At 66.3% G+C, this 51,832-nt stretch carries 68 protein-coding genes; 10 read left to right on the top strand and 58 right to left on the bottom strand.

Translation table 11 applies throughout. From position 1 onward, the window contains the following. Positions 1-508: 508 nt before the first annotated feature. From BFL28_RS09290 to BFL28_RS09275, 4 genes are all read left to right on the top strand, one after another. Positions 509-994, top strand: a complete 486-nt coding sequence (locus BFL28_RS09290; protein WP_206599099.1) for a MerR family transcriptional regulator — start codon at positions 509-511, stop codon at positions 992-994. After that, entirely contained in the window at positions 991-2,208 is a 1,218-nt protein-coding gene (locus BFL28_RS09285) for an MFS transporter (RefSeq protein ID WP_206599098.1), read from the top strand. Before BFL28_RS09290 ends, BFL28_RS09285 begins: the two co-directional genes overlap by 4 nt. A 322-nt stretch (positions 2,209-2,530) precedes the next feature. Next, positions 2,531-2,671 carry a hypothetical protein gene (locus tag BFL28_RS20915; protein WP_158011640.1) on the top strand — a complete coding sequence of 47 codons (141 nt, stop codon included), beginning with the start codon at positions 2,531-2,533 and terminating at the stop codon, positions 2,669-2,671. 436 nt (positions 2,672-3,107) lie between these two features. Then, positions 3,108-3,368 carry a hypothetical protein gene (locus BFL28_RS09275; RefSeq protein ID WP_021320008.1) on the top strand — a complete coding sequence of 87 codons (261 nt, stop codon included), beginning with the start codon at positions 3,108-3,110 and terminating at the stop codon, positions 3,366-3,368. A gap of 170 nt (positions 3,369-3,538) precedes the next feature. On the opposite strand, the gene BFL28_RS09270 is transcribed toward BFL28_RS09275, so the two are convergent. Next, the gene (locus tag BFL28_RS09270) at positions 3,539-3,766 is read right to left on the bottom strand and encodes a hypothetical protein (RefSeq protein WP_241527279.1); all 228 of its coding nucleotides are present in this window, start codon (positions 3,764-3,766) and stop codon (positions 3,539-3,541) included. A 100-nt stretch (positions 3,767-3,866) separates the two neighbouring features. Between BFL28_RS09270 and BFL28_RS09265 the strand changes: the two genes are divergently transcribed. Continuing rightward, positions 3,867-4,298 (top strand): response regulator, encoded by a 432-nt coding sequence (locus tag BFL28_RS09265; RefSeq protein ID WP_010409159.1) that lies wholly within the window; start codon positions 3,867-3,869, stop codon positions 4,296-4,298. Here the strand turns inward: BFL28_RS09265 and BFL28_RS09260 are convergent. The 14 genes from BFL28_RS09260 to BFL28_RS09195 form a co-directional block, all read right to left on the bottom strand. Further along, positions 4,283-4,687 (bottom strand): hypothetical protein, encoded by a 405-nt coding sequence (locus tag BFL28_RS09260; protein WP_010409157.1) that lies wholly within the window; start codon positions 4,685-4,687, stop codon positions 4,283-4,285. The genes BFL28_RS09265 and BFL28_RS09260 overlap by 16 nt on opposite strands. A 96-nt stretch (positions 4,688-4,783) precedes the next feature. Continuing rightward, a complete protein-coding gene (locus tag BFL28_RS09255) occupies positions 4,784-5,275 on the bottom strand; it encodes a hypothetical protein (RefSeq protein WP_010409155.1) in 492 nt (163 codons plus the stop codon). Then, a complete protein-coding gene (locus BFL28_RS09250) occupies positions 5,272-5,769 on the bottom strand; it encodes a hypothetical protein (protein ID WP_010409153.1) in 498 nt (165 codons plus the stop codon). Before BFL28_RS09250 ends, BFL28_RS09255 begins: the two co-directional genes overlap by 4 nt. Further along, positions 5,766-6,797 carry a nuclease-related domain-containing protein gene (locus BFL28_RS09245; RefSeq protein WP_241527278.1) on the bottom strand — a complete coding sequence of 344 codons (1,032 nt, stop codon included), beginning with the start codon at positions 6,795-6,797 and terminating at the stop codon, positions 5,766-5,768. The genes BFL28_RS09250 and BFL28_RS09245 overlap by 4 nt, the downstream gene beginning before the upstream one ends. Before the next feature lie 119 nt (positions 6,798-6,916). After that, on the bottom strand, positions 6,917-7,774 hold the full coding sequence (locus BFL28_RS09240) for a CsgG/HfaB family protein (protein WP_010409149.1): 858 nt from the start codon (positions 7,772-7,774) through the stop codon (positions 6,917-6,919). Then, positions 7,767-8,096, bottom strand: a complete 330-nt coding sequence (locus BFL28_RS09235) for a hypothetical protein (protein WP_010409148.1) — start codon at positions 8,094-8,096, stop codon at positions 7,767-7,769. The genes BFL28_RS09240 and BFL28_RS09235 overlap by 8 nt, the downstream gene beginning before the upstream one ends. A gap of 26 nt (positions 8,097-8,122) precedes the next feature. Next, positions 8,123-8,332 (bottom strand): hypothetical protein, encoded by a 210-nt coding sequence (locus tag BFL28_RS09230; RefSeq protein WP_010409146.1) that lies wholly within the window; start codon positions 8,330-8,332, stop codon positions 8,123-8,125. A gap of 91 nt (positions 8,333-8,423) precedes the next feature. Then, complete coding sequence (locus BFL28_RS09225) at positions 8,424-9,185, bottom strand: hypothetical protein (RefSeq protein WP_010409145.1); 762 nt, start codon at positions 9,183-9,185, stop codon at positions 8,424-8,426. Further along, on the bottom strand, positions 9,172-9,903 hold the full coding sequence (locus BFL28_RS09220) for a type IV secretion protein (protein WP_035386407.1): 732 nt from the start codon (positions 9,901-9,903) through the stop codon (positions 9,172-9,174). The genes BFL28_RS09225 and BFL28_RS09220 overlap by 14 nt, the downstream gene beginning before the upstream one ends. Beyond that, a complete protein-coding gene (locus tag BFL28_RS09215) occupies positions 9,893-10,219 on the bottom strand; it encodes a hypothetical protein (protein ID WP_035386408.1) in 327 nt (108 codons plus the stop codon). The genes BFL28_RS09220 and BFL28_RS09215 overlap by 11 nt, the downstream gene beginning before the upstream one ends. Beyond that, on the bottom strand, positions 10,216-10,452 hold the full coding sequence (locus BFL28_RS09210) for a hypothetical protein (RefSeq protein WP_037447296.1): 237 nt from the start codon (positions 10,450-10,452) through the stop codon (positions 10,216-10,218). The genes BFL28_RS09215 and BFL28_RS09210 overlap by 4 nt, the downstream gene beginning before the upstream one ends. A 2-nt stretch (positions 10,453-10,454) precedes the next feature. Next, a complete protein-coding gene (mobF, locus tag BFL28_RS09205) occupies positions 10,455-13,529 on the bottom strand; it encodes a MobF family relaxase (RefSeq protein ID WP_069320277.1) in 3,075 nt (1,024 codons plus the stop codon). A 3-nt stretch (positions 13,530-13,532) separates the two neighbouring features. Next, a complete protein-coding gene (locus BFL28_RS09200) occupies positions 13,533-16,022 on the bottom strand; it encodes a type IV secretion system DNA-binding domain-containing protein (RefSeq protein WP_069320276.1) in 2,490 nt (829 codons plus the stop codon). Continuing rightward, positions 16,009-16,299 carry a hypothetical protein gene (locus tag BFL28_RS09195; RefSeq protein WP_016509826.1) on the bottom strand — a complete coding sequence of 97 codons (291 nt, stop codon included), beginning with the start codon at positions 16,297-16,299 and terminating at the stop codon, positions 16,009-16,011. Before BFL28_RS09195 ends, BFL28_RS09200 begins: the two co-directional genes overlap by 14 nt. Before the next feature lie 524 nt (positions 16,300-16,823). On the opposite strand from BFL28_RS09195, the gene BFL28_RS09190 reads away from it, so the two are divergent. Then, positions 16,824-17,042, top strand: coding sequence for a hypothetical protein (locus BFL28_RS09190; protein WP_069320275.1), 219 nt, complete (start codon positions 16,824-16,826; stop codon positions 17,040-17,042). Between the two features lie 182 nt (positions 17,043-17,224). Here BFL28_RS09190 and BFL28_RS09185 read toward each other — a convergent pair whose 3' ends face one another. The 13 genes from BFL28_RS09185 to BFL28_RS09125 all read right to left on the bottom strand — a co-directional run bounded on the left by BFL28_RS09185 (position 17,225) and on the right by BFL28_RS09125 (position 26,660). Beyond that, a complete protein-coding gene (locus BFL28_RS09185; protein WP_069320274.1) occupies positions 17,225-17,779 on the bottom strand; it encodes a hypothetical protein in 555 nt (184 codons plus the stop codon). An 80-nt stretch (positions 17,780-17,859) separates the two neighbouring features. Continuing rightward, on the bottom strand, positions 17,860-18,183 hold the full coding sequence (locus tag BFL28_RS09180) for a hypothetical protein (protein ID WP_069320273.1): 324 nt from the start codon (positions 18,181-18,183) through the stop codon (positions 17,860-17,862). Between the two features lie 808 nt (positions 18,184-18,991). Beyond that, complete coding sequence (locus BFL28_RS09175; RefSeq protein ID WP_037447491.1) at positions 18,992-19,984, bottom strand: SLOG family protein; 993 nt, start codon at positions 19,982-19,984, stop codon at positions 18,992-18,994. 618 nt (positions 19,985-20,602) lie between these two features. Further along, complete coding sequence (locus BFL28_RS09170) at positions 20,603-21,076, bottom strand: hypothetical protein (protein WP_069320272.1); 474 nt, start codon at positions 21,074-21,076, stop codon at positions 20,603-20,605. 138 nt (positions 21,077-21,214) lie between these two features. Further along, positions 21,215-21,553 (bottom strand): single-stranded DNA-binding protein, encoded by a 339-nt coding sequence (locus BFL28_RS09165; protein WP_069320271.1) that lies wholly within the window; start codon positions 21,551-21,553, stop codon positions 21,215-21,217. A gap of 688 nt (positions 21,554-22,241) precedes the next feature. After that, the gene (locus BFL28_RS09160; protein WP_079247041.1) at positions 22,242-22,649 is read right to left on the bottom strand and encodes a hypothetical protein; all 408 of its coding nucleotides are present in this window, start codon (positions 22,647-22,649) and stop codon (positions 22,242-22,244) included. Beyond that, the gene (locus BFL28_RS09155; RefSeq protein WP_069320270.1) at positions 22,624-22,935 is read right to left on the bottom strand and encodes a prevent-host-death family protein; all 312 of its coding nucleotides are present in this window, start codon (positions 22,933-22,935) and stop codon (positions 22,624-22,626) included. The genes BFL28_RS09160 and BFL28_RS09155 overlap by 26 nt, the downstream gene beginning before the upstream one ends. Before the next feature lie 139 nt (positions 22,936-23,074). Next, positions 23,075-23,551, bottom strand: a complete 477-nt coding sequence (locus tag BFL28_RS09150) for a DUF736 domain-containing protein (RefSeq protein ID WP_069320269.1) — start codon at positions 23,549-23,551, stop codon at positions 23,075-23,077. Between the two features lie 179 nt (positions 23,552-23,730). Further along, positions 23,731-24,183 carry a hypothetical protein gene (locus tag BFL28_RS09145; protein WP_069320268.1) on the bottom strand — a complete coding sequence of 151 codons (453 nt, stop codon included), beginning with the start codon at positions 24,181-24,183 and terminating at the stop codon, positions 23,731-23,733. Between the two features lie 321 nt (positions 24,184-24,504). Further along, the gene (locus tag BFL28_RS09140; RefSeq protein WP_069320267.1) at positions 24,505-25,026 is read right to left on the bottom strand and encodes a DUF736 domain-containing protein; all 522 of its coding nucleotides are present in this window, start codon (positions 25,024-25,026) and stop codon (positions 24,505-24,507) included. A 166-nt stretch (positions 25,027-25,192) separates the two neighbouring features. Then, positions 25,193-25,720: a hypothetical protein gene (locus BFL28_RS09135; RefSeq protein ID WP_069320266.1), complete on the bottom strand. Its 528-nt coding sequence runs from the start codon at positions 25,718-25,720 to the stop codon at positions 25,193-25,195. 113 nt (positions 25,721-25,833) lie between these two features. Then, entirely contained in the window at positions 25,834-26,352 is a 519-nt protein-coding gene (locus BFL28_RS09130; RefSeq protein WP_069320265.1) for a hypothetical protein, read from the bottom strand. Between the two features lie 23 nt (positions 26,353-26,375). Next, a complete protein-coding gene (locus tag BFL28_RS09125) occupies positions 26,376-26,660 on the bottom strand; it encodes a hypothetical protein (RefSeq protein WP_069320264.1) in 285 nt (94 codons plus the stop codon). 148 nt (positions 26,661-26,808) lie between these two features. Here BFL28_RS09125 and BFL28_RS09120 point away from each other — a divergent pair, with 148 nt between their 5' ends. Next, on the top strand, positions 26,809-27,102 hold the full coding sequence (locus BFL28_RS09120; RefSeq protein WP_069320263.1) for a hypothetical protein: 294 nt from the start codon (positions 26,809-26,811) through the stop codon (positions 27,100-27,102). Positions 27,103-27,130: 28 nt separating this feature from the next. Here BFL28_RS09120 and BFL28_RS09115 read toward each other — a convergent pair whose 3' ends face one another. The 6 genes from BFL28_RS09115 to BFL28_RS09090 all read right to left on the bottom strand — a co-directional run bounded on the left by BFL28_RS09115 (position 27,131) and on the right by BFL28_RS09090 (position 30,793). Further along, positions 27,131-27,679: a hypothetical protein gene (locus BFL28_RS09115; protein WP_069320262.1), complete on the bottom strand. Its 549-nt coding sequence runs from the start codon at positions 27,677-27,679 to the stop codon at positions 27,131-27,133. 25 nt (positions 27,680-27,704) lie between these two features. Then, complete coding sequence (locus tag BFL28_RS09110) at positions 27,705-28,826, bottom strand: phosphoadenosine phosphosulfate reductase domain-containing protein (RefSeq protein ID WP_069320261.1); 1,122 nt, start codon at positions 28,824-28,826, stop codon at positions 27,705-27,707. 6 nt (positions 28,827-28,832) lie between these two features. Next, on the bottom strand, positions 28,833-29,549 hold the full coding sequence (locus tag BFL28_RS09105) for a hypothetical protein (protein WP_069320260.1): 717 nt from the start codon (positions 29,547-29,549) through the stop codon (positions 28,833-28,835). A 45-nt stretch (positions 29,550-29,594) separates the two neighbouring features. Beyond that, a complete protein-coding gene (locus BFL28_RS09100) occupies positions 29,595-30,104 on the bottom strand; it encodes a hypothetical protein (RefSeq protein WP_069320259.1) in 510 nt (169 codons plus the stop codon). A 64-nt stretch (positions 30,105-30,168) separates the two neighbouring features. After that, positions 30,169-30,483: a hypothetical protein gene (locus BFL28_RS09095; RefSeq protein WP_069320258.1), complete on the bottom strand. Its 315-nt coding sequence runs from the start codon at positions 30,481-30,483 to the stop codon at positions 30,169-30,171. Positions 30,484-30,499: 16 nt separating this feature from the next. Beyond that, positions 30,500-30,793 carry a hypothetical protein gene (locus tag BFL28_RS09090; RefSeq protein WP_016510253.1) on the bottom strand — a complete coding sequence of 98 codons (294 nt, stop codon included), beginning with the start codon at positions 30,791-30,793 and terminating at the stop codon, positions 30,500-30,502. A 127-nt stretch (positions 30,794-30,920) separates the two neighbouring features. Between BFL28_RS09090 and BFL28_RS09085 the strand changes: the two genes are divergently transcribed. After that, positions 30,921-31,169, top strand: a complete 249-nt coding sequence (locus BFL28_RS09085) for a hypothetical protein (protein WP_035386549.1) — start codon at positions 30,921-30,923, stop codon at positions 31,167-31,169. Here BFL28_RS09085 and BFL28_RS09080 read toward each other — a convergent pair. The 12 genes from BFL28_RS09080 to BFL28_RS09025 all read right to left on the bottom strand — a co-directional run bounded on the left by BFL28_RS09080 (position 31,157) and on the right by BFL28_RS09025 (position 40,639). Beyond that, the gene (locus BFL28_RS09080) at positions 31,157-31,972 is read right to left on the bottom strand and encodes a Mom family adenine methylcarbamoylation protein (RefSeq protein WP_069320282.1); all 816 of its coding nucleotides are present in this window, start codon (positions 31,970-31,972) and stop codon (positions 31,157-31,159) included. The genes BFL28_RS09085 and BFL28_RS09080 overlap by 13 nt on opposite strands. 11 nt (positions 31,973-31,983) lie before the next feature. Continuing rightward, complete coding sequence (locus tag BFL28_RS09075) at positions 31,984-32,988, bottom strand: deazapurine DNA modification protein DpdA family protein (RefSeq protein ID WP_069320257.1); 1,005 nt, start codon at positions 32,986-32,988, stop codon at positions 31,984-31,986. A 3-nt stretch (positions 32,989-32,991) separates the two neighbouring features. After that, positions 32,992-33,378, bottom strand: coding sequence for a hypothetical protein (locus BFL28_RS09070; RefSeq protein WP_069320256.1), 387 nt, complete (start codon positions 33,376-33,378; stop codon positions 32,992-32,994). Further along, the gene (locus tag BFL28_RS09065) at positions 33,378-33,737 is read right to left on the bottom strand and encodes a DUF3768 domain-containing protein (RefSeq protein WP_069320281.1); all 360 of its coding nucleotides are present in this window, start codon (positions 33,735-33,737) and stop codon (positions 33,378-33,380) included. Before BFL28_RS09065 ends, BFL28_RS09070 begins: the two co-directional genes overlap by 1 nt. Positions 33,738-33,780: 43 nt before the next feature. Further along, entirely contained in the window at positions 33,781-34,746 is a 966-nt protein-coding gene (locus BFL28_RS09060; RefSeq protein WP_069320255.1) for a hypothetical protein, read from the bottom strand. After that, a complete protein-coding gene (locus BFL28_RS09055) occupies positions 34,743-34,937 on the bottom strand; it encodes a hypothetical protein (RefSeq protein WP_069320254.1) in 195 nt (64 codons plus the stop codon). The genes BFL28_RS09060 and BFL28_RS09055 overlap by 4 nt, the downstream gene beginning before the upstream one ends. Before the next feature lies 1 nt (position 34,938). After that, positions 34,939-36,636 carry an ATP-binding protein gene (locus BFL28_RS09050; RefSeq protein WP_069320253.1) on the bottom strand — a complete coding sequence of 566 codons (1,698 nt, stop codon included), beginning with the start codon at positions 36,634-36,636 and terminating at the stop codon, positions 34,939-34,941. Between the two features lie 93 nt (positions 36,637-36,729). Beyond that, the gene (locus tag BFL28_RS09045) at positions 36,730-36,915 is read right to left on the bottom strand and encodes a hypothetical protein (RefSeq protein WP_024310655.1); all 186 of its coding nucleotides are present in this window, start codon (positions 36,913-36,915) and stop codon (positions 36,730-36,732) included. Continuing rightward, positions 36,912-38,186 carry a hypothetical protein gene (locus tag BFL28_RS09040; RefSeq protein ID WP_069320252.1) on the bottom strand — a complete coding sequence of 425 codons (1,275 nt, stop codon included), beginning with the start codon at positions 38,184-38,186 and terminating at the stop codon, positions 36,912-36,914. Before BFL28_RS09040 ends, BFL28_RS09045 begins: the two co-directional genes overlap by 4 nt. Beyond that, positions 38,183-39,388, bottom strand: coding sequence for a helicase HerA domain-containing protein (locus BFL28_RS09035; protein WP_069320280.1), 1,206 nt, complete (start codon positions 39,386-39,388; stop codon positions 38,183-38,185). The genes BFL28_RS09040 and BFL28_RS09035 overlap by 4 nt, the downstream gene beginning before the upstream one ends. A 16-nt stretch (positions 39,389-39,404) precedes the next feature. Further along, the gene (locus tag BFL28_RS09030; protein WP_069320251.1) at positions 39,405-39,959 is read right to left on the bottom strand and encodes a hypothetical protein; all 555 of its coding nucleotides are present in this window, start codon (positions 39,957-39,959) and stop codon (positions 39,405-39,407) included. 11 nt (positions 39,960-39,970) lie between these two features. Beyond that, on the bottom strand, positions 39,971-40,639 hold the full coding sequence (locus BFL28_RS09025) for a DUF7007 domain-containing protein (RefSeq protein WP_069320250.1): 669 nt from the start codon (positions 40,637-40,639) through the stop codon (positions 39,971-39,973). A 172-nt stretch (positions 40,640-40,811) separates the two neighbouring features. Between BFL28_RS09025 and BFL28_RS09020 the strand changes: the two genes are divergently transcribed. Next, positions 40,812-40,994 (top strand): CsbD family protein, encoded by a 183-nt coding sequence (locus BFL28_RS09020; RefSeq protein ID WP_010408931.1) that lies wholly within the window; start codon positions 40,812-40,814, stop codon positions 40,992-40,994. Here BFL28_RS09020 and BFL28_RS09015 read toward each other — a convergent pair. After that, positions 40,946-41,323: a hypothetical protein gene (locus tag BFL28_RS09015; protein WP_131818622.1), complete on the bottom strand. Its 378-nt coding sequence runs from the start codon at positions 41,321-41,323 to the stop codon at positions 40,946-40,948. The genes BFL28_RS09020 and BFL28_RS09015 overlap by 49 nt on opposite strands. A 121-nt stretch (positions 41,324-41,444) precedes the next feature. Further along, the gene (locus tag BFL28_RS09010; protein ID WP_010408929.1) at positions 41,445-42,752 is read right to left on the bottom strand and encodes a hypothetical protein; all 1,308 of its coding nucleotides are present in this window, start codon (positions 42,750-42,752) and stop codon (positions 41,445-41,447) included. Between the two features lie 75 nt (positions 42,753-42,827). Between BFL28_RS09010 and BFL28_RS09005 the strand changes: the two genes are divergently transcribed. Further along, positions 42,828-43,352, top strand: coding sequence for a hypothetical protein (locus BFL28_RS09005; RefSeq protein ID WP_016510268.1), 525 nt, complete (start codon positions 42,828-42,830; stop codon positions 43,350-43,352). Positions 43,353-43,415: 63 nt separating this feature from the next. Here the strand turns inward: BFL28_RS09005 and BFL28_RS09000 are convergent, their stop codons facing one another. The 10 genes from BFL28_RS09000 to BFL28_RS08955 all read right to left on the bottom strand — a co-directional run bounded on the left by BFL28_RS09000 (position 43,416) and on the right by BFL28_RS08955 (position 51,663). Continuing rightward, positions 43,416-43,934 (bottom strand): thermonuclease family protein, encoded by a 519-nt coding sequence (locus BFL28_RS09000; RefSeq protein ID WP_010408925.1) that lies wholly within the window; start codon positions 43,932-43,934, stop codon positions 43,416-43,418. Next, positions 43,931-44,176, bottom strand: coding sequence for a hypothetical protein (locus tag BFL28_RS08995; RefSeq protein WP_079247040.1), 246 nt, complete (start codon positions 44,174-44,176; stop codon positions 43,931-43,933). The genes BFL28_RS09000 and BFL28_RS08995 overlap by 4 nt, the downstream gene beginning before the upstream one ends. Beyond that, positions 44,173-44,796: a DUF6927 domain-containing protein gene (locus BFL28_RS08990; RefSeq protein ID WP_010408917.1), complete on the bottom strand. Its 624-nt coding sequence runs from the start codon at positions 44,794-44,796 to the stop codon at positions 44,173-44,175. The genes BFL28_RS08995 and BFL28_RS08990 overlap by 4 nt, the downstream gene beginning before the upstream one ends. Before the next feature lie 37 nt (positions 44,797-44,833). Continuing rightward, entirely contained in the window at positions 44,834-45,478 is a 645-nt protein-coding gene (locus BFL28_RS08985; protein ID WP_010408914.1) for a hypothetical protein, read from the bottom strand. A 51-nt stretch (positions 45,479-45,529) separates the two neighbouring features. After that, positions 45,530-45,721: a hypothetical protein gene (locus BFL28_RS20910; protein ID WP_024310640.1), complete on the bottom strand. Its 192-nt coding sequence runs from the start codon at positions 45,719-45,721 to the stop codon at positions 45,530-45,532. Between the two features lie 84 nt (positions 45,722-45,805). Beyond that, positions 45,806-46,120 (bottom strand): DUF7673 family protein, encoded by a 315-nt coding sequence (locus BFL28_RS08975; RefSeq protein ID WP_010408907.1) that lies wholly within the window; start codon positions 46,118-46,120, stop codon positions 45,806-45,808. Between the two features lie 40 nt (positions 46,121-46,160). Next, a complete protein-coding gene (locus tag BFL28_RS08970; protein ID WP_069320249.1) occupies positions 46,161-46,652 on the bottom strand; it encodes a hypothetical protein in 492 nt (163 codons plus the stop codon). 15 nt (positions 46,653-46,667) lie between these two features. Next, a complete protein-coding gene (locus BFL28_RS08965) occupies positions 46,668-47,606 on the bottom strand; it encodes an ArdC family protein (protein ID WP_069320248.1) in 939 nt (312 codons plus the stop codon). 125 nt (positions 47,607-47,731) lie between these two features. Further along, positions 47,732-49,774, bottom strand: a complete 2,043-nt coding sequence (locus BFL28_RS08960; protein ID WP_069320247.1) for a ParB/RepB/Spo0J family partition protein — start codon at positions 49,772-49,774, stop codon at positions 47,732-47,734. A gap of 164 nt (positions 49,775-49,938) precedes the next feature. Further along, positions 49,939-51,663, bottom strand: a complete 1,725-nt coding sequence (locus BFL28_RS08955; RefSeq protein ID WP_069320279.1) for a strawberry notch C-terminal domain-containing protein — start codon at positions 51,661-51,663, stop codon at positions 49,939-49,941. Positions 51,664-51,832 lie beyond the last annotated feature (169 nt).

The following is a 51,832-nucleotide window of genomic DNA, read 5'->3' as shown; positions in this document are numbered from 1 at the left end:
ATCGCCAGGGTCGCCGGCGACTGGCCCGCCACCCGCTGGGACGAGCTGATGCCGTGGAACTGGGTGCCCCAGACAGATCAGCCAACAGCCCAAGCCGCATAAACTGCGGTCCTCACGCCACGCTTACTGTGAAGTGTGGTAACTCCACCTTACCGATGAGCCCGGTGGCCACCGAGACCGAAATCGCGTGGGTGGGGCATGCCCCACCCACGCGATCGCCTCAATCTACACCGGAAATTACACCACGAGCGCGGACGCTAACCGCGCGGCAACTTCCGGCTCATGGAGCGCCTGTTCGCGCAGATGCGGCGGATCATGACCCTCAACCGCGTCGAGGAGGTCACCGCTGACATCGTTCAGGCCGCGCGCGATTGCCTCGTCATCGGACCCGGCAACTGACAAATAGCGCGATCAGAACGCCGCCATTTAGCGCGAGCGTTTACACAGGGTGTTGAAGTCGTCACGCCCTTTCGCCTCTCATCCATAATTTAATGGTTGACACCGTACTATGGTACGGCTGGTAAAAGACGTCATGACAGTTGGACTCACCATCGGCAAGGCCGCCGAAGCAGCGGGCGTTGGCGTTGAAACCGTCCGGTTCTACGAGCGCGAAGGCATTATCGTGCAGCCGATCCGGCCGGGTGGGCGAGGGACGCGTCGCTACTCGCCCGTGCTCGTCGAACAGATCAGGTTCATCCGCGAAGCCCAGCAGCTCGGCTTCACCTTGCGCGAAGTCCGCGAACTTCTGGCCCTGCAAAGCGACCCCGCTGGGGATTGCAGCGATGTGCGGTCGCGTGCGCTTGCGAAGCGAAGCGAGATCGCCGGGAAGATCACTAGGCTTCAGAGCATCGGCGCGATGCTTGATGAGCTGATTGCGAGCTGTCCAGCGCAGGGCGCGCTGGACGGCTGCACAATCCTCGACGCGATCCGATCGCCCGCGTCTTGCGACGGGCGTTGCGGACAGTCGGAGAACGATGAAGATGAGGCATCGTGAGCACCGTCGGGACCACGATGCCCGATGAGGAACGTGAGCGCCTGTTGCGGGTGCTTTCGGTCGCGACCTTCATCATCTTCTTTCAGGCGTTTATGGTCGCACCGATCATCCCGCGTCTGGCGGCCGAGTTTGGGGCGTCGCCGGCCACAACCGGGCAGATCGTACCCGCCTACCTCATTCCCTATGGGGTGGCCACGCTCGTCTATGGCCTGATCGGTGACCGTTTCGGCCTGTGGCGGGTGATGGCCGGCTCGCTCGCGACGTTCGCTATCCTGACGGTGCTGACCGCCACTGCAAGATCGATCGAGGTGATAGCACTATGGCGCGTTCTGACCGGATTGGGGGCGAGTGGGGTCGTGCCACTTGCCCTGGTGCTGGTCGGCCGGCTTTTCCCCTATGAACAACGCGGTCGCCCGTTGGGGTGGCTCTTTGGCGCAATGGCGGGTGGAATGGCGTTCGGCTCGACGGTGGGCGCAGTGGCCGAGCCCTATATTGGCTGGCGAGGACTGTTCGTCGGCATTGGCATCGCCGGGGGCATTACGCTCCTTATTCTGCTCGGGTCCAGACGCCTGATCGCCGGCGCCGTTCAGCCCGTGGCGGGCGGGGTAGCGGCGCTGGTCGCCGGCTATCGCGCCTTGCTCGCCGACCCCCGTGGGCGGCGGACTTACGCGTTCGTGTTCATCAACTCAGTTTTCCACTCCGGCGTCTTCACCTGGCTCGGTCTCTATTTCGAACAGCGATACGGACTCGGCCCCATCGGAATCGGCTTGGCGCTGTTGGGCTATGGGGTGCCCGGCTTCCTGTTCGGACCGATGATCGGCCGTGCCGTCGATCGGCAGGGACGCAACCGGCTAATCCCGATCGGGCTCGCCATCGGTGCGCTGGCGGCAGGCATGCTGGTGTTCGACCTGCCGCTGCTCATGGCCGCGGTGGCGGTGACACTCCTCTCCCTCGGCTATGACATGACCCAGCCGTTGTTCGCCGGCATTGTTACGTCGCTGAACGCGCAACGTCCCGGCCAGGCGATGGGCCTCAACGTGTTCATGCTGTTCGTCGGCTTTGGCCTTGGGAGCCTTATATTCGGCGCGCTTCTAGGACCCGGCCTAGGCGGGGCGCTCGGGTTGTTCGCGATCATCGAATTGGTGCTCGGCCTGGCCGCCATTCGGCTATTCAAGACAGAAAGAGCGGCCCCGCCGGCGGGAGAACGGGTGTGAGGCTCCCGGAACGAGGCAGACGAGGGCACCAGCGGCGGACCGGTCCATCGCTAAGCGCGCAGATCATGACGGCGCTTCAGCGCGCGCTGCGAGACGATAAGCTCGATGCCGCGGAGCACCTGCTATGCGCATTGGAGCAGCTTGCCGATGAGGCCGGCGAGGATGGGCCGGGGGACTGCTGCCGCGTCACGCGCGACCAGGGATACTTAGCAGTTGCCGATATGTTCGTGTCTAAGGAATCGCTCGAGGAGGTAGGCCGCCTGCCGAGCCATCGGCTCCGAAAGAAGAATTAGAAGTAACCCCCCAACCAAAGGAAATGAAGATGATTCGTATTGTTTCTTCTGCACTTGCCGTTCTGGTCCTTTCGGGCACCGCTGCATATGCGGCGGCTCCGGCCAAGGTGGGCAGCGCAGTTCATGCCGCGGCGCAGAACTGTGATCTTCCCTGCTGCGACCACAAGTAAGTAGCAGACTGGAGGGCGCTCGTTCGATTAAGTGAGCGAGCGCCCTTTGTGCGCGGGAGAGAGACAACCACCGGGCTGTTAACTGTAGGCGCTTGCAATCATAGCGGCGTGTGCTCGCAAACAGCCTGATTTCCTGCTCACGCTTTCTGCCGCTGGCGGGGAGCGTCCTGCTCGAATTATCTGCCAATGTGCTCGCCATCATCCGGCGCTGCTTGCAAACGGGGCGTTGTGCTCACGCTCCGTGCCAATGGGCTCTCCAAACCCGTAGCCGGCAAGCGCTTTTGCGAAGCAGGTTTCCAGAACAGTTCTGACAAGCGGCGGGCCGCAGAAATGCGTTGTCGTCATGGCCCGCCCGCGAGGTCGTCAGAAAGGAAGGTTTTCGCGAACAGGGCCAGCGCATAATAGGCGATGACACCACGCAAGCGGAAAGGGTGCGATGACCAAAACCGAAATGCTGGAGACGATGAAACGCCTCGACGCCCATGCGAATGCCCTGCTGCTGATCGGTGCTTCCGATATCGATCTGCTCGGCGGCATGTTCGACGTGATGCCGGACTTCAAGGCGCTGCTCGATGCCGGATACGGCGAAGAGATCGAGAGAAACGCCGGTCGCTTCCCCGGCCTGCACCGCTACGCCGTCATGCTCTCAAATATCGCCGAAGGGATCGCGGACGGCTCCATCCGGGTGCCACGCTGACGCCACTCCCGCTGGCAGATAATGTGAGCAGGCGACCATGACTGCGAGCAGCGCCGGATGATGGCGAGCACATTGGCAATTAGCGTGAGCAGACTGCTCCGCCCATTGTCAGATAATCCGAGCAGAAAATCGCTCCGTTTGCGAGCAGACGCCGCTACGATTGCAAGCGCCTACAAATAGCTGTCGCAATAGCTTTTCGCGCGAGCGGACAGTGGCACCCCGTTCGGACCTCGCGCGGTCGCCGCCCCGCCCCGTTCGGCATAGCCACGAGCAGTCGCTGACTGAACCTGGGTGCGCGCTTGCGCGCCCAGATCGACTGCGCCGGGCATGTCCTGCGCGCCGGCAGGGGTCGCGATCGCGAATATCCCGACCGTGAACACAGCAACCAGGCTACGCATTCGATGTTCTCCCTCGAATTTCCGTCAGGCCATCAACGATTTGGCGGCAGCATCGTGCCGGTCGCGGGAGCGATTATGGATACAGGCGGTTGTAGAGGTGATGAACACGTCGACCGTACCTTTCGCGCTCGCGGTCGATGACGTCCCGATCATCCTGATGGACATGACGCTGATCCTGGAGGACGCCGGCTTTCGCTGTCATGAGGCGATGGACGGCGATACCGCGATCGTGCTGCTGGAGGAGCAGGCCGACAACACCATCCTGCTGTTCTCCGATGTCGAGATGCCGGGATCGATCAACGGCTTTGCGCTGGCGCGTCATGTCGCACAGCACTGGCCCTGGATCGAGATCGTGATCGCCAGCGGCAATATCCGTCCCAATCCGGGTGACATGCCCGAGAAGGCGACGTTCATCCCGAAGCCCTTCTCGGCTGCGATCGTCCACGAGCACCTCCGCAGGACGCTGCCTGACGGCAAGAAGCCCGCGCCGCTGAAGAATGCGGTGACGACGCCGGTTCAGCCGGGAGCCTGAGCCACCCCTGCCGAGGCGAGCAACTGCGCGTCGGTCGCGTCGCGGTTGTCGATCCACCATTTGGCGTCCGCGATGCCGAGCAGCGCCGCGCCGGTTTCGACGCTATCGAGAGGTTGATCCTTGCGCAGCAAGGCGATCCGTTTTGCGCGAATGGTCGTTGCCCAGCTGACCTGTCGTTCCGAGCCGTTGAGCGGCGCCAGCGACAGATGGGCAACGGCTTGTTGCGAGGCCGCGGCGTCGCGCTCGTTCTCTTCCTGGCGCTGCTTGCGGTAGCACGCGCCGCAGACCGTCGTGCGCAGCCAGGTGGCCTTGCGCTCCTGCTGCGACGCGAACCCGGCAATGAAATGGGTTTGCTCATGGCCGCAGGTGTGGGTGATGCGATGGTCCATGACGTTTAGCCTGTCATATGGGCCGGATTTGTTCCAGCGGGATTGAGTCGAGCCGTTCGGTTCCGGCGACCGATGCTCGCGGCATGAAGATGGCGATCACGACCCGAGTGGGCTGCTCATCACCAGCACGGTCGCGCGCGCGATCGGCGCCGGCGCTACGCCGGCTCTGAAGGGGGCGACCGCCCCCCACCGCAGCGACTTGGCGACGGGGCGATAGCTGACCGGATGGATGCCATCCCGGCTCGGTTGCGCCCGCAGCGGGATGACGGTGTCGCCGAAACGTGCCGCGATCGACGTGACAATGGATGACGCGCGCAGGTCGTAGGGGGCAAGCCAGGCCACCTTGACGGCGGTGGTTCGCCGCCTGAGCGCAAGAAGGTTGGTTGGGAGCGCCGGACTGGCGGCATCGTTCGACCCGAGTGCGATGAGGGCGACGGTGGCGGCCGAAGCGCCCCTCACCCGCCGCTCGATCTCGGCCGAACCGGCACCCACGCGCGCATGAACCTCGCAGCGTATGCCCTGTGCTGCCAATGCCTGCGCCGTGCCGACCGCGGTGCTGTCGCCCAGGATCAGGCAGAAGGGAATCATGGCCGACCAGCCTGATGGGCAAGCGGTTTTCGTGGAGTGGTCATGTCGCCGTAGGCAAGCAGCCCGAAGATGGCGACAGCACAGCCGGCGATGCCGAACGCTGCGCGTGCCAGCCCGATCAGCCGCGCCTTGCGACCCTTGCGAAGGTGGTTCCACCCTCGATCGAGCGAGGTACGCCAGGACAGCCAGCCATCGCCGATATCGCTCGCGCCGAACATCGCGATGGGGATCGCGACGGCCAGCATGATATGCCGGATGTCGGCGCGGGCGATCACGATGGCGAGAAAGGTCGCGACCAGAATGAACAGCGCGATGGCGTTGATGACGCTGTAGAGCGGGCGCAGCCGAAAGATCCGACGCGAGGGCGCAGCGAGGTAGCGCACGATCGGACGGCGGCAGGTGTCGCAGACCAGCATGTGCTGCCCCAGCGGCCAGCGGCGCATCGCCTCATGGCAATACGGGCATTCGGGCCGGGGCAGGCTGATCATATTCATGCGACGTGGCCGACCCTGATCGCATCGGGAAGTGCAGCCCGGATCACGTCGGCGACGTCGGGCACGCAGATCCAGTTGGAGAATCTCGGGTTCCAGATCGCCTTGCCCTTGCACAACGCGGAAAGAACCTCCCTGCCGATCTCATCGTCGCGCGCGGCCCGGAATGCGATGCGGCCATCTGGCAGTGTCCGCTCGACGATCCCGGCGCATACCTCGATAGGTGCGCCCGCCTTGACGGGAACCGCCTTGGCAGGGGGCGATACCTCCAAAACGGTGCATTCAACCGCTACCGATGTGGAGGGACTTTGCGCCGGATGAACAGTGACAGGCTCTGCCTCGACGTACGGCGGCAATTCCGGCACAGACGCGGCCTGGACGATGGGCATGTTGATCGGCCCAGACGGGTCGCCGGTATGAGACGTATCGGCGGCGTCCGTGCTGTCAGGAACGATGCCGAGGCGGGTATAGATATCGCCCTCCTGGACATGGTCGGCGATGAGCTGGTCGGCGATCTCGACCATCTGCGCGGCGGTGACGCCGGTCGAAAACATTCGTCCCAGGGGCGATGACCCGCCGAACGGCACCCAGGCTTTGTAAAGGTTGTCGCATTTGTAGATCGGCTCGTCGCTGCCGATTTTGGAACGGTCGATCATCGCGGTGGGCGGAACGGACACGAATACGCCGACCTCCGCGAACGCCCTGTCATGCCCTTTTCGCTTCAGCCACGCCTGCAGCACCTTGCGTTGTCGTTTGGCCTGTTCGACCGGATTGGGGATGTTCTGCGGCTGACGTTGCGAGCGATACCAGACCATCCATTCGCCATGCTCGTTCTTCGAGATCCGGCCAGAGTAGTTCTTGGATTCGAAGATCGAGGCGGTGCGCGACGCCCGCGACAGCAGGATATGATCGAACTGCGCGAACCCGCCCTGCCCGTCCGGCAGGCGCAGATCGTGGATAAGCAGGTTGCGGTCGTTGTCAGGCCCGAATTGGTGATCGAGCATATAGGCGGTCTCGCGCTCGCCCCGCATCCCCTGGCGATGGTTCCGCACCGTCGATCGCACGCGCTCGGGGAGAGCCGCGAACTCGTCGGACGCCATCACTTCGTCGGCAAATGCGATCTCGGCCGCGCGGGTCGATTTCTTGCGGATCATCGTTTCGGCGTTCCCGGATTTGGCTGCGGCAGCGGTTGAACCGCCTGCGCCGGTAGCGGCGCGGAGGCGGGAGGCACCATTGCGGGCGGCTTGGCCGGCACCAGCCTCGCCTCGAGCCGTGGCCGTGCATCCTCGATCAGCTTGCGGAACGCATCGAGCGTCGCCAGCGTGGTGATCTTGCCGATGTCGGTCGAGGCGTAGCTTCCACCGAGCGCACCCACGCCAAGGCCGAGCAACAGCCCACCGCCCACGACGCCGATATCCTTCTTGCGCGCCGACCCGCTGGCGACCGCTTCCTGGATGCCGGTGTTCACGTCGACCAGCGTCATCAGCACCTGGCTTTCGAGTGTCTTCGACTTGAGCCCGACCGCCCCGCCGAACACACCGCCGACCCCGCCCCCGCTCTCACGCGACTTGGCGTCGGAATAGACCACCTTCACCTCGATCAGATAATCCGCCTTGGTGACAGGCCGGGTTGTGGCAGTCCCGCCATTGATCGCGCGTTCGCGTTCGAGCGCGCTGAACGCCTCGCCGCGATCGGCGACGCGGAAGCAATTGGATCGCGCGATCATCAGCTTGACCAGTGGCAGCGCGTCGACGCGCGCGGTCGAACCGCCGTTCTGCATCTCCGCCATGCGCATGAGCGCCTGCAGTTGCGGCGACAGGCCATCGGCCGGGTTGGCGGCCTTCTCCTCAACCAGCGCGGCAACGCCGAGCGGCACCTGGCATTGCGGCACGGCGGTCGTCTCGTCGACGCCGGTGCCGCCCTGCCCCAGCTTCTGGGCGTGGGCCATTGAAGGTGTGACGGCCGCGAGCGCGGCCGTCACGACGAGCATGCGGGTGCGATCAAGCACCGGCGCCCGCCTTCTTCGCATGCGCTGCGGGATCGCAGATCCCGGCACGCTCCTCGTCCGCCGCAACTTTCTTCGCGGCTTCGTCACAGTCCTTGCAGTCGGGACAGTCCGCGCAGTCCTTGCATTTGCCGTTGTGAAGCGCGTGCGCGCGATAGCGCGCCTTCTTCGCCTCGACCTCGCGCGCGGCATCGGTGCCGGCATGACTTCCGGCGAAGCTCGCCATCGCGAGCAGGACCGGCGCCGACGACTGCGCGCTGGCGGCCGACGGCAAGGCCACGGAGAGGGCGGCAAGCCCCAGCGCGGCGATCATCTTCAGTTTCATCGTGTGTACTCCTTCCCTGGCCGTTTTCAGAAGAAACCGTTGCGTCGGCCGTCGCGACGGTCATCGTGGCGGGCGCTGCTGTCGCCCAGCGCCGAGCGCCGGACCTCCAGCTCAACCCCGTCCCCCTTGCGGCGAATGCGGACATCCTGCGGGGCGATGTTGTTGCGCTTCGCCCAGCGGTCTGCGTCGGCATCCGAGCCGAACTCGCCCATTTCCTCGAAATCCCAGTTGCTCATGTCTCCTGTCCCGGTTGATCGCCGTGCCGGCGCGCGGGGGCCGGTCCTGGCGGTGCGATGCGAAATCCCCGCGCGTGGATGAAGGACAGTGTCACTGGATCGAGGCCGGTTTGGCGGCGATGCGCCGGACCACGAGATTGCTGTCGGCCCCCAGACGAAGATCGAGCGTGTGCCCGACCCGTCGCGTGAACAGCATCACGCCGGCAACCTCGTCGTGCAGCGTGCCCTTGCCGAAGAAGGTCCGAGAATCTGCCCATTCGCGGCCGTGGATGAAGCGGACGCGATATTGGCCGAGCGGGGCTGGCACGGTGACACGCTCGAAGGCGCGGACATAGACCGACAGCCGGTTCTTCGCCGTCGCCGGATCGAGCAGCTGGACGATGCTATTGTCTGCCGCACCCTGAATGGTCAGGTGGCTTCTGACGGTTCGCAGGTCGACGCTGGAGGAGACGGCGACCGTTCCCGATTCCGGAAAACCGGTGTTCGTCCCCACGATTGACGCGAACAGGCTGGAGGTTGCGCGCTTGATCTGGCCCTGCCCGGCCCAGGCCGCAAGGACCAGTGCGATGGCAACACCGACGCCCAGCGCCTGCCAGTAAGGGGCCGGCGTGAAGCGCGGGCGGGGCCGCCATCGACCGCGCTGATAATCGTGGCCCCTGTTCCTGGCTTCGAACCACGACCCTTTCGATCCGCCAGATATCCAGCTCGCGCTCCCCAGCGGCACCGATTTCCTGAACCCGAAGCGGTTCAGCTCGACCCGTGCCTTGCGATCGTTCCATTGCGTCGCACCGGGATCGAGCCCCTGCCGCTTGCGGTAGCGATCGCGCATATAGTCGCGATCATCGATGCCCATCGACCACCTCCATCGACTGCGAGGGGAGAGCCAGGGGAAACACGTCCATTCTGGACAGCATCGCGTGATCGCGCAGCGAGGCCTCGACGGCGACAACCTCGCTCGAAGTCAGTCCAGGTTCGCGTCGTACGAACAGGATGGTCGACGCCGATCCTGCCAGCCAGCGCGCGATGGAGATCCTGGGCATCAGCCGGTCGTGGTCGGCGAAAGCGTGGGTCGCTCGTCGCACGCCGGCCAGCACGGTCATTCCCCAACGCAGGGCGTGACCGTTTCCAGAATCGTGTCCCGCCGCCTCTGCGACGGCTTCCGGCGGGAGATCCCGTATCAGATCGCGGACGGCCGAAAGGGTCGCACCAGGTTCATCGCCGGCATGCTGGATCGCGCGGAGCAGCACATAGCGCGAAGCGCAGGTGTAGCCCGAGCAAACGTCAGGATCGTCGGGAAGGAACGCTTCGATCGCGGACGAGCGTGCATAGTCGCTCGGATGGTCTGCGAAGAAGTCCCAGTTGCCGCGCGCGGGGTCGATCAGCTGGTCGCGGACCTGGTCGGCGAGTTCGGCGATCGCGTCGCCATCGCCGAATACCGCGAGCCGGCCCCCGTCACCGGCGCGGACCGCTTCAAGCGCCGCTGCCGTCAGATCCGCGGTTTCGGCGATCGTGAGGGTCGCGTGCGTCGGCTCGGGTTGGCGCCGGAAGCGAAAAGGGAAACTACCGTCCACCGGGCGTACCTTGGGTTGCGGGCGGAACGAAAATTCCACCATCGGTGTGGAGCGACGCGCTGACGATTCCGCATCCGACCGCCCAGGCGAAGGTGAAAGCCGCCACCACGGCCGCCAGGAGCCCCGCCTGACGCAGCCGGCGCGTCAGGGGGACGAGCACGCGCGGCGCGGTTGACCGTGGCTCCACGGGCTTCCTGCGGGCCTGTTGGAGATGCTCGGACGCGCCCTCGATCGCATCGCAGGGCGGCGTGTCGAGCCGCGAGGTCCGGCCGATGCGGGGAGCCCCGTGCATATAGTCGCGGTCGGCGAGGCTCATCGTGCTGGCTCGGGCCGGACCCGGAGGGCACGCAGCGCGCGGGTGAGCGGCAGGAGTAAGACGTAGGTCAGGCCGAATATCGCGGCCATCGCGAGCGTTTCGCCGCCCCAGTCGAGCGCATCGTCGCGCCGCGCGAGCTGGCTGCATTGCGCGAGCGTATGGGTGTCGAGATCGCAGGCGTGCCAATGTTTCGTGGCGATCACCTGATCCCAGGTCGGTGGCGACGTGGTCATGCTCATAGCTCCAGTCCGATGTCCTTTTCGGGGTAGGGAAGTTCGATTTCCGGCTTCTCGACGCCGATCCGCAGCGATGCGGCTGCAAGGGAGGGATCGTTCTTGAAATCGGGCGGCTGCCGCTCGACGGTTTGGCTGACGTCGGCGCTCGGCTCGCCCCCAACTTTCTCCGGTCCGCGATCGAGGTCGGGCGGCAGCGAGGGGTTGAACGTCTCGCCCGCGCCTGCTTTCGCCGCTGTGCCGGCAGCGCCGCGATCGGGATCGATCGTCAGCGCGCCGGTGGTTTCGAGCGCCGAGGTCTTGTTGCCCTCGTTGCGCTCGATCGCGGCGGTCAGCTTCTCGCGGTCGTCGGTGAACAGCTGGATGTCGTCGCGGACGCGCGTAACGGTGACGTTGAACAGGCGCTGGTTGGAGAGGTTAGATTCCTTGTGGCTCATCACCGCGATCGCGGTATCGGTGGTGATGCCCTGCGCCGCGTGCATGTTGAGCGCGTAGGCGAGGCTGATCCGCTCCATCATCGGATCGCCCGCCTTCAGCTCGTGGAGCGTGCCGTCGCTCGCCTCGACCCTGATCCCCGACGGGTCGGCCGAGACGACGCGGGCGATGTCGTTGTTGTTGAGGCCGCGGTCCTTGTCGTTCTGCGTCCAGCGGATCCTGTCGCCTTCGTGCAGCCGGATCTCCTCGCGCTGCGCGAGCTGCATCGCATCGGTCTTGTCGACCGGCGATATCTTCTGCGGATCGAAGGTCCGAACCCGGTTGCCGATCTGGACCTGGACGCGGCCCTTCGCGTCGACGCCGAGCACGTCATAGGTGCCGGGGCTGAGGCCGAGTTCGCGCATGGCATGGCGCAGGTCGATCACCTGGCCCGGCTTGTAGGTATGCGCGTAGCGCAGTTCCTCACGCGTGACGTTGACCTTGTCGAGGACGGGCGTAACGACGCCCTCGCCCTTCAGCGCCCCCTCTGCGGCGAGGCCGTCCTGGATGCGCACGTTGAGCTCGGCGCGGGCGACGCGGCCCGAGGAGAACATCGCGGTGGTCTCGCGCTGTTCGGTGGTTAGGCCCAGCCAGTGTTCGGCCGCGGCCTTCACATGCTCGGGGTTGGCGGTGACCTTGTCGCCGAGCATCGCCATCGCCTCGCGCACCTCGCCACGGTTGGTCAGCGCAGCGACGGTGCGCAGCTGCTCGGTGCGCTGGCGCAGATTCTCGTCCATCCGCGCCATCGTGATCCCGCCGGCCTGCGCGAGCGCGAACGCCTTGCCGGCGTCGACCGCGGTGATCTGCTGGCGATCGCCGATCATCAGGAAGCGATCGACGCCGAGCGCATTGGCGATGCCGACCAGGTGCTTCATCTGGTCGGAACCCACCATCGAGGCTTCGTCGAGGATCAGCGTCGTGCCGGCGAGCGCGTCGCGCGCGCCGTCATAGCCCGCTCCCTTCCCAGCGAGCGCGTGGCGGGCATAGCTGTGGACGAACGAGGAGACGGTGCGGCTCTCGATCCCGGCTTCCGCGCCGAGGCGATCGGCGGTCGCCTTCATGAGCGCGAGGCCGACCACCTTGCCGCCCTCCTGCTCGACGTTGCGCGCGACGCTCGCCAGCATGGTCGACTTGCCGGCGCCCGAGACGCCTTGGACCGCGACGATACGATCGGCGGAGGTCAGCGCCATCGTCGCGGCCGCCATCTGGCCTGCGTTGAGTTCCTTGTCGCCCGATGCGGCGTTGATCCGTTCGATGACGGTGTCGGCGGAGACGATCACCCGCCCCTCCCCCTTGCCGCGCTCGATCTCGGCAAGGATACCGCGCTCGGTCGCGAGCGCCTCGGGCGTCGTGACATGGGTGACGACGCCGTCGATCCGGTCCTCCTTGCCCGGGATCAGCTTCTCGTTGCGGATGAGCTCGGAGACGCGCGCGTCGACATGCGCGGCGGTGACACCCTTCAGCCCGAGGTCGAGCGCGGTCCGGGTGATGTCGGGCACGGCGAACGCGGCTTCGCGCTGGGCATGGATGCGGATCGCGGAGGCGACGGCGTGCTGGGCGCGCAGATCCACCGGCGCGATGCGCAGTCGGTCGAGACCGCTGGCGACGAGCGGATCGGCGGATCGGAACCACTCGCCCAGGCTTTCGCGGATATTGGCCAGGACGTCACCGAGGCGCTCCATCGGTCGTGGCTGGGCATCGAGGCCGCTAGTGCCGGCACGCTCGCGCGCGGCATCGACCAGTGCCTTGCCGTCGAATCCGAGCGCGGCCGCCCGGTCACGCCATTCCTGGCGCAGGGCATCGCGATCCTCGACGTTCAGCTTGGCGTCGCGGGTATTGTTGGTCACCTTGCGCAACGCCTCGGCGGAGGTGACACCGAGCTCGCCGGCTTTCGCCAGGATATCGGCGCGCCGCTGGCTGAAGGTATCGATCACCTGCTTGGGCACGCCGTTGATCTCGAACTGGCCGTGCTTGCCGGTGACGCTGGTCTCATAGCCGATCTTGGCCAGCTCGGCGCGAAACTGCGCGTGATAGGCCGCGCCGATCGTGGTGTTGTTCTTCCAGAGCTGCTGGTTGTGGAGCGCCTGCCATGCCCCGTTCGCCATCTTGGTCATGTTGGCGATAAGGACGTGGATGTGGCCCTGCGGATCGAGAGCGCGGCTCGTGTCGTGCTGGAACAGCGCATAGACGAGGTTGCCGGTACGCACCGCATCCCCTGACCTGGACTGATCGTAGGTGCGGCCTTCGGCGAAGGTCTTCTCGACCCAGCCCATCGTCGCCTTTACCGCGTTCATATGCGCGGTGAGCACACGGGCGTCGCCGGCGACATAGGCCATGACGCTCGCCGATTTCGGCATCGAGAATGTCAGGTCGACGCCTAACCGCCGACCCTCGACCTGCCCGACCTTCTCGCCATCGGGCATCTCGCCGTTGAGGATCTTCTCGAAGTCCTCCTTGGTCACCTCGCCCTTGAGGCCAAGATCGGCCGCGCCCACCCCGCCCCAGGCGGTCGCCTCGGACGAATGCTCGGCGGTGTAGTAATCGTCCTTGGCGAAATACTGCGCCGCGCCGGAGGCGGATTTGACGGAGGCGACCGACAGCATCGGCTACATCCCCATGTCCATGTTGTCATCGATCTCCGGCGAATGATCCGGGCCGTGATGACGATGGTGGTGATCGGGATCGCGCTGCGTCGCAAACCCATCGCGCAACTCACGGGTCGCCTGGTCCTCATGGCGGTCGCCATCTTGCCGACCGAGATCAGAGCCACTCATTGGTCGTTCGGCGTCCGATCGTTGCGCGTTCGGGCCTGCCGTGAGCGTTGGCGACGCCCCCGGATCGGGAAGCCTCAGACCGATCCGCGCGTCGCGCACCTTTTCGGACGCGACGGGAACCGCTGGCTCCGCTGCGCGGACGGCATCGGCGCCGGTCGGGCTGGTCATCACGCCCTTGCCGGTTACCTGATCGATCACCACCGGCAGCGCCCCGGTGACCTCCATCGCCGCAGCCGCCTTCTCCGCCTCGCTACGGGGCTTCTCGGGCTGAGCGGCGGTCAGGTCCGGCTCTTCTCGTTCCCTTGCCTCTACGCCTCCCACGGACCGCGTGGGGGTATGTTCCCGGCCGCCCTCACCCCCCTCATCCGCGACCTTGTTCCGGGCGGTCTGACGACGCCGGTCTTCCGGCGAGACGTATTCGGTCGGCTTGAAGTTCTTGCGGGGAACAGCCCCCGGCGCGACCTCGGCATAGGACCGGTACTTGAGTTCGATCCGCGCAGCGGGGAAACCGTCGGGAAACTTCACGAAGCCGTGGAGCGACGGCAGGTTGTTGATGTCGTCGGGGATGACCAGCGGCTCGATCGCGGTACGCGGTGTGAGCGTCGAGGCGTCGCGGGTATTGTTGTAGCCGTAGCTGTATGCCTCATCCATCTGACGGACTTCCCGGCTGCCGATGAACTCGGAGCATTTCTCGGCGGTCGTGCGATCGGCGGTGGCGAGGATCAGCTTGGTGCGCGCGAGGCCGGTGAGCGCGGTCGCGTTCTGCAGGCCATAGGTCGCGACCAGCTTGTCGAACGAGTGGATGCCGAGGACGAACGCGCCTCCGAAGTTGCGCGCCGACTGGAGGCCATGCTCGATGCCGGGCAGCGCGTGGAGCGCGTGTACCTCGTCGAACAGATACCAGGTGCGCAGATCGCGCGTCTTGGGCAGGCGCATGAGGTTGTTGACCGCGAGGTCGATCCACAGCGTGAACAGGCCGCGGGTCATCTCCAGGTCATTGTACGAGCCGGTAATGAACATGATCGAGCCGTCACGATTGTCGGTCGCGATCCAGTCGCGGATCGAGAAGGCGGGCGGGCCGCCCGGGACGGGGTCCGGCATGAAGCGCAGCGCCTGTCCGTTGACGTTCAGGACCGATCGGATCGACTCCGCCATGCGGGCCGCTTTCTCCGTCGTCAGCGGGGCCGCGATCGTGTCGTCCAGCTTGGCGTTGATCGACTTCAGGTCAGCCTGCATCAGGTGATGCGCGATGGCGGCATTGTTGGCCTCGCCCATCTCCTGAAGCTTCAGGCACATCTCGATGAACAGCATGCGTGCGGCGTTCTGCCAGAACGGCTCCTTGTCGTCGGGATGCGAGGGGATAAGGGCCGAGGCGGCCGACACGAAGTCGGCATAGTTGCGGCACTCGTCGAACAGCGTCCACGGCGCGCAACGCTCGTCCATCGGGTTGAGGATAACGTCGGTTTCGGGGTTGTAGAATGTCTCCACGAACACCCCGGTAAGGTCGAAGATGACGGCGCGATGCCCGCGCGCACGAAGCTGCGAGACGTGGCTGCGCAGCTGCGTCGTCTTGCCGGTGCCGGTGGTGCCGATGAGCATGGTATGGCTCTGTTCGAGCCGCCACGGATAGGGGATGCCGGCGATCGTATAGGGAACGTGGATGCCCCGGTCGATGCGATCGAGGATTGGAGCCTTGGCGACCAGCTCCGGGACGTATGGGGGCTCGTGCTCGGCGCACTCGGTTCGGAACCTGCGCCGGTTGTGGCCGCTGACGGTTTTGACGAGGACATCTCGCTCGACAAGCAGGGCGCCGCGGTTATGGCGTTCCTGGAGCATGTCGCTGCCGCGCTTGTTGGCCCACATGATGAACCACATGATGAGCGGAGCGGCGATGAAAGCCGACATGACGAGCGTCGTCAGGAAGATTTTGACGGTTTTAGCCCAGGCGTGAACGACATGGGGCTCGTAGGGAACGTAACCGATCGGAACTTTCGTCACGACGCCGTTGGGCAGGGTCAGGTTGATAAGGTGGAATCTGTCCGCGCCGACCCATGTCCAGATCGCCGAGTAGAGCTTCATCAGGTCGAGCTGGAACTCATGCTCGGCGAGGCCCAGCCAGACGAAGATATTGAACAGGACGATGAACGTCCCGAGCCAGATCCAGATCGGCACCTGGAGGCCCGCCCAGGTCATCTTGTACTGGCTGGCAAGCAGCTGCGAACCGCGGGTGAAATTGCCGGAGTTGCGGGTGATCCGCCCCCGCGCTGAATGGTGCTTTACCGTCGCCGCCTGACCGTTGAACCGGATATCACCGCTGCGCATGGTGAACCTCCACGCGCTCCTGGGCGATGTCGATGATCTTCTCCGCGTAGTCGGGATGCTCGCGGGTAACGATGAGGTCCATCGAAGCCGACAGTTGCTCTAGGATGAGCAGGACGCGACTGACGTTGAATGAATGGCTCGCGACCGCCAGTGGAAGTCCGAAATGAAAGACTAAACGGGACGCCTCCGAGCGAGAGCATCCACGCTCTTTCGCGAAGCTGTCCAGGGTCGCAACAGCCTGACTCGAAAGCCTGAAGCCGACGTGGTGTGTAGTCATGATCCATCCACTCAACTGGTGGATGGTGGGGATTTCGGAGCCGGAGGTTTAACACGCGATTTCAGACATCGCCATAGAAAACGTATTACATGCTGGGAACGTCGAACTAGACGCTATTTCAACGGGTTAGCGAACTCCGGCTAGGCTTTTCCACCATGAGAACACGACACACCCTGTGAACAGACCGTATTTCAGGCACTTAACCTGCGGCGTGCCGCGTACGGTGTGCAAATCCTTAGGGACTGTCGTGGTGGTGATGGCATCATGGCTGGATGTCCGATCACTGGACCGGGTTCCGGGAGGGAAAGCGCCGCAGGCAGGCGATCACCGGACATGACCGAAGGGGGTTGGGCGGAGCGATCCCGCCCCACGACGGACCTGGCCGAAGGTCAGTGTCCGTCGCCCCATGCTGGTCCGGTAAAACCGGACCAGCGAGCGATCATGACCGTCGCTATTGTGCCGGTGGGCAGGTGCTGGCATCGTGTGACATGGAGGCTGGTCCACGATCAGAAAAGGCATGTCTTATGGCACGGAGTATCGAGCAGGAACGGGCACAGCTTGAGGCGGACGAACAGCGCCTCAATGAACGGCGAAAGCAACTGGCTGATCGCGAGCGTTCGGAGCTGCTGAAGGAGGTGGAACGATCGGGGTTGATGAAGGCCGATGCCGGCCAGTTCAGTGCGATCATCGGAGCAATCAAGAAGCTCGGGATCGCCGAGGCCGTGAAGCGCCTGACCGCGTGAGCGGGTCAGCGTGAAAACGGGCTCAAGCCCATCATGTAAAAAGAAAGGGGAGCAGCCGTAAGGCGCTCCCCATTTTCAATGCCTCGGTGAAGGCGGCGACGCTTCGGTCCATTCCGGCAAAAGAATGGGGAGCATCGAGGCGAAGCCCGATGCTCCCCGACGCGATGGCGACTGGAGGGAGGCTATCCCCAGACCATGCGTATCCCGTCACTGGTGTCTGCCTGAGCAGCGAGGCTATCGAAGCGCTCGAGGTAACGACCATCGAGGCGACCAAGGTCGCGGCGAACATAGGGCCGGCCGAGTGTTTCGCGTAGTTGCCCGATGGGCATGCTGCCGCAATTATCGTCCGAAAGTCGTAGGGCGTCGAGGACGTGGAAGGCGTTGCCGTTCGCGAGGTTGATCTCCGCTGCGCCGTCCGGGGTGCTGGCGACGCGCATCGTGATCGCGCGGGTCGCATCGTCGCGCCAGAAGCGGACGTTGAGTCCACGAAACTGGGCTTCCTCGACAACGGAGATGACACCAACGTCGTGATCGAAGATCGCGCAGATTGATGCGAGCGACCAGGGGCACACGCGGGCTTCGAACGAGCACGACACCAGGGGGTCATCGTCCTCGTCTTCGAGAAGCTGGCCACGCTCCCGGGCGAAGGCGCGGAACGCGGCGAGCTGGCGGGCGGTGATGACGGCGGGCGCGGCATCGGCTTTCCGATCGACGCTGAGGAAGAAGGTGATCGACATGGTCTGTCTCCCGTTGGAACCATCATCCCCGGTTCCCCTCCCCTTCCGATCCGTCAGGATCGGCATGGCCGATCACGGGGTCATGGGTCGGTCCGCAGGACCGGGTGCCCGAGCGATGCGTAGCTGGTGCTCGCAATGCGCAGGCATTGCGGCACCGCGAGCGAGCCGGGCATTGGTCGGACTGCGCCGGTCGATGCGTAGCGAGCGCGACACGCGCAGGCGTGGCCGCGATGCGAGCGAGACGGGCGCGGTCGATAAGCGGGTGCGATCGGCACGAGCGAGGCGTAGCGAACCGGCGATCCGAAGGGATCGTCGTGAAGCGAGCGAGCCGTGCCGGTCAGCCCATACTCGATCGCATCGGCACGGCGCGATGCGCAGCGGCAGCGCAGGCGATGCGACGGCATCGCCGCGCCCGCCAGCGAGCCGTGCCGATGCCGCAGTCGAGACGCCGGCTGAGCCGCGACGGTCGATGCGTAGCGAGCGTGACACGCGCAGGCGTGGCCGCGATGCGAGCGAGCCGTGCCGATCGGTATCCAACGATGATCGCCAGTCGCATCGGCCGAGGCGTAGCGCGCTGGTCATCGCATTCAGCGATGACCGCAAAGCGAGCGAGGCGATGCGACGGAGTGACAGATCGATCCCGGCACCGGCGAGGCGTAGCAGGCAGTGGCAATGCGACGGCATTGCCCTGCCGCGAGCGAGCCGTGCCGATGCCGCAAGCGACACGCCCGGTGAGCCGCGCGGGTCGATGCGTAGCAAGCGTGACACGCGCAGGCGTGGCCGCGATGCGAGCGAGATCGGCGTGGCCGGCCATCGGGCGCGATCGGCACGGCGATGCGTAGCGAACCGGCGATCCAAAGGGATCGTCGTGAAGCGAGCGAGGCGTGCCGATCGGTATCCGCCAACCCCGCCAGTCGCATCGGCCGAGGCGTAGCGCGCTGGTCATCGCACTCAGCGATGACCGCAAAGCGAGCGAGGCGATGCGACGTGCCGTCCCGGTATCTATCGCGACATCGGTGAGGCGTAGCAGGCAGCGGCAATGCGACGGCATTGCCCTGCCGCGAGCGAGCCGTGCCGATCGGGCAACGTGGCGCGATCGACCGCAAGGTCAGTCCCACGCGGCGCGATGGGGCTCGATGCCCCGGAGCGCCGCCCAGGGCGACGTAAAAAAGGGGAAGGACTCCGGTTGCCCGGAGCCCTTCCGTGGGTGCGTCAGGCGCGACGGCCGCGCTGGCTGGGCTGCACCGGCGCCTGACCGTCCTTGCGGAAGACGTGGAGCGGCACGCCGGCGGTACGTAGCTTGCGCGCGAAGTCGATCTGGACGCCCGATCCTTCGCAGACGATCGCCTCGACCGGACGCAGCGAGGCGATACGGTCGTTGCGCAGGAACCCGCCCCGGTTGCCGTGGCGCTTGTCGAGGAACATGCGCACCAGCTTGACCTCGCGCGAGGCCGCCCACGACGCTGCGATGGCGTCGGCACCCTTGTTCATGGCGGTGGTCATCAGGACCATCGACGGGATGCGACGCTTGATCTGGTCGAGGCGTTCGAAGAGCTGCTCGTGGTCGTGCCATTCCATGCCGCCCGAGAAGGCGACAATCGGGCCGCTTGGGTTGTGCTCGTCCCGACGCTTCGCCGCGCGCGCCGCCAGATAGTCGGCACCGTCGATCATCGAGGCGGTCAGCTTGGACGACACCCGGCTGCCGCGGACGGTCGAGAAGGGCCGTCCGGTCTCGACGCGATACACGTTCCCGGCGTGGTCGCGCATGCAGCGCATCGCCTCGGCGCAATTCTCGAGGGTCTGGCAGAGCAGCTGCGTCTCCTCGAGCTCCACCGCGTAGATCTCCGAGGGGTCGTAGCTGCGCACTAGGTCGCCCAGCTTCTTGGCGGCGTCATCCTCCCGCCCTTCGATGCGCTTGGCCACCATGTGGAAGCTGTTGACGAAGCCCCATGCGAGGTCGGCGGCGAACTCTTCCATGCGGGTGTCGCGGAACACGTCGAACATCGTTGCCAGCATCTGCTCGACGGCGTGCGCGGCCTGCTCCGGGTCGGGCATGTCCAGCTTCTCGGCTTCGCTGACGATGGAAAGCTTCGCCATCTCGCTCGCCTCGATGAACGCCCCCTGATAGGTCTCGGTGGTGTCCTCGTCGGCGCGGCGCTCGTTGATCGCGCGGCCCATGTCGTTGAAGTTGCTGTACTTGGTCATGATAGCCTCCATGAGTTGAAAATCTCACCTTCTCTCGGTGAGGAATCTCATCCGGCATGCGGCGGTCAGGGCGGTCAGGGACGTTAACCGGGAAGCCGCGGCCCGCAGGGTCGCGGACCCCGGTTAACGCTCGCGCGCGGGGGAGCCGATTTTCTCGTGCCCTGGAGGCGGAGCGAAGCGGAGACGGAGGGGTGCGTGAAAATTGGGGGGACCGCGCGTCCTTGACGGCCCGCCAACCCCGCATGCCAGACTTCCTCATCACAGAGAGAGAAAATATTATGTTGTGGCAGGCACGCCGGGTCGGCCCGAGCACGGGCGGCGGTGATGCGCCGGTATGGCGCAGCGCCGCAAAGGCAGCGCCAGTGAGCCCGGGAGGGCGAACCAGCTGCCGCCGCCCGCGCGCAGGACGCCCGGCGCCGGCATAGGGATCGTCACCCGCAGGGCGGAGACCCCGCCAGGGGGCTCCGTGAGGCCCGCCAGGGCCGAATAGAGCCCGGTCCCGCCCACAAGGCGGGACGCCCCGCCCTGCCCTTCTACGGTCGCCCCAAAGCCATCACAGCAGGCACAGCAGGCACAGCAGGCACAGCAGGCACAGCAGGCACAGCAGGCACAGCAGGATCAATCCCAATCATACTGACCACTGTCATCCCCGACATCGTAATCCGGCATTTCCTGGATTCCCGGATCATCGGGATCGCGGTGTGCATCGGGGTCATCGCCGTGCGGGTCGGTCCGGATATCCGGTTCGCTTGCGAACCGGATATCCGGACCGACCCGTTCAGCAATGTCCGGCTCGACGGCGCTGTCATCGTCGAGCCAGCAGGGGCGCGGACAATGGAGCAGCTGGTGACCGCGGTGGACGAAAGGCTGACCGTTCATCAGGACGGGGCGTTCGGCGAGACGCCGGCAGGGTTCGTTGCGGCGATTGCGGAAGCCGCACGGCACCGCCAGCGGGGCGAGCGCGACGGCATTGCCGTCGTGGTCGCCGCCGGCGGGTGCCGGCTCGTCGACCCGAGCGACCGGGTCCGGTGCCGCAGGTATCGGCTCGGGCGCGAACGGGTCGCCGTCGAACATGTCGCGCTGGACGGTCATGGTGCCGGACCTTTCAGGTGAGCGCGCGCTGGCGCAAGGCCGCGGTGCGAAGCACCGTGGGCGAGGCGTCCTGCGCGGGCGATGATGAAGCATGCGCGAAGGGCGACGCCCGCAGGCGCCGCCCGGTTCGCTGGCCGGTCAGTAGAACTCGGCGCGGTCGGCGATGATCTCGCAGCCGTAGCGGTCGTTGCCGTCGCTGTCCTGCCAGCGGGTGTAGTGCAGGCGTCCCTCGATGGCGATGAGGTCGCCCTTCTTGCGGTTGCCGGCGATCGCCTTGGCGAGGCCGTTGAAGCAGGTGACCTTGTGGTATTCGGTCTCCTTGACGGTGAAGCCGTCGTCGCCCTTGTAGGTGTGGCCGTCCTTGTTGAGCTTCGGGCGATCGGTCGCCACGAAGATGGTCGCGACGCTGGTGGCGCGATTGGCTTCGCGCAGTTCGGGGGTGCGGGTCAGGCGGCCGACGAGGTTCACGTTGTTCATGGCATTGCCTCCTTGGGTTGGTCGGCGGTCCGTCCGCCGGTGTCACCTGAAGGGCGTCGCGGTTCGGGGCGTCGCACCGGAGGGCGAGCTGGGCCGGCGCGCAGGCGACGGGCCTGGTCGACCGGAGGGGAACCCCTTTTGCAGGGGTGGTGCGGGCAGCCGCGCGAAGCGCGGCAACACGGCCCTGCCAAAGGGGTTGCGAGGTCCCGGGGTGCGGCGCAGGTGACACGAAACGGCGGATGGGCCGTCGATCAGCCCGAGGTTCCCGCAGGCATTGCCATGGACAAATCTCGTGAACCGCTCATGTCGGTCGCCTGACCCGCACCCCCGTAACGATCCGGTGTGAAGGCAATCGCACCGCCAGTGTCGCTCGCTGACCGTTGTGGTGCCGCTCCGAAACTCAACAAGGATGGCCGCGCCCGGGCGACGACGCACCGGCAAGGAGACCGGATGCCGCAAGGTCGCCCGACGGCCGATCCTCGCCAGGGCGACCGGCGGCGGCCGCATCGGACCTGGGCGTCCTCATCGCCATAGGGGCAAAAGCCTGCCGATACCCGCTGGCAGGACAGCGACGGCTTTACGCGTCGCCCGGCTGCGGGATCATCGCCGATTGCGCTGATCTATCCGCCCGGCCAGCGAACCGGGCGGTGTCTGCGGGCGTCGTTTTTCGGGGTGCCGTAGCCAATCGTCAGCGTCGATCAGTTATCAGCGCCGCGCTTGCCTGGACGGCGCGCACGATCTTCTGAAAATACGTCGGGGGACACCGTCCATAAAGGAAGCTGCCGGTCTTCAGGTCGATGACATCATGACCGCGCCAGTCGAAATCGTTGACATCGTTGACGACGACATGGCTTTCGCCAGCGCGGGGCAGGCCCATCGCCCTGGCAACCGGATCGGGTATCCGGTCGCTGCGAGAGGATCGCGCCTCCCCCTTCGTCGTTATAGGGACGACTGCGACGCCCATGGCATCTGACGCAATTACCAGAACCGGACGTTCCTTCACGCCCTCGTCACGACCGGCAGCCGCTTCATGAGCGAACAGATAGATGTAGTTGATGACGTCGCCGGGTTCAGGCGGCGGTATCGACGCGCTCACGCTCCCACCGATCGTCTGCGAGTTCGGCTTCTGTCGGGAGCGAGGCTTCAAGACGGGCCGCGAAGTCATCCGGGAATGTCCCTTCGGTGTAGACCCGGCGATTGCCGTGGATCGCGCGAAGCGCAGCTTCGGCGCGCTCGAGGTAATCGGCGCTGACGACGGCGGCGAAGCGCCGGTTGCGCTTGGTCAGGATGACCGGCGCGAGCTGGCTCTTGTCGACATAGATGCCCGGGGTCTTGTGGAAATCGGTGAGATTGACGGTATCGTCACTGGCGGTAGCAGCCATTAGTGCCTCCTGTGGATCACGCGCATTATACGCAGTATGCGCGAAATAGCCAGAAACGACAACAGGGACCGCTTCGGCGATGAAGCGATCCCCGTCGAGGTGGCGACACGGGCGACGCGTCAGCGCCGCCCGATGCCGGTCAGACCGTTTCGTCGACCGGCGCGGTGCTGGCTCCCAGCCCGTCGCCGGTGTCATCGCCGGCGCCCGAGGTCGCCACGTCACGGCCATCGGCGGTGAAGGGCAGCGCGGGCTCGCCCTCGTCCGCCCTGACGCCCAGCGCGGCACCGACGTCGCGGCGCTTCTGGGCGCGCTGCCAAACGACGTTGTACGAGCCGTCGTCCTGGCGGAAGGCCGAGACCTGCAGCGGCGCGGCGAGCGACGGATCGTCGATGCGGCCGTTGAGGAATGCCTCGCCGGTGTTGTTCGAGGTGAGTTCGAAGAACGCGCCAACCTGCACCCACGTCCGGCCCGGGGTGAGCGCATGGATCTCGTAGCGCGGGGCGCGCGGGTTGGACGACTGGACCGGCTTGAGCGCGATCGTCATCGCGACCGCGAGGGTGGAAATGCGGCCCATGAAGATGCCTGCGTCGTTCTGCTTGATCTGACCGATGTTCATCGTAACGTCTCCTGATGTCGTTCTGGACCCCATGTCCTCGACACCGATCTTCAATCCTCCTCCCCTCCCCGGCCCTTCGGCCGGGCAGGGCGCGACGAGCGCCCCTCACCGACCGCGTTTTCACGCGGACGGTGGATCGTGCGGGACGCGGACCGGGCCTGGTTGGGAGGTTGGCGACCTCAGGAGTTGGTAGGGATGATCGTCAGCACGGGCGGTTCGAACGATCCGAGGGCGAAATGCTTCAAGATCGCCTCATAGGAGCCGAGTTCGCGGGCCTCCTCCTCGCTGATGAGGGTTTTCCCGTCATCGGTCGCGTTGAAGGAGTGTCGTGGTCCCTCGCCGACCCAGATAATGGTTTCAGGGTTGAATGACCCGGCTGATCCGTCGGTCCAGCACACGAAAGGGAGATCGTTAATGCAGCAGAATTCCTCGATCTCGTCGACATCTCCGATTGTCACATCGTGCGCTCGCATTCGGAGATGCTCGCCGGATTTGATGTCGTCGTCGGAGAGTGCTTCGCCCTCCCACTCAAGAGTGAGGCCCGAGGCATTCGCCAGTTCGATGAGTTTGGGAACTTGGTCGGCGGGCAGATTTCCCCCGATCGTAATTGAGACGGAGACGCGGTCGGCCATGTCGGGACCTCGTGATGAAGTGGACGTGCCGGTCCCGCGAGCGGTGTCATCACCATTCGCCCGGCTATCCATTCATCACCCCCTTCCCTTGAGCGTGGCCCAGGTTCGAACTGCGATATCCTGTGCTTATACGGCGATAAAGCGAAGGAATAGCTAAATTATCGATCCGATACGGTGTTGATTCGGGACTGAAGCCCATGAAGCAAAAAAAGGGCGACGCCGTGTGCCGGCGTCGCCCCGAGTTTCGGCGTGCGGGAGCGAAAGGGGGCGCGCCCGTGCGCCATGCGGTGCCGTGAGGGAGTGCACGGCACCGGGGGTGGATCAGGCGTCCTCGGCGACGCGCTGGCGGCGACCGCGGCCCTTGCCGACCGGCTCCTCGACCGGGGCGGTGGTTTCGCCCAGGCCGTTGTCGGTGGTGCCCGCATCGTGATCGGGGCCGTTGTCGACCGGGCCGCCATCGGCGCCGAACGGCGGCGACAGATCGTCATCCGCCTTGACGCCGAGCGCGGCACCGACATCGCGGCGCTTCTGCGCGCGCTGCCACACGACGTTGTACGAGCCGTCGTCCTGGCGGAATGCCGAGACCTGCAGCGGCGCGGCGAGCGACGGATCGTCGATGCGGCCGTTCAGGAACGCCTCGCCGGTGTTGTTCGAGGTGAGTTCGAAGAACGCCCCGACCTGCACCCACGTCCGGCCCGGGGTGAGCGCGTGGATCTCGTAGCGCGGCGCGCGCGGGTTGGACGACTGGACCGGCTTGAGCGCGATCGTCATCGCGACGGCGAGGGTGGAAATGCGGCCCATGAAAATGCCCGCGTCGTTCTGCTTGATCTGACCGATGTTCATGACGTGTCTCCTGTGATGTCGTGCTGGACCCCATGTCCTCGACACCGATCTTCAATCCTCCTCCCCTCCCCGGCCCTTCGGCCGGGCAGGGCGCGATGAGCGCCCCTCACCGACCGCGTCTTCACGCGGACGGTGGATCGTGCGGGACGCGGACCGGGCCTGCCGATCATCGGCCGATCTGGTCGGTCAGGGCGGTGCCGATATCGGCGTGTGCCGCGGCGAGCGCGCCGATCGCGCGGCTGACGACGTCGGTCGCCTCGTCGGTCGGATCGATGCACCAGCATTTCCCGGCGTGGCGAATGTCGATCAGCCGGTCGGACTTGTTGTCGATCCCGAACGTGTAGCCGTGACGCTGGTCGAACCCGGCGACGGTGACGTCGGTGGTCTTCGCCTTGATCGCCACGATGGGCGCGACCGCGGGGGTTACCAGTACCGTATCGCGCGGCGTGTGCGCCTGTGGCACCAGCGCGGGTGCGGGCGGCTTGCCGAGCGTCGGCATCTTCGGGATCGGCACGAGGCCGTTCACCGCGTCCTGAGCCATGTCGGCCGCCATCGCGGTCGCCATGAAGATGGCGGTGCGCGCCAGATCCTGGGCGATGGCCTCGCGGTGCGGCTCGGTCAGCGTGGGGAGGAGGTAGCAGAGTTTGGTGTCGAGCGCGAAGGCGACGGGCTCGGCGTTGGGATCGATGCACATGATCGTGACCTTTCGGCAAAATGCCCGGACCCCATGTCCAGGATGCCGATCCGGTCCCTCTCTCCTTCCGGCGCAGCCGGTGCCGGCATCGTCGCGAGGCGATGCCGTGCCGTTCAGCGAGGCGGTCGCGGATGTCGCATGAGGCGCTTCCGGGCGGCCGACAGATGATCGATCGAGCGTTGCAGGAAGAAGGCGTGCGCGCTGTCGGATTCGAGTGTCCCCAACCGGCGTTCGAGCGCCGTGATACGGTGGTCGATCGCATCGATCGTCAGCATGATATCGTCGAACGAGAGCGCGACGACGGTCTGCGGATAGGGATAGGGCAGCGCCGGCGCGACGAAGGCGAGGAAATGCGGCTGCACGGGCAGGTGGTGCAGCAGGGCGATCGCGACCGCGCGGCGGATCTGGCAGGCGTCGTGAACGAGTTCCGTCAGTAGCGTGTCCATCGCCATCGGGCGGACAATCCTCAGCGCGCCGGGGTCGAGGGTAACGGCGATCGGATCGGTCGAGGCGAGGCCGATCACGCCTTCCGACAGGATGGCGAGAACGTCTCCTTCCTCGATGCAGGGACCGTCATCGAGACAGGCGTCATGCGCGGCCTCGCTGGTGTCGAAATAATGGACGCGATACATGGGCTGGCCCTTTCTCGCTGGGATCAGGAATATTGCGGGCGACGGCCAGGAAACCGCGCGGGCGGGAGGCCGGAGAAGCTGAAAGCGCGGAACCGTCCGCCTGCGTAGGCGGCCGAGTCCACCGGCGGGCGATGCCGCTGCAGACGTTCGAGCAGCCGGTTGGCGCGGCGCATCGCCGCGATCGCGGCCTCGTCATCGTAATGGAGGGCGATGACCCGGACGAAGGTGCCGGTATCGTACCACCAGCCACCCTCCTCGGGGCCGCCCCAGGCACGGTCTATTTCGTAGAAGGCGAGGATGCTGCGCATGGTGCCGGCTCCGGTTGTCACCGGGTCGGACGATCCTCCCGGTTCGGTCTTCCCGTTCCCCCTCCCCTCTTCCGGGCGATGGCGTCGATTTCGACATTTCAGGCCGAATGGGGTAGGTCGGAGCATTGACCAGAACGGGAGACCGGAAATGAAACTGGCAATCGGAGCCGTCCTTGCCGCGTGCGTCGCGACGCCGGGCCAGGCTCAGGTATTCGACATGGGCGGATTGACCGGCACCCTGTCGCAGGACGGCGTGACGCAATCCGAGGAGCGGCGCGCGAGCGGACGCTCGGCACGCGCCGCGCAAATGCAGCGCAGCGCGCGATATGATGACGAGCGGACGATCTGCACGAAGTCGCTGCCAATGGCGCGAGCCGATCTCGGACCGCGCAATGCAAAGGTCGCGCAGCTGGCTGCCGCCTGTCGCCGTGCAGGATATTAGGATTGCGGCGGTGCGCGCGATGGCATGGTCATGAAGGGCGCGCCCGCCTGATCGCGGCCTCGGCGTTGAGCAGGTCGACAAGGTCATCGCGGTGCGAGCGGATTTCGCTGTCGGGGTCGGCGACGACGGCCGCTGCGCGGCCGAGCAGATCGGCGAGATCACGATCCTTCATCGGCGCCGGCCTGGTCGCGGAACGCGCGGGTTCGTCCCCGGCCTTGTCGAGCATCAGTACGAGGATCGAGGGCTTGATGTCCTCGTCGAGCGGGCGACTGTCGGCGACGAACTTGCCGCCACGCGTGATCGCGAACGCGTTGAAGGTGGGTGATACCCCGTTATCGGCGTTGGGGATCGTGGTGCCGCGATCGTGGAACTGGATGTCGATGAAGCGCGACGGGCCACCATAGGTCTTTTCGAGAAAGCAGAAGGTCACACGGCGACCCTCGCTGGTTTTCGCCGTGATCGTGAACGCACCGTCGGGCACGTCGATCGGCTTGTGGGGTACGTTGTTGTAGCCCGCAAAACCTGCTGCGATCGCGTCGTCGCGGGTCATCACGGGGAGATCGGTGATATCGGCCATGTCAGGGTCTCCTTGAAGAGGGGGATCAGGCGGCGCGTTTGAGCGCGATGAGGCCGGCGAAGCGGTCACGGACCGCGCCGGCATCGGGATAGAGGTTGGCGAGGCCGTGCCGCGCGAGGATCGGCGCGCGGGACAAGGCGATGACGCCGGCCTCCTCGATGGTGGGGATGCGCGGCGGCCAGCCTTTGACGTAGCGCAGCTCGGGCGGCATCGCGGCTTCGAGCCGTCGCCGCTCGGCGGCGTCGGCCTTGGCGACGGTAATCCGGTTACGCAAATTGCCCGGTATGCGATGCGGTGCGACGTCGGCGAGCCAGCGCGCGGGCTGGAACGAGAAGGTCGAGGTCGCCTCGAGGGCGACCAGGTGGAGCAGCGCGGGGCGGTTCGCCGGCGCCGAAGCCGATGCCTGGGCGTCGCCGAGCGACTGGAGGACGCAGAAGCGGCACGACAGCCGCGACGACCGGTAGCAGGTGTAGGCGACGTGCAGCGGGATGCCGAGCGTGTCGTGCGCGGCGAAGACCTGCGGCGTCGTCCAGTGCGTGATCGGATTCCACAGCATCATCGCGGTGCCGTGCGGATTGCCGGCAGCGGCGTAGCGCGTGTCGGCTTTCCATTCGGGGGTGCGCGATCGCGCGACGCTCTCGTCGCGGCGCAGCCCGAGCACGTTGATGACGGTCTGGCCGCGCAGCAGCTTCGCCAGATACGGCCCGATCACATGGGCCTTCATCTCCGATGTGCAGAAGCGCAGCGCGGAGGAGGACCAGGGGCCGATGAGATTGTAGGTTTCGAGCGCCTCGTAGCGCGCCTTGCCGTTGGCGAAGCGGGTGGCCCAGCGGTCGAACAGGTCGCCGGCGTTGCGCCGGACGATCGTCAGCGGCACGCCGGCACGGGCAGCGAGATCCTCGACCGTCGCGGGCGTCTCGTCCCACTCGGCGCGGCCGAGGTCGGCATGAATGGCGATACGCCGCTCGCGTGGGTGGCCGAGGGCGTCGAGGATCAGGTTGACCGCGAACATCGCGGCCGAGCTGTCCTTGCCGCCCGACAGGTTGAAGACGATCCATGCGCCGCGTTCGATCGCGTCGAGGATGGCGGGCGGCAGGGCGATCGCCGGTAGGCCGGCGACCAGGCCGCGTCCGATGTCGATGAACATGGGCGTTCAGGCCGCGAGCGGTGCCGGCAGCGCCAGCCACTCGGGTTCGTCGTTGGCGATGACCGGATCGTGCGCGCGGGCCTCGGCCTCAGAGAACACGGTAGCGCTGGCGAGCGTCCCGAAGCCGTCGTCATTGTTCCAGAAGGTGGCGTGGCCGTCCTGGTCGCGCGATGCGAGAACGAAGCCGTATCGACCCTCGTGGGCATGCGCATCGGGTTTGGCCGCGTTGCTGCGCGCGGCGTGATCGAGGATGTCCTGGGTGCTGTGGAACGTCAGCCCCGCCTCGGTGATGATGACGCAGCCGCCTCCGAACTCGCCGGGGCGCAGCTTGTCGCAGTCGGCGATCCACGCGAACCCGCAGGGGAGCGCGGACTTGCAGACGATCTGGATCAGGCCGGCGACCGGCCCGATCCCGAACTGATCGCCCGAAAAGGTGGCGCGGCAATTGCCTGAGCCATCGGGTTCGGTGATGTCGATCCGGCAGTCGAGGTAAGGGAAATGCCAGTCATCGAACAGGGCGAGAAAGTTTTCGAACCGGCTCGCGCCCTTCGGCGGGAACAGGCTGTGGAAGCGCGTGCCGAGGCTGTCATAGCCGAGCGCGAGATCGGCGTCGTCGCCGTTGGTGTCGAGGATATCGACCGCCTGTTCGGCAGCGCGCAGCATGGCCGCTTCCTCGATCGTCACCGTCAGCGTGAACGCGGCCTTGGTGTAGGTGTTCGCCATGGGATTGCTCCGAAATGGTGGGAAAATGGTGGCACGCGGTCGCGTTCAGGCGTCCGCGGCCTCGGCGAGACGCGCCTGCGCGACCGCGGCCTCGGCGGGGTATGCCTGCGTGAGATTGCCGTGCAGGACCGCGAAATCCGGGATCGGGAAAACACCGTTCAGCCCGGGCCGGGTAATCAGCAGCGCGCTGATGACGGCATCGGCCGGATCGGCATGAACGATGCTCGGCGTCTCGCCGTTATACTCGACCGGCGCGGTGAAGCCCGCCTCGCGCCAGGTCGCGAGCCCCTCCTCGACGCGCGTCGCATAGTCGGCGACGGCCTCGTCGAGCTCGTTCTCGATATGGAGGACGAGTTCGACATAGCGTCCGAAGTCGTGGGCGTTGGATAGGCCGGCGAGGCGGCATCCGGGGGGTGGCGGGCCGTAGCGCGCGATCAGCGCGGACTTGTAGACCGCGATTTCGAGGCGGTTGAGGGTGTCGAAGTCGGGTGACTGCCCGAGTTGCGCGCAGTCTTCCTCGGCGGGACCGGCGCCGAGATCGATGAAATAGGGCATGGGGCTCTCCGTCGATCGTCATTGATCGACGCGCCCCATCCCCCTCCCCTTTCTCGTCGGGTGCTCAGTCGCCGAAGAAGCGGCGCTTGATGGCGATCTGCGCCTCGCCATCGGACTGGCCGAGCGTCATCAGCCGGTCGGTCTCGAGAGTGATCGCGAGATCGGCGGGTAGGTCGGCCCAGCGCGAGGCGATGGTGACGGCGGCTGCCGCTGAGGTCAGCTCGCCGGGGTGCGCGCCGTGCCATGCGACGGTTTCGTCCTCGCCCTCGAGATGGGGGTGCGGGCGCAGGACCTGCACGAAGAACGTGGCGAGCGGGCGGTCCCACCCGATGCTGACGCTGGTGCCGGGTTCAATGCCGGGAAACTGGTGGCGGCTCATGGCGGTCCTCTCAACGTCAGTGCAGCGAGATCCATTCGGCGTGCCAGGGGCGCGGGTGCGGGTAGAAACGAAGAACGCCGGGAACATCGGTTTCGCCGCTGGCGATGCGTTCTTCCAGCCAGAGGATGTAGAGCGCGGCATCGGCGAGATCGCCGGCGAGCAGATCGTCGAGCATCGCGGCCTCGCGTGCCGTCTGTTCGTCGATCGCGGACCAGTCCAGCGCGTCTAGGAAACGGTCGCGTCGATCGGTGTAACGCGCGATGCGGGCAGCGTCGGCCCGGACGCTGGCGATGGCGAGATGGATATCCACGGGCGGTGCTCCTTCCGGCATGTCGGTGACATGCCGCCCGCTCCCGCTTCCCTCATGTGCGCGCCTTTCGGCGCGGGGCCGATGCCAAACCCCGGATGATCCGCTATGGCGGATTCGGGAGATCGCGATGAAGATGATGATGATCCTGCTCGGCCTGGCGATGGCGGCGGCGACGCCGGCACCGGCACAGGTCAATCCGCAGGTCGATCCGACCGTCATGACGGGCTGGGCCGGTGGAGCTGCCGCGCAGCAGCGGCTGCGTCAGCGTCAGGGCCTGGCGGGAAAGCGAACAGCGCGTCGGTGCAGTTATTACGCGCGTGATCCGAAGCTGCGCTGTCCGTCCAAACGACCCGCAAGACGTTCCTATCGGTACTGACCTGACAGTTGTTCGCGGATTGCCTCGCTGCGGCGCGGATAGGCAAGCCGGGGCAGATCGCGCGCGGTGCGGCGCGCGTCGCGCGTCAGTTCGAAGCAATAGGTGAACAGCGGGCTTTGCCGATGCGCCTGAAGCAGGTCGTCGGCGCGGAGCCGCGTCAGCCAGTCGGCGGTGTGTTCGTTTGTCTCCGGCCTCGGCGCACCGAGCCGGACCAGCTGATCGATCGCCCCGGCGTGGCCGGATTCGAGGTTGCGGATCTTCGACAGCGTTCGCTCCGAGATCGTCTCCCCGGCGATGCGCAGCACTGTCCGCGGCCTCGTGCGACCGCGATAGGCGCCCGACAATGCGGCATAGACGACGCCGCAATGGCCGAAGGCGGGGTCGGAGAAGCTGACGACGGCGTCGATCCCGGGCTTGGCGAGACGCAGGAGGCGGAAGGCGCGCGACGTGAAGAAACTCTCGCCGTTGGCGGCGACCGAGGGCAGGCAGATAAGCCGCTGCAGCACGCAGCCGCGAGCGGGATCGGCATAGCCGGTGTGCCGGGTGATGACCGCGCCGGTCGCCGGCACGCCAAACACGATGAGACCGACCAGCGCGGATCTGCCCGCGTCGCCGGGACCGAACAGCCCGCAGGCAAGCTGGGCGGCGGGATAGCGCGGAAGGTAATGATGGTCGGCGAGGAATGCGCGGGCGGTATCGTGGGCGACGACATCCACGGCATAGCGGCGCGGGTCGATCACGCTGTCGCCGGCAACGAACAGGCTGCGCCGGTCGCGCCAGCGCTGGGAGCGGTCGGTGAGCATCTCGGTCTCCTTCACGCCGCGTCGGCGTAGATTTCGGCCGCCCATTGCTCGATCCACCCTGTGGTGATTTCGTCGTGATCGAGGTCGTCGCTTTCGATTAGGGCGCGGATCTCGCCGCGGGCCTGCGCGATCGCGCATTCCCAGGGGTCGGCTGTTGGTGGCGGTGGAGACGGCGACGCGGCCTCGGACATGTGTCGCGGAGGTTCCAGCGTTCGCGCGCACTGCGTGCGATACCAGCGTTCCATGAAGTCGGCGGCGAGCGCATCTGTCTTGGCGATGCGATGCTTGAGCGCGTGCTGGCGCACGCCCACGCCCCATCCCTGGCTGTCGATCGACGCGATCCAGCGCGCGAACGGGGTGAGGTACGGGAGCGCGTCGCCTTTCACCCCAAAGAGGTGCGCCTTGACGCCGATCGGCAGGATGCGGGTCAGCCGCTCGACGACGGCGATCAGTCCTTCGCGACCGTGGACCGGACGCCGACACATGCTGCCTATCCCGACAATGGCGCCGGGCAGGATAAGCCCGCCGATCGCGTCGAGCGAACGGTCATAGTCGTCGGGCACGCGGCCCTGGAGGACGGGCATCAGCCGGTCGCGGATGCCGAGGTCGCCGGCGCGGGCGAAGCATTCGCGGTTGGTGGCGGTGGTGCGCGCGATGCGGTCGAGCACTTCCTCGCGGTCGTGGGCAACGCCCTCTTCGCAGCAGTAATCGACTGACGAGAAGCGCCGGAACGGCCAGGATGCCGCGAGCGCCATGTAATCGGCGATGCTCCAGGGAAGCCCACCATAGCGGACCATCATGGTGTAACCGGCGGAATCAAGGTCGACGCTGGCGAGCGGTCGCGCGTTGGCGAGCGTGCCGGTGCGCCACCCCGACCACTCTCGCCAGCCATCGGCCTTGCGCCAGCGCGATAGACAATTGGCCGATATCAGCACGGGTGCTTGCAGCGCGACCGCGCGCTGAAGGATTGGCCCGTTGGCGAGATGCGGCAGGCCGAGGATGATCTCGATCGCCATCGTCTAGCTGCCAGCTAGCGGGTAGCTGTCCGGATAGCCGTAGATCCTGACGATGTGACCATTCTCGACGTCGATGGAGATGTTACCGTGAAGATCGCGGTGGGGGTCGCCGCGGCGGCGGATATAGAAATCGAACCGACCACGTCCCTCGTCGCTCAGCTCGACGCCACGCGTGAACGCCGACCAGGGCTCGTGATCGTCGAGGTCGGTGTCCGTCCATTCGGGATCGTCCGAGATCAGTGCGAAGTTAATCGACGCGTCGCCGTTGGTGAGGCTTTGCCGGCGACCTGTTTCGAGCACGACCTCGCCGACATGGTCGAAATTCGCTTCGCGGCGGGCGGCCTCGCGGATTGCGGCGATGTCGCCGGGTGACGGGCGGAAGCGCGACATCACAGATCCTCGCGCAGCATGAGCGTGAGGACGCGGCGCGTGACGCTGGCATCGGCGGGGTCTTCCGATCCCCATTCGAGCGACGCATCATAATAATCGATACGGAAGTGTATCGTCTCGCCTGACAGCTCGAACTGGCCGTGATCGCGCTCGGGACAGTCGGCGGGGAAAGTGTAGCGGCGCAGCGCCTGCAGGACATGCGCCTGAGCGATGGCTTCCGAGGCAAGCGTGCCGTTCGACAGCGCGCCGAGGCACGCGCGTGTCATGACGATCTTCGCGGTGCGGTCGAACCCCTGGCGGCAACGGTCGTTGAGCTGGGCGACGGCTTCGAGGCGCGTTTCGGTTGCGGTCGAAATCATGTGATGATCCTCCGTTCGGTCGATTGCGATGGTGGCGGGGACTTCAGGCGGCGAGCGCGTCGCTTCGTCCCCGGCCTCGTTGGGGAAAGGCCGCATGAAAGCGGTCGAGCCAGTCGCCCATCGTCGGGCGCTCAGCGAGCGGGATCACCGCCGCTACGTCCTGGAACCGGATGAGGTCGAGCGGCGCATCGCGGATGATGCGGTCGATCTCGTCAGCCGGCAGGAGATGCTCGTCGCGAATGAAGGCGGTCATCGACCCGGGGCGCGCGCGCGTCGATCTGCGCCACAGACCCTCGACCGTGTGCAGCCGCGGTGCGGCACGCGCTTCGACCAGCACGATGAGCCGCAGGCACCATTGTGGCAGCCCTCGGATCTCGTCCGGGTGGTTGGCGATGCACAGCCAGCACGCCGATTTGGGCGGCACCGGCAGACCCTCAGCCTGGATGCGGGCGACGCAGTCGGGCCGGTCCCATCGCCAGTCCCGCAAGGGATACTCGCAGTCGTACAGTGGATCGTCGATCGACAGCGCGTGGTTGGCGCGCGCGGTGTCGCGCGGTCCGGCGTCGTAGCCGATCAGGCGGACGACACGCTGCCCGCGCGCCCATGCGTCGACCGCTGGCTGCCAGGTCGACAGGAATTTGTCCTGCGGCGCCTTCTTGTACTTGAGGCTGCAACTCGACCCGCCGAGCGACTTGCTCGGCAGCGTGGCATTGGTCAGGCACATCTCGAGGATGCCGTAGTACGGCGGCCAATGTTTGAATCGTCGCGGGACATAGCTGACCAGCTCGAACGGGATACCGCGATCGCGCATCCAGGGCCGGATCACGTCGAGATATTCGTAGGTTGCCGGCTTCTCGACCGAGGTATCGGCGGTCAGTACCAGGTCGGGCGCTTCGCCGCGCGCGTGCTTCTCGATCAGCAGCGCGGTGCTGTCGACGCCGATGCCGTAGGCCAGCACCACTGGTGGTGGCGGCGCTAGGGGCACGACCGGAACTGCGGCGCTGGTCATGGTGCATCCTCCGGTTCGAGATAGGTGTCATACGGCGCACCGGCAGACTCGACCCAGCTACCTTCTTCGTCGAGGTTCTCGATCCGTGCGAGCAGCGCTTCCTTCAGCTGGCGCGCGTCGACGTCGTGGCCCTTGTCGTCGTTCGAGACGAGGCTGAACGCGATCGTGTAGGCGTGATTGTAGCGTTCCATGTCACGCGCCCTCCGCTGCGGCCTCGGGCGCGGCCGGCACCGCGCGAGGCGTAATCGTCACGTCGAGCCGGTCGCGATTGATGACGACGGTGACTGTCCGGTCCTCGGGAACGAGGAAATAATGTCCCGCCAGTTTGTCGCGAATGCGGTTCTCGAGCGCGGCATCGTCGCCTTCGAGCAGGCCGATGATCCGTTCGGCCGCATCGGCCTGGAAGCGTTCGAGCTGCGTGTCGTAGCTGTCGGCATCGCTGTCGTCGCTGGCGTAAAAGATCGCGCTCTCGAGGATGTCGGCGACGCCGAGCGCGGTGACCTCGCTGCCCCGGCGGACGAACACCGATGTCTCGTCGACCGAGTTGCACGACCACTGGTCGGGCGCGAAGGCGATATCGGCGCCGGTCGACACCTCGATGAACGCGCCAGCGTGGCTCATCGTCGCTTCGAGCGAGATCGCCTCGACCCAACCGCTGTCCGCCTCGGCGGGTGCCTCGCGGCTGTCGGAAACGATGAACGTGCGATCGCCCTGGGTGACGCGGAATCGCAGATCCTCGACACGGGCGAGGATATCGTACCAGCCATAGCCCTTGAACGCGTCCTGCGCCTCGACCAGCGGACCACCGAACGGATTATGCTTCGCGATCGCCGCCTGCGCGGGTTGCCCGATGAGCGCGTCGAAATCGGGCATCAGCACCATGCCGGTGTCGGTCACGCGCGCGCCGCTCTCGTAATTGCGCGAGCTGTCGGCCGCATAGGCGGTCCAGGCCAGCAGATAGGGCTCGGCCTCCGGCAGCGCGATCCCGAGCGCGCGCGCCTCGCGCCAGTCATGCGCCGACAGCCGGTGCGTTCCCGCGGCATCGATCGCGCGGTAGATCGCGAGGCGGACCGCGTCGCGCAGGGCGGCGATGCCGGTGTTCTCGACCACTTCCTTGCGCGCCGGGAGGACGAGCTGAATCTGGGGGGCGTCGAAGATATCGACCCGCGCGATCCAGTGTCCGCCCCGATCGACCTCCTGGACGTACGGAAGGTCGCACGGGATGGTCAGCCCATGGAAGTTCAGGCGTCCGTCGCGCGAGGAATAATGCGAGGGGTGTTTCTGAAACACGCCGATCCGCACGCCATACCATTCCTCGACATGGACCGCGTCCTTCAGCCAGTCTTCCTGCGGAAGGACCTCGCCGTTCCAGGTCACCGGCACCGGATAATGTTTGGCGGCGCGGGCGACGTCGCGGTCGAGCGTCGTCAGCCATTCGTCGGGCACGCGCACGGTGATCGCGGTGCCGCGCATGATCGGATCGGACTCGATCGCGATCGGGCGGCACGTTTCCCAGGCCGAGGCGGGGATGTGCGCCATCCAGCCCTGGCGGTCGGGTTTCGAGAAGGAGCGGATGATGACGTCGCGCCCCGCGAGGCTGAACACGCCCATGCCGGCGGGGTCCTCGGCGCGGCGTGTCTCGTCGGACCAGCCCGAGCGGCCGAGCGTGACGACGCTCACCGGGTCGGCGATTCCGTGACCGTCATCGGTGATGTGGAGGAAGTGCTCGGCGCCCGCGCTGTTGAGCGCGAGCGCGACGCCGGTCGCACCGGCGCGGCGCGCGTTCTGGAGGAGTTCGCTGATGACGTCGAACGCGGTGTTGTTGAACAGCCGCGTGACCTTGGCGATCGTCTCGGGGGCGACCGCGGTCGCGATGGTGGCAGGGATCATGGGAGTGCGCTCCTGGAAAAGGGCTCAGGCGTCCGTCACGCCTTCCCTCCCCGCTCCCTCTCTCCTTCACCGGCCCATCGGGCCGAGCCCTGGTCAGCCTGCCTTGCCGTCGCGGAAGGCACCGACCACGGTGCCCGCGTCCCAGTGACCGCTGAGGATGCCGCGCCGCGGGACCGAGTTGATCGCATAGCGCCGCGCGGCGAGCAGGCGCGCGCGCCGGGTGTCGCGGTCGATCGGCGCGCCGGTTGCGATATCGCGGGCGAGGCGAAGCGGCGTCATGGCTTTTCCTCATCGATTGTGCCGGGGATGGCAACATGGTCGGTGACGCCCGTTCCCGAAGGATCGAGCGCGATAATTTCGGCGAGCGTCCAGGGGGCTGCGCGGCGCGGGCGACGCGAGAAGCGAAGCTCGTGCTTTTCGGCATATTTGTGGACCGCTGGATATTTGCGGCCGATCGCTGCCGCAACATCAGGCAGCGCGACGCCGAAGTCGTGCGCGATGCGCAGCGCCCGGATCTCCTCTTCGGTCCATTTCCGGTGATAGCCGTGGACAAGGCCGAGGATGTTCGCGCGCGTGAACAGCGAAGCCTTGGTGCGACCCATCTTCGTCGCCAGGGCGTCCATCGGCATCGTGCCGTAAAGGTCGCGCAGCCTTTCCAGATCATTGTCGCTCCACACCGGCCCGCCCCGGAACCCGTCGCGGTTGGCATGTGTGCCGCGCAACCCGAGATAGTCGGCGCGCCAGCGGATAGAGCATTTCGTGCGGCCGAGCCTGGTCGTGAGCGGGGTCAGGCTTGCCCCGTCGGCATAGGCGCGGATGAGCAGTGTGTCTTCGTCAGGGGTCCAGTTGCGGCCCCATCCCCGGCCATAGCCGAGCTTGCGCAGGTGCGGCCCGAAGCCAGCCTTGGTCCTGCGCGGAAAGCCCTCTGTGGCGAGAATGTCGATGATCGCGATATAACGAAGCCCCTCCCCGGCCAGCGTCAGCGCCCGCGTCGCCTCGGCCTCGGTCCAGTCAGCGGGCTTGTTGGGATGGCGCAAACCGAGCGCGTTGGCACGGGTCGCGGTGCCGGACAGCGGGCGTCCGATCAGCGTGGCGATCTGTGCGATCGGGATCGCCTGCGCGTAGCCGGCGCGCAGCTGGGCATCCTCCCAGTCGCTCCATTTTGGAGGATTTCCTTCGGTCAGCCCGAGCACGCCCGCGCGGGCATAGACGCTGGTGCAGGCGCGGCCGAGATCTCCAGCGAGATCGGCCGTGGGGCGAAGGCCATATTCGCGGGTGAGCCATGCGTCTTCGTCGGTCGACCACGGACGCGACGAATTGCGGCGCAGGCCCAGTTTGGCGATCTTGTCGCGCACGCCGGCGCGGCCGCGACCGAGCGCGGCGACGATGTCGTCGATCGCGGCGTCATCGCGGAACATGCGTTCGACTGTGGCGATCTCGTCGGGAGTCCAGGCATCGTGCCGGAACGGCATTTCGCGCAAGCGCCCGCACGGCTCGGGCAGCGTCGGACAGGCGACCAGCTCTACGATATCGGGCGCAAGGTCGGTCACAGCGACACCACGGCGACGTCGCTCAGCCGCGCGCGCAGCCGCGCATGGAGCCGTGCGATCCGGTCGTCGCCCTTGGGCATGGTGTCGACCGCGGCGATCGCCGACAGGAGGTTGAGCGCACGGTCGGTGCGCTCGGCGTCGAGCGACAGGTGCCGTGCGAGGTCGCGCGCGGTACTGGCGTTGGGGGAGATGCGCTTCAGCGCATCCATGATCGCGGCCGCGTCGGTCGCGGCGGGATCGAGCAGGAAGGCATCGAGCGCGCGCGTGCCCTTGAGCGCGATGGCGGGGCCGTGGTCTGCTACCTCGGCCAGGCCTGCCAGATCGAGCAGCTTCGCCGCCTCGTCGGCATCGACAGAGGCTGCAGCGCGCAGTTCCGGCGTCTTGCCGAGATGCTCGGTGATGGTGGGATCGATATGGGCGAGCACCGGCGTTGCCGAGAGCGCGGGTCCCATCGCGAAGAAGTCGCCCGGGGCGAGGTTGCGCAGCATGTCGGCATCGCGCGCGGGGAAGCCGAGCAGGTCGGCCGCGCGCGCGATGTCGCGGTCGAAGACGTTGAGGCCGACCAGCACGTTCTGCAGTTCGGACACCACCGATGTCGACAGCTTGGCGAGGCGCTGGGTGGCGATGACGGGGGCGAGACCGCGCTTGCGGCCCCGCGCGCACAGGTCGGTCAGGGTGGCGACGCCGAGGCGGCGGGCATCGGCATCGAGCGCGGAACCGGCGACATGCGGTGCGAGCAGATGCCCCTCGTCGATGCACACCAGCATGGTATGCGCCCAGTCCTCGCGCGGTGCGCCGACCAGGCCGGCGAAGAACGCGGCTGCCTTGATGATCCGCTGGTCGGGATCGAGGTCGGTGAGGTCGATGTGCATCGACAGCCGATGTCGCCGGCTGCGCGTCGCCGCGGCCGTCAGCCCGTCGGCGGTGAGTTCGACCGCGCGGATCGTGGTCGCGCCGATATGGCGGGCGAGGTTCTCGAATTCCCCCTCGGGGTCGACGATCGCAAGCGTCGTATAGTCGAACGCCTCCTCGATGATCCGGCGCAAGGTCCTGCTCTTGCCCGCCCCGGAGCTGCCCTGGATGAGCAGGCGTCCGGCAAGCAGGCGATCGAGGTCGAGGCTGAGCGTGCCGGTCGAATGATGGCCGAGCGGTACGCGATTGTCCGCGGCCTCGGGCGCGCGAATCGGGGTGACACAGGTCATGGCGTGGTCCTCCGGGTCAGGCGGCGTCGGCATCAGGGGGCGCCGGATCGTTGGCTGGGATGGCGGGAGCGTCGGGATCGGGAGCGGGCGCACCGTCGAGCGTCCGCCATTCGAGCATGTCGTCGCTCTCGCGCTCGCAGTCCTGGCAGGTGGTGGAATCGTAGGTGCTGAGCAGCACCCAGGCCTGTTCGGGCTCATCCCAGGCCGCGACGGCGTCCTTGGTGACGTTGTCGCTGCCGCAGTCGTCGCACACCGGCTTGACCCGGGAGGCGGCAGGCGAGCACAAGCGATCCCCGGTGCAGATCGACCAGTCACCGTAGAATTTGCCGTCGTAGGGCAAGCAGTCGCCGGCGAGCTGAATGGCGTGTTCGCCGTAGCCGTCGTGGGAATGAATTTCCGTATCCGGGAAGAACTTTTCCAGGACCGCCTCCGCGCCGCGGATCTTCACCTCGCTGCCGTAGGTGGTATGGACATAGTCGAGCGGGCCGATCGCGGGGCCTTCGCAGCCCCAGCTTTCGACGTCCTCGTCGGGCGTGGCGCGGCCGTGGAACAGATAGAGATAGACACTCATGGCGTGTCCTTTCAGCTGGTTGGGAGGAGATGCGCGAGCGCGCTCGCGTCGACCTGCTTGGAGATCGGAGCGGTGCTCTCGACGCGGACCGCGTCGAGGCTCTCGAACGTCTCCGGCATCTGGCGGCGTTCGTAGCGATCCTTGTCGACGAGACCGTGGATCGGCTCGCCTTCGTGGCGCGCGAAGCCGAGCGCATCGACGCTGACGACACGGCGGAAGACGCAGCCGACCTTGCCCTCGGGCACCCAGTCCGCCCAGGAACCTGAGGCCGAGACGCTTTCATACTGGCCGATGACCGCCTGATAGGCGGCGCGGCGGCGGACGACATGGCTGTCGTGGATCGACACCTCCTCGCCGGTCAGCGCGGTCCAGCGATCGGGATGCCAGCAGCGGACCGAGCGGCGCGCATTCTCGACCTGCAGGGCGATGCCGGGAATGGGCAGGCGGCGAAACTCGCTGCCAAAGCCGTACAGCACCAGCGCATAATCGACGTCTTCCTCATAGAAGGGATCGTCGCGGCGCAGCGCGTCGGGCATCGCGGCCTGGCGTTCGTCCGACAGGACATAGCCGCCATGACTGGGCGTCCACACGCGCCAGATACCGGGGAGCACCTGGTCGGCGCGATCGGGCGCGTCCCAGGGGGTCGTGTCGGGCTGGGGGCTGGGCTGGAACGGGGTCATCTGTCGTCTCCCTCAATGGAATCGACAGATCCCCTCCCTCTCTCCTTCATCCGGTCGCCCGGATTGCCGGCGGCGGGCAGGACCGATCATGGTGCAGCCGTGGGGGGCAGCGCGGGACGCGGCCACGCGCAAATTGTTATCTATCCCGACAATTCACGACAGGAGATCAATCATGGGCGAAGCGACTGACAAGCTGAAGGCGGCGGGTAACAAGCTGGCCGGCAACGTCAAGGAAGGCATCGGCAAGGCGACCGACAATGCGAGCCTCGAAGCCGAGGGCAAGGCCCAGAAGCTGAAGGGGTCCGCTCAGGACGTGAAGGGTTCGGTCAAGGGCACGCTCGGCGACGACATCTGACGCTCGACCTTCGATGACACGATCGGGCCGCTTCGGGAAACCGGGGCGGCCTTTTCCTTGCGCGGCGGGAATGCGGGATTTCGAGCGCCACCTTTGAAGATCGGCTTGAGACTGCGCGGGCGATCGGCGAGCCGCGCCGCGACCACGGTCATCCAGATCGCATCGCACCCCGTCGACGGCCTCGCGCCCCGTGCCTGATTGCAGCGCAGATGCTTCAGCAGGCCGTTCGACAGTAATCGTCGTCCACCCGCGCTGCGCAGCGTGACATGGTCGAATGTCGGGTAATCGGGATGATAGCGGACGAGGTGCCGGGGACTCGGCAGGGGCATTCCGCATCCGGCGCATAGCGACGACTGCGCCCAGCGCAGGATCCGCCGCTGGTTTCTGGCCTGGGTGGTCGATGCCATGACGCGAGGATGATGGCCCTCGATTAAATTCCTGTGAACGACGTCATCCGATGTGCAGCTGGTCGAGCACGGCGGCCTCGAGCCTGTCGCCTTCGAGATCCTCGGCATGGATCGTCACGACGGGGGCGATCTCGCGCAGCTTTTCGACCTGACGCAGTTTCAACCCGAGCGTGTCGGCGTCATCGCCGGTGACGACTTCGAGTGCCGCCTCGATCACCTCGCCGGTGGTGAAGTCGCGCAGGTCGAGAAGAAGGTCTGGACGCATCTCCCCGATCAACGTCGCGATATCGAACAGGAGCCGTTTGAAGCCGACGCCGATGCCGCGCCGGCGAAGCCGGTACTGGAGATCGAGCAGGCCGACGATCGTCTTGCGCTCGGCGAGATTGTGGATCGCGACAAAGTTGGCGGGGCGCGCGATCGGCTGCGCATAGGCGCGCAGGCAGGCATAGCCCTCACGCGGGTTGTGCTCGCCGACGACGGCCAGGACCAGATAGGGTGGCCCGATGTGGCGCTGGTGGACGCCGATGTGGCGGATGCGGTTCTTGACGATCAACTCGCGCCCTTCGGCAAGCGTGATGGTCGAGCCGGAGACGTCGATCGCATAGAGCAGGAGGAAGGCCTGCGGGGCGTGCTCGGTCGGCCATTTCTTCGCCGCTTCGCGCAGTTTCGCGAATACGATGCCGCGTTCGTAGGGGTCGATGTGGGTGTAGAGATGGCGCGCGAGCGGGATACCCGGTGCGATCTGGACCCGTTCGGCCGCGGCGCGCATCGCCGCGAATTCGCTCGCCATCGACGTGGTGCGCGGCTCGCCGACCTCAAGCGGCTCGACGACGTTGACCTGCGCCATTTCCATCAGCTGCCACAGCAGCCGCGCGAGGCGCGGGATCGCGACGCCGCGGGTGCGATCGTCGGGTTCGCTGTCGTCGGGCAGCTGCGCCAGTTTCTCGGGGGCGAGCCGGTGCGCCGAGAACAGCCCGTCCGGCTCGTTGATCGTGCGCGGGGTGGCGGTCGCTTTCTCGCGGATGCGGGGCGGTGCCTGCTCGCGGAAGAAGGGGCAGTCGACGTCATGCTCGGGGCGACGCTGGCGGATACTGGTAAGGCGTCGCAGGTAATAGGTTTCGGCTTCGGAGAGATAGGCCGGCGAGAGTAGCGGCGGGTCCGTCCCCTCCCCCAGGCAGTCGCAGGCGATCCACTGGTGATGGTCGCGTGCCTTGACCACCATGATGACCGACGCGCGGTGATCGCTGTCCTCGCCTTCGCCGGTATACCAGCGCACCAGCGCCTCGCGCACCACGTCGGGGACGGGCGAGCGGGAGGTTAGACCCCGGGTATCGCGCGGGACGAGCCACATGGTGGTGATGCTACTCCATAATGCTTGCCTTGTCGCCTTTGTTCACGTTACGTTCAATGAACAAAGGAGCTGGCCATGAAGCGTTCGGAATTTATCGGAGAGTTCGACCTCGACGCGGTGCTCACCGAATTGTCGGTCGATCTGGATATTCGCGTCACCCGGCGCATGCTCGCCGGAGCGTGCATCGGCAGCAATCCGGAGGATGCGTATCTCTCGGCGCGCGAGTTGCGGGAATCGCTCGAATGGATTCATGAGGGCGAGAACGAGGGCAAGGTCAAGCTGACCACGATCCTCAGCACCGCGTGCGACGATTTCCAGCGGTGCCTCTATTATTGCGTCGCCGGCAAGGGCGTCGTGACCATGCTCGACGATCTCGTCTGGCTGGAGAAGCTGCTGGAGGCGCGCGGTCGCATCGCCGGGCACATCTACCGCAACAAGCTGCCGGTGAAGCCGCTGGTCAACCCGTATGTCGCGGCCGAGCCGGACGGTCCGCTGGGCCGGTTCGACCCGGCGTTCGCGATCGGCGCGTCCTGGTCGCATGACCCGGGACCCGATTACGATTCCGACGATCGTGGCCCCGGTCCGAAGCTCAAGGGCTGACGACAAAAGAAAAGGCGGTTCGGCAAGGGAGCATGCCGGACCGCCTCTTCCAAGGGGGGGATATCAATAACGCGCCTCGCACGCGAGGCGTTCCCCGCGCCGCCAGCGCGCCGGATCGATGAATTCCCCCGCATAGGCACCGCGACCCGCTGACCGGGCCTGTTCTGCCGCGGCGACATAGCGCGCGGCGCGTTGCGGATCGCCGCGCAGATATTGCGTCGCCGGCACCGCCAGACCCTGCAAAATGAGTTGCTCGCCCAGGTCGTAGCCGTCGACCGTCACGATGGCGATCGGGCGGCCATAGCTGCTCGCGCCGGTCATGCGGATCGTGGCGACACCGCTCTTGAGGATACGCGAGGCGGAATCCTGAGCAAACTTGCCGCATGGATAGCAGGCACCGTCCTTCGAGCACATCTGCTTGCGCTCGAAGGCGTCGGCCCCCGACAGGCGGAAATCGACCGAAACCGTGTCGCCGTCGATCGCCCGCCCCTCGCCGGTGATCGTCGCACCGTCGTGGCCCTGGGGTGCCCCTGCCCCGCAGGCGGCGAGCGCGGCGATGCCGAGGAGCAGCGCGCCCCTCATGCGTAGCGCAATTCGACTTCGACGTTCGGCCCGTCGACGATGACCGGGAGGACGCGGAAGGGTTGCAGCGGATCGCCGGTGCGCACGATCGAGACCTGGCGTGCGCCGGCATCGAACATCCGCATGGCGACGCGCTGGGCATGGGCGCGGCTGCAGAGCTGCGACCGCTTCGGGCTGGGTGTGACGGGCGGATACGGGGCGGACATGGCGATGATCCTGACGTGGGGGATGTCGGCGATCAACCGAACACCGTCTTGTGGACGCGAGTTTCGGGCTTGGGCGGCACGAGTGTCCACGCCCATTTGCGAAGGTTACCGATCCGATATTTCGGGTAGCTGTTGCCGGGGATCGCGAGCGAGATCTTGCGGCCGCGCTTGTGGACGATGAACTCGTCTCCCTCATAGCCGTCAACGAAGGTGACCTTGCTCGGCAAGCGGATGTGCATGCCGTGTTCGAGCGGGCGTACCGGGGTCGCGAGCCGCTCGAGGCAGCGTCGGCGCCAGTCGAGCGCACCGGGATCGTCGGTATCGCCGAGCAGCGAGAGGATGCGCTCGGGGCATTCGGCCTCGCATGGCCCGGCGTGTTCGGTCATATCCTTGTAGGCGAACACGAATCCGTCCTTGGCACGCGGATTCCAGCTGACCAGGCAGACGGCCGCGAAGGCGGGTTCGTCGGTGCCGTCGGTCGACGGCACCACGGCCGCGTACCAGACCTTGTTGCGCAGGCAGGAAGAGGCGATGACGCGCAGCGCCTTGCCCTTCCCGTCGGCATCGCGGTTGTCGTAGGTGAATTGCGCGTCGAGATAGGCTTTGGGGCCTGTGTGCGGGAACATCGACGACAGCGGCATGCTTAGCCAGCCCATGATGGCGGTCCTTTCGCGTGTGTGGACGGGTGATCGATCAGCCGAACAGGCTGACCGGCTCGGCGACCGGCGGGGTGAGCCGCAATTCCTTGCGCAGCCGCACGGCGAACCGCTCGGGCGCGAGCAGGTCGCGGATCGAGGCGTAGCAGTCGCGCTCCCCGAGGTGATCGTGACGACCGCTGACGCGGCGGTAGATGACCTCGCGGTCGGCCATGGTGCCGTGGAGCGATAGCTGCATCCACAGCTCCTCGCCGTGGAGGGTGATCTCGCCGGACCGGGAGGCGTGGCTGCGGTTCGAGCGAAGGTCGTAGTGCGCGGGGTCGAGCCCCAGCGTTTCGGCGAGCCGGCGCAGCGCCTTGCGTCCGTCGCTGTGGAAGCGATCCTTGGCGGCCGCATCGTGCGCGACGCCGCGCACCGCGAGCGTCAGCAGCGCCGGGTGCTGTCGCAGCTCGGCGATACGGTCCATGCAGCGCCGCTTGAGGAGCGCGTCTTCGGACTGCCGCGCGGTGACGCTTGCGAGATGGCGGGCGAGCAGGATGACCGCGGGATCGGTCTCGAAGGCGATGCCGGCGTTGCGGCAGTCGTCGATCGCGCGGGTGATGGCGTGAAGGCTTGCTCCAATCGTGACCAGCGCGCTCGGGTCGAGCGCCTGCTGGTGGCGGAAGGCGACATCGTAGGGCATGAGCGATCTCCCGAGCGCCTCACGCGCTCAGAAATTCGCTCCCCCTCCCCTTCACGATAACCAGTTACGTAATTGCTCCGGTATTTCAGGATCGATGTCCTCGCCCGGTTGCATAGGCCGCAGACCCTGCTCCGCATCGACCGCGGCCTGCAGATGACAGGCGGCAACGGTCGCTCCGTCGTCGGTCGCGTCATAAAGCGCGAGCGCCTGCCGCATTAGCGCGAGCCGTATATTATCGCTCATGCCAGTCTCCCACTACGGTCTGCCGCCATGATTGCGTTCGGGGCAAACGAAAGCAGGCCCATAATGGTTGTAACGGCCGTGCGCTCATCGCAGCCTCCATCGGCCGACAAGGTCGACCATTGCGTCACGATAGCCCCACGCATCGGGATAGATCGCAGGCTCCTGCGCGAGCCAGGCCATGACAATTAGCATGTCCTCGGAAATGATCGCGTCGCAGTTGCTGAGGTGGAGGATGGGGAAGTGGCCGTTGTCGTCACCATTCCACCACGCCAGCAGGAAGTCCGCGACGCGCGCGGCCTGCCCGGTATCGGACGAGGCGACATCCACGAGGCGGCCGATCGCGGCGCCGACCTCGTCGAAGGCGAGTGCGCGGATGAGGGGGCGGCGTTGCGGTTGCATGGTGCGTATCCTGTCCTATCGGGTGGAAGCTGTCATGCGATCAGGATGAGGCGTGCTTCCCGGCCTGGGCGATCATCACGGCGACCGCCTCGTCGAGCGCGGCGTCATCGCCGTTGACCATGCGCGCCGACGGGGTGAGGCGTTGCACGCCGGCGAACACGATGGCGGGTGTCCTGCCCTTGAGCCGATAGCAGAACACCTGGTCGCCCTCGATCGTCACCAGCTTCGTCCGGCATTGCCGGCGCAGCCGCTTCGCCTCCTCGATCCGGGTGATGAGCGCCGCCACCTCGAATTCGAGGCAGTGCGGCATGACGCTGTCGCCGAGCCGCGAGACGGGCCGGTTGGCGGCGAGCCAGGCATCGACCGCCTGTTCGGTGACGCTGCCGACGGCATGGTAATCGTCCGCGGCGCCATGACCGCGGTTCGAGGCGAGGAAGGCGCGCTGCCCATCGATCCAGATCTCGGCCGAGTAGCAGGTCGTTTCCTCGGACAAAGCGTCGACCACCTTCAGCTTGCGCAATTCGATGTGCATGGTGCGATCTCCAGGTCATGCTGCGAGGGCTTCGGGTTGGTCGATCCCGGGCGCGCCACCCGCGGCGGCGTTATGGAGCCAGGTCACCGCCTGCTCGGCTTTCGCCGCGGCCTTGATGATCGCGCTTGAATCGCCCTTCAGGATCTTCAGCCAATGATCGACGTAGCTGGCGTGGTTGTCGTGCAGCTCGCCGGGCAGATTGAGGTCGGCGCAGACCAGGCACTGGCCGATGCAGGCGACCAGCTCCTCGAACGCATAGGCGTTGTCGCCGAACTTCTTGCCGAACTCGCGGTTCAAACGCTGCGGCGCACCCGAATAATGGACATATTCGTGGGCGAGCGTGCTGGCGTAATGATCGTCCGAGCGGAATGCCCCGCGCTGCGGCAGCTGGATATAGTCGCCGATCGGCGAATAGAACGCCTGGTCGCCGCCATGTCGAACGGTCGCAGGCAGGCTCCCAAAAAAGGCATCGATCGCGGCGCGGTGCCGGCTCTCGATGCGAGGCTCGGGCGGTGCTGGCACCGGATAATAATAAGCCGGGAGGCCGTCGATCTGGTCTACGTTGAACACCGTGTACGAGCGCAGGAACCGGATATTCTTGGTTGCGGCCTCGCCTGTGACGCGGTCCGCCTCTGTTTTCGAGAAGGTCGAATAATAGACGCTGTGCGCGCCATGCTCGCCGCGACGGACCTGCCCGCCCAGCTCGGTCGCCTGTCGGTAGGTCATCCAGTTGCGGCCAGAGAACCCCTGGGCGTCGCCGATTGCCCAGAGATAGAGCGCGTTGATGCCGGTGTAGGGCGTGCCGCAATGCCGCAGCGGTCGGCCCCCTGCCCCGGTCAGCCCCCAGGGGCGCGACCAGGGGAGGACGCCGGCTTCCAGCTTGGCAATGATGAGGTTGGTGATCTCGGCCGCGACATCGCGGCGCGGCGCAGTCGATTTGCGGGGAAAGGTCATGGGAAAACTCCCTCGATGCGCGGGCCACGCGTGACGGGCCGCGGGTAAAAAGAAGGCGGCCGCCCCGGTGAGGGACAGCCGCCAAGGTGTGCCCGGGAGACGAACGGGCCGGGGGTATCGGGGGGCTATTCGGCCGCGATCAGCGCCTCGTCGCTGTCGATTCCGGCATCGTCGGCACCGAGATCATTGGTGTCGCCGTCGTCGTCGAAGCCCTCATCGTCGGGCTCGTCGCCGAACGCCTCGTCAGCATCGGCGGCCGACACGAGGTCGAACCGCATCGCGTCGGGCACCCAGGCGAGCGCCGCTTCCTTGGTCTCCGCCTCGGTGATCGCCTCGCCGGCGAACAGCTTCTCGCAGCTGGTCGAGATCTCGCCCTTCTTGGATGCCATGTAGCGGGCCGCGAGCGGCGCGCCCCCGACGCTGGTAAGCAGCGCGAGCAGCGTACCCTTCGACACGCGGTCGAAGAAGTTCGCCGAGGTCGGGCGCCACCATTTGGCGGGTTCGATCTCGAGGATCGAGGCGAGCCGCGCATGGAGCGGGTTGGTCGTGACCGAGCTGTAATCGGGCTTGGCCTCGAGCGAGGTCGCCACCACGACTGCGAGCCAGGCCGCCTTGGCGTCGTCGCTGAGCGCGCGGAACGCCTCGAACCGCTCGACCGGGTTCGCCCCCTCGGTCCACGACGTGTCGAGACCCTCGCGGGCTTCGGCAATCGCCACCTGCGCCTGCGTGGCGGGCTGATCCTTGGGAATCTGCGGGTCCTGCGGACGCCCTGCGCGCACCGTGGTCCCGTAGCGGCCGTAGCCGTGGCTGGGATCGGCGAGGCAGAACAGCATATAGTCGAGCGCGAGCCCCGGATCGCCGAGGATCGAGGCGGCGAGGATGTCGCGGCGCTGGACCGCAAGTTCGTCATGGAGCCGCGCGCTGAGCGGCTTGCCGCCAGGAGCGACGGCCTCAGGCGGGAGGTCGGCAGTACGACGTGACGACGGCGACGACGGCAGCGGCCGATCGTCACCGGGCAGGCGGATCGGCGTTTCGCTGTAGTAGGTGGTGTCGAGCGTCATCTTGCCGTCGCGGCCGAGCGTCAGGAACACTCCGACCTGGCCCTTGACCTCGTCGGTCAGCTCGGGCGCCTTGTCATGAATCGCCTGATATTCCTCGCGCAGCCGATCCGATTCCGCATCGAGCGCGGCATAGGTATCGTCGTCGATACCCTCATCCTCCATGTCGCTCTCGATGACCTGCATGCGTTCCTCGATCTCGTCGCAGCGGGTCTGTTCCTCGTCCGTCAGCGGCGCTGCCGGCAGCGTCACGCGGTGGAGGTCGGACGTGATGCCGTAGAGGCTGGTCGTGGCGACGGGGCGTACCCACCCGACGCCCAGCTCCTCGCCGAGACGCTTTGCCTCGGCTTCCATGAGGGTCGCGGCGAGCGTTTGGGCCAGTTCGGGGTCGGTCCAGCGGTCGCCGTCCTCGCTGAACAGTTCGCGCTCGATGCGGCCGCCCGCGGCGACATAGGCATCGGCACCGACCAGGATCGCGATCGGGTCGGTCGCCTTCATCGTGTCGTTGGCGATCGCGCGGCGGATCTGGTCGGCGTTGACGTAGGATGAGTGGCCGTATTGCTCGAACACGCGCTTCTGCTTGGCTTTGTCGGCCGTCGAGCCATAAGCCTTGGCCATCTCGTAAGAGATCTTGCCTGCGGCCAGCGCCTCGAAGATCGGTTCGGCAAGATCGGCGAGGCGCAACCGTCCCTCGATGAAGCGGCGGGTCTGGCCGAACCGCTTGGCGACCGCATCGACGTCACCGTCGGTTTTGAGGAAGTGCTGGAACGCGACGCATTCCTCGGCGACGGTCATCTGCTCGCGCTGGAAATTCTCGGTCAGCGACACCTCGCGCAGGTCCGCCTCGTCGCCGGTGATGATCTTGACCGGCACGTCGTAGTCGGCGGCAGCGATCTCGCCGGCTTCGGCGAGCATCATCGCACCGAGATAGCGGCGATCACCGGCGATGATCTCGAACATGCCCTTGGGGCGGGCGGCGGTCACCAGCAGGTTCTGCATGATGCCGCGGGCGCGAATGCTTGCGGCCATCGCCTCGATGTTCTTCGGCGGGGTGGTACGCACGTTCTTCTCGGAACGCTTCAGCTTCGCGAGTTTGACGGTCTGGGTCATCTATCGTCTCCATGAGCGGGAAAGTGTCCGGCGCACGGGCGTTTCCCCCGACCCGGACACCCTCCCCGCTCCTTCTCCCCTCTCGTTTCCCGCCACAGCGGGAGGGCGACCAGGTCGCGCCAACAAGCGGCTAGCTGGCAGCTAGCTGTCGGTTGTCGTGCCGGTCAGGCCATCAGCCGCGCGAGGACCGCATCGGCCGTCTCGACGGGGATGAAGACGCGCGTCTTGTAGGCGATGATCTCGGTGAAGCAGCCGATCGACTTGAGCCAGGCGAGCTGGTTGGCCGGTGCGCCGCTGATCTCGATGCGCGGCCTCGCGTTGACGCGCACGCGCTTCACCTCGCAGACGAACGGTCGCTGGATCGTGATCGTCCCGCCTTCCATCGCGGCGCGCGCGACCTCGGCCGGGCTCAGCACGTCGTTGCTGTCGAGGCCCATCTTCGAGAACAGCGCGGGTACGTCGCCCGGAAACACCATGCGCCCGAGCCAGGAGCGACCCTCGGCATCGACCACGCGGTTGACCACGAGATGATCGCTCGGGAGCGCCGACCAGATCGGCAGCAGGAGCCCGGTCGCGAGCCGGATCGTCTCGACGTCGAGCTTGCCGCGGATCTCCTCGACCTCGGCCGACCAGTCCGTCTCGAACCGTGCGCGGCTGCATTCCTCCCATGCCGTCTCGTAGAGATCGTCGAGTGCGAGATATTCGTGCCGGGTTGGACGCATCAGTTCGATGCGCGATACCGCCACTCCGTCCTCGGTCAGCCAGGAGCGCGCGTTGGTTCGCAGCGCGACCTTGCCCGACTTGCCGTTGCGTACGAACACGGCGGTCTGGTCGGTATCGGCGATGCGCAGCACGCGCTCGAGCGACATGGGGTTGCGGCGACGCGTCACCTCGATCGTCAGCAGGTGCGAGGTCGCCTTGCTGACCGGGTCGGTGCGCAGGATCGTATCGTCGAGCACGGTCGCGGTCTCGACCGTCATCGTCTCGACGCCGACATCGAGCGTCCCCGCCTCGCGCGCGGCCGCGACCCGTGCCTCGACCAGAGCCAGGAATTCGTCGAAGATGCAGTTCTGGAGTCCGATCGGCAGCGCGAGCAGCCGGTTGAGCCAGCGCTGGATCGGCGGCAAATCCTCCTTCAGGACGCCGTCGGTGTCGAGCAGTTCGAGCCCGGTGCGATGCTGGAAGTCGGTGAGGTTGGTGCTGGTCAGTTTGCCGGCGACGAGCAGGTGATACCAGCTGATGAGCGCCGCCTTGGCATAATCGCTTTCGAGATTATCGGCCGGGTCGAAGAGATTCTGACCCCCGGTCTGGCGCTGGCCTCGTGTCAGCGCGCCGAGGCTGTCGAGACGCCGCGCGATGGTCGAGGTGAACCTGAGTTCGCCCTTGCAGTCGGTCGTCACGGGCCTGAACAGCGGCGAGCAGGCCTGATGCGTGCGGTGGGTGCGTCCCAGACCCTGGATCGCGCGATCGGCCCTCCAGCCCGGCTCCAGGAGCAGATGCGCGCGTTGCTGCTGGTTCTTCGCATCGAGGCTGGCATGATAAGACCGCCCGGTCCCGCCGGCGTCGGAGAAGACCAGGATGCGCTTGGTGCCTTCCATGAAGGCGGCGGAATCGGCCTGCGTGGCGCGGGCCGAGCGCGATTCGAGCTTCTGCCCTCCCCCGCTCACCGTGATGAGGCGCTTGGTGCGCCCCGTCACCTCGGCGACCATCTCGGTGCCGAACCGGGTGATGATGGCATCGAGCACGGCCGCGATCGGCGGCAGCGCGCAAAGCTGCTCGACCAGATTGTCGCGCTCGGCTTCGGCTTCGGGGTTGGTGACCGGGTGGCCGCTCTCGTCGAACAGCGGTCGCGAGCGCACCTCGCCGGTGTCATCGCGGAAGAAGGTCATCTGCTGGACCGGGAATGCCCGCGTCAGATAGTCGATCACGGCTTCTTTGCAGTCGAGATTTATGTCGAGCGGTTCGCGTGCAGGCGCAGATTTGCGAGATGAGGACATCGATTCTACTCCAGATAATTAAGGTGGATGGAGATGTGCGGAGGCACGAGATCTCTGGGAC

The sequence above is a fragment of the Sphingomonas turrisvirgatae genome, from assembly GCF_001721295.1.
GTDB classification, from domain to species: Bacteria; Pseudomonadota; Alphaproteobacteria; order Sphingomonadales; family Sphingomonadaceae; genus Sphingomonas; species Sphingomonas turrisvirgatae.
This window is presented reverse-complemented; position numbering and strand designations above follow the sequence as displayed.

Excerpts from the sequence above, each read along its gene's own strand:
- BFL28_RS09060 (WP_069320255.1), bottom strand. The coding sequence starts at position 34,746 with ATGACCAGCGCCGCAGTTCCGGTCGTGCCCCTAGCGCCGCCACCACCA.
- BFL28_RS09030 (WP_069320251.1), bottom strand. The coding sequence starts at position 39,959 with ATGAGTGTCTATCTCTATCTGTTCCACGGCCGCGCCACGCCCGACGAG.
- BFL28_RS09175 (WP_037447491.1), bottom strand. The coding sequence starts at position 19,984 with ATGACCAAGTACAGCAACTTCAACGACATGGGCCGCGCGATCAACGAG.
- BFL28_RS09210 (WP_037447296.1), bottom strand. The coding sequence starts at position 10,452 with ATGACCACGTCGCCACCGACCTGGGATCAGGTGATCGCCACGAAACAT.
- BFL28_RS09115 (WP_069320262.1), bottom strand. The coding sequence starts at position 27,679 with ATGGCCGATATCACCGATCTCCCCGTGATGACCCGCGACGACGCGATC.
- BFL28_RS09020 (WP_010408931.1), top strand. The coding sequence starts at position 40,812 with ATGGGCGAAGCGACTGACAAGCTGAAGGCGGCGGGTAACAAGCTGGCC.
- BFL28_RS09050 (WP_069320253.1), bottom strand. The coding sequence starts at position 36,636 with ATGATCCCTGCCACCATCGCGACCGCGGTCGCCCCCGAGACGATCGCC.
- BFL28_RS09150 (WP_069320269.1), bottom strand. The coding sequence starts at position 23,551 with ATGAACATCGGTCAGATCAAGCAGAACGACGCAGGCATCTTCATGGGC.
- BFL28_RS09270 (WP_241527279.1), bottom strand. The coding sequence starts at position 3,766 with ATGCGTAGCCTGGTTGCTGTGTTCACGGTCGGGATATTCGCGATCGCG.
- BFL28_RS09070 (WP_069320256.1), bottom strand. The coding sequence starts at position 33,378 with ATGTCGCGCTTCCGCCCGTCACCCGGCGACATCGCCGCAATCCGCGAG.
- BFL28_RS08975 (WP_010408907.1), bottom strand. The coding sequence starts at position 46,120 with ATGCAACCGCAACGCCGCCCCCTCATCCGCGCACTCGCCTTCGACGAG.
- BFL28_RS09230 (WP_010409146.1), bottom strand. The coding sequence starts at position 8,332 with ATGAGCAACTGGGATTTCGAGGAAATGGGCGAGTTCGGCTCGGATGCC.
- BFL28_RS09195 (WP_016509826.1), bottom strand. The coding sequence starts at position 16,299 with ATGACTACACACCACGTCGGCTTCAGGCTTTCGAGTCAGGCTGTTGCG.
- BFL28_RS09165 (WP_069320271.1), bottom strand. The coding sequence starts at position 21,553 with ATGAACAACGTGAACCTCGTCGGCCGCCTGACCCGCACCCCCGAACTG.
- BFL28_RS09075 (WP_069320257.1), bottom strand. The coding sequence starts at position 32,988 with ATGGCGATCGAGATCATCCTCGGCCTGCCGCATCTCGCCAACGGGCCA.
- BFL28_RS09005 (WP_016510268.1), top strand. The coding sequence starts at position 42,828 with ATGAAGCGTTCGGAATTTATCGGAGAGTTCGACCTCGACGCGGTGCTC.
- BFL28_RS09200 (WP_069320276.1), bottom strand. The coding sequence starts at position 16,022 with ATGCGCAGCGGTGATATCCGGTTCAACGGTCAGGCGGCGACGGTAAAG.
- BFL28_RS09135 (WP_069320266.1), bottom strand. The coding sequence starts at position 25,720 with ATGTGCATCGATCCCAACGCCGAGCCCGTCGCCTTCGCGCTCGACACC.
- BFL28_RS09155 (WP_069320270.1), bottom strand. The coding sequence starts at position 22,935 with ATGGCTGCTACCGCCAGTGACGATACCGTCAATCTCACCGATTTCCAC.
- BFL28_RS09065 (WP_069320281.1), bottom strand. The coding sequence starts at position 33,737 with ATGATTTCGACCGCAACCGAAACGCGCCTCGAAGCCGTCGCCCAGCTC.
- BFL28_RS20915 (WP_158011640.1), top strand. The coding sequence starts at position 2,531 with ATGATTCGTATTGTTTCTTCTGCACTTGCCGTTCTGGTCCTTTCGGGC.
- BFL28_RS09035 (WP_069320280.1), bottom strand. The coding sequence starts at position 39,388 with ATGACCTGTGTCACCCCGATTCGCGCGCCCGAGGCCGCGGACAATCGC.
- BFL28_RS08970 (WP_069320249.1), bottom strand. The coding sequence starts at position 46,652 with ATGCACATCGAATTGCGCAAGCTGAAGGTGGTCGACGCTTTGTCCGAG.
- BFL28_RS09010 (WP_010408929.1), bottom strand. The coding sequence starts at position 42,752 with ATGTGGCTCGTCCCGCGCGATACCCGGGGTCTAACCTCCCGCTCGCCC.
- BFL28_RS09000 (WP_010408925.1), bottom strand. The coding sequence starts at position 43,934 with ATGAGGGGCGCGCTGCTCCTCGGCATCGCCGCGCTCGCCGCCTGCGGG.
- BFL28_RS09045 (WP_024310655.1), bottom strand. The coding sequence starts at position 36,915 with ATGACGCCGCTTCGCCTCGCCCGCGATATCGCAACCGGCGCGCCGATC.
- BFL28_RS09215 (WP_035386408.1), bottom strand. The coding sequence starts at position 10,219 with ATGAGCCTCGCCGACCGCGACTATATGCACGGGGCTCCCCGCATCGGC.
- BFL28_RS08985 (WP_010408914.1), bottom strand. The coding sequence starts at position 45,478 with ATGCCCTACGATGTCGCCTTCCGCCACCAGCAGGCGCTCGACCCGAGC.
- BFL28_RS09275 (WP_021320008.1), top strand. The coding sequence starts at position 3,108 with ATGACCAAAACCGAAATGCTGGAGACGATGAAACGCCTCGACGCCCAT.
- BFL28_RS09145 (WP_069320268.1), bottom strand. The coding sequence starts at position 24,183 with ATGGCCGACCGCGTCTCCGTCTCAATTACGATCGGGGGAAATCTGCCC.
- BFL28_RS08960 (WP_069320247.1), bottom strand. The coding sequence starts at position 49,774 with ATGACCCAGACCGTCAAACTCGCGAAGCTGAAGCGTTCCGAGAAGAAC.
- BFL28_RS09265 (WP_010409159.1), top strand. The coding sequence starts at position 3,867 with ATGAACACGTCGACCGTACCTTTCGCGCTCGCGGTCGATGACGTCCCG.
- BFL28_RS09140 (WP_069320267.1), bottom strand. The coding sequence starts at position 25,026 with ATGAACATCGGTCAGATCAAGCAGAACGACGCGGGCATTTTCATGGGC.
- BFL28_RS09225 (WP_010409145.1), bottom strand. The coding sequence starts at position 9,185 with ATGGGCATCGATGATCGCGACTATATGCGCGATCGCTACCGCAAGCGG.
- BFL28_RS09130 (WP_069320265.1), bottom strand. The coding sequence starts at position 26,352 with ATGTATCGCGTCCATTATTTCGACACCAGCGAGGCCGCGCATGACGCC.
- BFL28_RS09170 (WP_069320272.1), bottom strand. The coding sequence starts at position 21,076 with ATGACCGTCCAGCGCGACATGTTCGACGGCGACCCGTTCGCGCCCGAG.
- BFL28_RS09110 (WP_069320261.1), bottom strand. The coding sequence starts at position 28,826 with ATGTTCATCGACATCGGACGCGGCCTGGTCGCCGGCCTACCGGCGATC.
- BFL28_RS09100 (WP_069320259.1), bottom strand. The coding sequence starts at position 30,104 with ATGCCCTATTTCATCGATCTCGGCGCCGGTCCCGCCGAGGAAGACTGC.
- BFL28_RS09095 (WP_069320258.1), bottom strand. The coding sequence starts at position 30,483 with ATGAGCCGCCACCAGTTTCCCGGCATTGAACCCGGCACCAGCGTCAGC.
- BFL28_RS09125 (WP_069320264.1), bottom strand. The coding sequence starts at position 26,660 with ATGCGCAGCATCCTCGCCTTCTACGAAATAGACCGTGCCTGGGGCGGC.
- BFL28_RS09190 (WP_069320275.1), top strand. The coding sequence starts at position 16,824 with ATGGCACGGAGTATCGAGCAGGAACGGGCACAGCTTGAGGCGGACGAA.
- BFL28_RS08990 (WP_010408917.1), bottom strand. The coding sequence starts at position 44,796 with ATGGGCTGGCTAAGCATGCCGCTGTCGTCGATGTTCCCGCACACAGGC.
- BFL28_RS09085 (WP_035386549.1), top strand. The coding sequence starts at position 30,921 with ATGAAGATGATGATGATCCTGCTCGGCCTGGCGATGGCGGCGGCGACG.
- BFL28_RS08965 (WP_069320248.1), bottom strand. The coding sequence starts at position 47,606 with ATGACCTTTCCCCGCAAATCGACTGCGCCGCGCCGCGATGTCGCGGCC.
- BFL28_RS08955 (WP_069320279.1), bottom strand. The coding sequence starts at position 51,663 with ATGACCTTCTTCCGCGATGACACCGGCGAGGTGCGCTCGCGACCGCTG.
- BFL28_RS09080 (WP_069320282.1), bottom strand. The coding sequence starts at position 31,972 with ATGCTCACCGACCGCTCCCAGCGCTGGCGCGACCGGCGCAGCCTGTTC.
- BFL28_RS09055 (WP_069320254.1), bottom strand. The coding sequence starts at position 34,937 with ATGGAACGCTACAATCACGCCTACACGATCGCGTTCAGCCTCGTCTCG.
- BFL28_RS09120 (WP_069320263.1), top strand. The coding sequence starts at position 26,809 with ATGAAACTGGCAATCGGAGCCGTCCTTGCCGCGTGCGTCGCGACGCCG.
- BFL28_RS09245 (WP_241527278.1), bottom strand. The coding sequence starts at position 6,797 with ATGCGGGGCGAGCGCGAGACCGCCTATATGCTCGATCACCAATTCGGG.
- BFL28_RS09015 (WP_131818622.1), bottom strand. The coding sequence starts at position 41,323 with ATGCCCCTGCCGAGTCCCCGGCACCTCGTCCGCTATCATCCCGATTAC.
- BFL28_RS09185 (WP_069320274.1), bottom strand. The coding sequence starts at position 17,779 with ATGTCGATCACCTTCTTCCTCAGCGTCGATCGGAAAGCCGATGCCGCG.
- BFL28_RS09250 (WP_010409153.1), bottom strand. The coding sequence starts at position 5,769 with ATGAATATGATCAGCCTGCCCCGGCCCGAATGCCCGTATTGCCATGAG.
- BFL28_RS09105 (WP_069320260.1), bottom strand. The coding sequence starts at position 29,549 with ATGGCGAACACCTACACCAAGGCCGCGTTCACGCTGACGGTGACGATC.
- BFL28_RS09235 (WP_010409148.1), bottom strand. The coding sequence starts at position 8,096 with ATGAAACTGAAGATGATCGCCGCGCTGGGGCTTGCCGCCCTCTCCGTG.
- mobF (WP_069320277.1), bottom strand. The coding sequence starts at position 13,529 with ATGCTGTCGGTCGCCTCCGTCAAATCCGCCTCCGGCGCGGCGCAGTAT.
- BFL28_RS09260 (WP_010409157.1), bottom strand. The coding sequence starts at position 4,687 with ATGGACCATCGCATCACCCACACCTGCGGCCATGAGCAAACCCATTTC.
- BFL28_RS20910 (WP_024310640.1), bottom strand. The coding sequence starts at position 45,721 with ATGAGCGATAATATACGGCTCGCGCTAATGCGGCAGGCGCTCGCGCTT.
- BFL28_RS09255 (WP_010409155.1), bottom strand. The coding sequence starts at position 5,275 with ATGATTCCCTTCTGCCTGATCCTGGGCGACAGCACCGCGGTCGGCACG.
- BFL28_RS09290 (WP_206599099.1), top strand. The coding sequence starts at position 509 with ATGGTACGGCTGGTAAAAGACGTCATGACAGTTGGACTCACCATCGGC.
- BFL28_RS09025 (WP_069320250.1), bottom strand. The coding sequence starts at position 40,639 with ATGACCCCGTTCCAGCCCAGCCCCCAGCCCGACACGACCCCCTGGGAC.
- BFL28_RS09180 (WP_069320273.1), bottom strand. The coding sequence starts at position 18,183 with ATGCCGTCGCATCGCCTGCGCTGCCGCTGCGCATCGCGCCGTGCCGAT.